Source organism: Dactylosporangium sp. CA-152071, assembly GCF_050936335.1.
Taxonomy (GTDB): domain Bacteria; phylum Actinomycetota; class Actinomycetes; order Mycobacteriales; family Micromonosporaceae; genus Dactylosporangium; species Dactylosporangium maewongense.
This window is the reverse complement of the sequence record NZ_JBNJMZ010000002.1, coordinates 1243768-1300693: the sequence shown is the minus strand read 5'-3', so window position 1 is coordinate 1300693 and position 56926 is coordinate 1243768. Positions and strand designations below refer to the sequence as shown.

Sequence of the window (56926 nt, the reverse complement as noted above, 5' to 3'; positions counted from 1 at the left end):
TCGCCGGTGTCGCGTCCCGGTCCACCGTGGCGGGGATCCGGGCCGAACTGGACACACTCACATCAGCACTCCATCCGTCGGGGTGATTGTCCGTCGACCTCCAAGCTGCGCCGCCCCGCCGCGGGCAAGCGCTTTCCTGCACTGTAGGGGGCGGCACCCCGTCCCGGCAAGGAGAGATCGGGACCGATCGACGCATCTATTGACGGTGTCGAATGTCGGCCCTACGCTACGGGCAGTCGGCGGCCCAGGAAAGCGCGTTCCTCTGTGTTCGTGCTGCTCATGACAGGAGTGCCCATGCGTCGACAGCTCCGCCGCGCGTGCCTCGCCACGCTCGCGGCGGTCTCCCTCATCCTCCCCGTCACCGCGACACCCGCCCACGCGGCGGCGCGGTTCCGGGTGCTGGTCTTCTCGAAGACGACGAACTTCTACCACGACTCGATCCCGGCCGGGATCACCGCGATCCAGCAGCTGGGCGCGGCCAACAACTTCGAGGTCGAGGCGACCACGGACGCCGCCGCGTTCACCGACGCCAACCTCGCCCGCTTCGACGCGCTCGTGTTCAACAACACCAACTCCACGCCCGCGGCCGGCGACCTGCTCAACGCCGCCCAGCGCACCGCGCTGCAGAACTTCGTGCGCGCCGGCAAGGGCTGGGTCGGCCTGCACGCCGCCACCGCCAGCGAGCGCGACTGGACCTGGTACGAGGGCCTCGTCGGCACCATCTTCGAGAACCACCCGGACTTCAGCGCCACCGGCGGCGTGTACCCGGGCCGCATCAAGGTGCTCGACCACGCGCACCCGTCCACGAAGAACCTGCCGGAGCTGTGGGAGCGCAGCGAGGAGTGGTACAACTGGATCACCAACCCGACCGGGAAGGTGCACACCCTCGCCCAGATCAAGGTCCGCGACGGCATCGCCGGGCTCAACGAGGGCGTCGACCACCCGTATTCGTGGTGCCAGAACTACGACGGCGGCCGGTCCTGGTACACAGCGGGCGGGCACAGCAGCTCCTCGTTCAGCGAGCCGGCGTTCCTCGACCACCTGCGCGGCGGCATCGAGTGGGCGGCCGGCGCCGTCCCCGGTGACTGCAGCGCGACGAAGACGGGCAACTTCCAGCGCGTCCCGCTGGTCGACCAGAACCTCTCGGACCCGTTCGAGCTGGCCGTCCTGCCCGACCGCCGGGTGCTGTACATCCAGCGCACCGGCCAGCTCAAGGTGATCAACCAGGACACCCTCGCGGTGACCACCCTGCTGGACTTCGGCTACACCCCGGACCTGCTCACCCAGTCCGACGGCCTGCTCGGGCTCACCGTCGACCCCGGCTTCGCCACCAACCGGTGGGTTTATCTGCTGTACACCGACAAGGTCTCCAAGCAGATCAACATCGCCCGCTACACGATCGGTACCACAGCCACCGACCCGAAGGTGCTGCTGACCATCCCGACCTGGCGCGGCGAGGGCCGGGCCAACTCGCACATGGGCGGTGGCCTCGCCATGGGCAAGGACGGCCTGCTGTACGCGGCGATCGGGGACAACACCGACCCGTTCGAGTCCAGCGGCTACACCCCGATCGACGAACGCTCCGGCCGCCGCGCCTGGGACGCGCAGGGCACCGCCGGCAACACCAACGACCTGCGGGGCAAGATCCTTCGGATCCGGCCGAACGCGGACGGCACGTACAGCAACCCGACCGGGAACCTGTTCGCGCCGGGCACCGCCAAGACCCGGCCGGAGATCTACGCGATGGGCTTCCGCAATCCGTTCCGGATCACCGTCGACCCGTTGACCAACGCCGTGCTGGTCGCCGACTACGGCCCGGACGCCCGCGCCGCCGACGCCAACCGCGGCCCCGAGGGCACCGTCGAGTTCGACCGGGTCACCTCGGCCGGCAACTACGGCTGGCCCTACTGCATCGGCAACAACACCCCGTTCAACGACTACAACTTCGCCACCAGCACGGCCGGGGCGAAGTTCAACTGCGCGGCGCCGGTGAACAACTCGCCGAACAACACCGGCCTGACGAACCTGCCGGCCGCCCGCGGCGCGCTGGTCTGGTACGCCTACTCCGCCTCGACGCAGTTCCCCGAGGTCGGTTCCGGCGGCGGCGGCCCGATGTCCGGCCCGGTCTACGACTACGACCCGGCCAACCCGCGGGTGACGAAGTTCCCCGAGTACTACGAGGGCAAGTGGCTCGTGTACGAGCTGACCCGCAAGTGGTTCAAGACGCTGTCGATCCACAAGACGGCGCAGACGTTCACCGACGCCAGGTTCGGCCCGACGAAGGTCGGCGACCTGCAGTCCATCAACCCGGTCTTCCCCGACTTCAGCTGGGTCCAGCCGTTCGATGCGGAGTTCGGTCCCGACGGGTCGCTCTACGTCATCGACTTCGGCGCCGGGACGGGCTCCGGCCGCGGCGGCACGAACGACGGCGCCGGCATCTACCGCATCGACTACGCGGCCAACGGCAGCGCGCCGGTCGCGAAGATCGCCGCGGACAAGGACTCCGGCCCGACACCCCTCGCGGTCAACTTCTCCAGCGCCGGCTCCAGCGCCGGCTCCAGCGCCGGGGTGACCTACGCCTGGGACTTCGACGGCAACGGCACGACCGACTCCACCGCGGCCAACCCGTCCTTCACCTACACCACGAAGGGCCAGTTCAACGCGCGGCTGACGGTCCGCAACCCGGCCAACGGCCTGACCGCCGTGGCCACCACGCAGATCACCGCCGGCAACACCCGGCCCACCGTGACGATCAACGTGCCCGCCGGCGGGTTCGCCGACTTCGGCGACCGCATCCCGTACACGGTGACGGTCACCGACCCCGAGGACGCCTCCATCGTCTGCACGCGGGTCGTCACCCAGAGCCTGCTCGGCCACGACAGCCACGCGCACCCGCTGGACAACTACACCGGCTGCTCGGGGCTGATCGTCACGGACGCCGGCGCCGGCGACGGGCACGGTCCCGGCCAGAACCTGTACACCGTGCTGACCGCGCAGTACACGGACGGCGGCGCGACCGGCGGGGTGCCCGCGCTGACCGGCTCGACCCAGGTGCGGCTGCGCGCCAAGAGCACCGAGGCCGAGCACCTCACCAGCAGCTCCGGCGTGACCGTCTTCGACCGGGCCTCGGCCCACGCCGGCAAGCGCGTCGGCGACATCGACAACAACGACTGGATCCAGTACGGCACGGTCAACCTCAAGGGCATCGGCTCGGTCACCGCCGGCGTCAGCAGCGTCCACGGCGGCACGATCGAGTTCCGCAACGGGTCGCCGACCGGCACCGTGCTCGGCACGATGACCGTGCCCAACTCAGGCAGCTACGACAACCTCGTCTCCCCGACGGTGAACCTCACCAACCCCGGCACCACGTTCAACCTGTACCTGGTGTTCAAGAACCCGGCGACACCACCGCCGGCGGGCACCTACCTGATGTCGATCGACTGGCTGCGGTTCAACGGCGCGGGCGTCAAGCAGGAGACCGGGGCCAGCGTCACCGGCACCGCGACCCCGGCCACCGGCGGCCCGCGGACCGTGTCCTTCAGCGCGGTCGCCACCCCACCGGCGGGCCGCACCATCGCGAAGTACGAGTGGGACTTCGGCGACAACGCGGCGGTGTTCACCAGTACCACCACCGCGACGACGACCCACGCCTACAACCGGGTCGGCACGTTCACGGCCCGGCTGACCATCACGGACAGCGCGGGCGCCCCGCACGCGACCATGGTGACGGTCACCGTCACGTAGCACGGTTCCACCCTCCGTCGGCGGCTCAGCCAGGGCCGCCGACGGTGTCCGTGCGCAGCTGGACGAGCAGTTTACAGCGACCGCTGACCAGGGTTTTGTAAACCTTTTTGGAGATGTTGACTCGGTATCGGGGCGCTGCGACGGTACTCGGCATGATGACCCGCCGCACCCTGTTCGCCGCGTTCGCCGCCGCCGGTGGTGCCCTCGCCCTGCCACGGCCGTCGGCGGCCGCGGTCACGGACCCGGTCGCCGACGAGTACCACCGGCTGCTGCTCGTGCACACCCGCTGGGTGCAGCAGCAGTGGGACCCGGCGACCGGCGCCTACCGGGCCGCCGACTTCCGGTTCGCCGCTGTCCTCGGCAACGCCGTCCTGCTGACCAGCGACGGCTACGACGCCGACCTTGCCAGCGTCGACGCGGCCACCCTGCGCACCCGGACCCTCGCCACGATCACCCGGTTCGCCGCGACGAACAAGCTCGCCGGCGGCGCCGACTGGGGGCAGCGGCTGTTCTGGGACTCGACGTTCGAGCTGTACTTCGTGCTCGCCGCGCGGCTGCTGTGGGCGGACCTGGACGCGACCACCCGCGCGAACGTGGACAAGATCGCGCGTGGGCAGGCCGCGTACGCGTACGGGCTGGGCACCGGCAACGACCCGCTCAGCGGCTCCTGGACGCCGAACGGCAGCACCGGCGGGTACGTCGGCGACACCAAGCTCGAGGAGATGGGCGTCTACGCCCAGGCCATCGCGCCCGGCCTGGCGTGGGCGCCCACCGGCGACGCCGACGCGGCCCGCTGGCAGGAGCGGTTCGTGTTCTGGGCGGCCAACTCCAGCGGCCTACCCGCGGCCGACCGGGCCAACCCGGCCGTGGTCGACGGCCGCGCGGTCAGCGCCTGGAACGTCGCCCGCAACCTGCACGACACGTTCATCGTGGAGAACCACAACTCGGCGAACCCGCACTACCAGGCCGAGCTGTGGCGGACCGCGGGGCGCTCAGCCGCGCACTTCCTCGCCGCCGGCCGGCCGCTGCCGCAGGTGCTGACCCGCCAGCCCAACGGCCGCGAGCTGTGGGCGACGCTGCGCCTGCTGGCCAGCGACGCGGGCGAGCCGGTGATGCCGATGGTCGCCGACCGGTACCACCTGTACGGCCGCGACGTGCTGCCCCTCGCGTTCCTCGCGCAGGTCCAGGGCGACCCGCACGCCGCCCGCGCCGAGGCCGACCTCGCCGCGCGGCTGATGCCGTACCTGCAGTACGCGCCGCAGTACCGGCTCACGAAATTCAGCGGCGAGGAGAAGTACGAGCCGGAGGCCCGGGCCGAGCTCGCCATCGCCTACCTGTTCCACCGCTGGCGCAGCACCCCGGTGCAGCCGGTGACGTCCGCGGAGTTCTTCGCCGCGGCCGCCGGTACCCGCGACTTCGGCCCAGCGGTCGGGCTGACCGCGCACCAGAGCGCCACGGGCTTCGCCGCCGCGGTCACCAAGCCCGGCCAGGTCAAGTTTCTGTGGCAGCCGGGCCACGACAACTGGCTGATCGACACCCGGGCGCCCGCGTTCCTGCCCGCCCAGACGGCGGCGCCGCTGCGGCAGTCGACCGTCGCGTACACCACCGCCCGCGACGGCGTCGACTCCACCGCCACCGTGCTGCAGACCGCCGCCGGCTGGGCCGGCTACGCCACGCTGCCGACCGGCACCGTCGTCTACACCGGACCGGGCACCGCCACGCTGACCCTGTTCAACCTGTCGATGCCCGGGGTGCCCGGCCTCGACGGCAGCCGCACGTTCACCGGCCCGTCCGGCAGCGTGACCCCGCAGACCGGCGTCGGAGACGGCGGCACCGACCGGCTGACGTTCGCCGCCCGCACCGCCCGGCACGTGCGGTTCCTCGGCCGGGCCGCCGCCACCCAGTACGGCTATTCGCTGTTCGCGTTCGAGGCGTTCGGCACGGCCGGCACCGACCTGGCCCGCGGCCGCACCGTCACCGTGTCCTCGGCCGACCCGGCCTACCCCGCCGCGAACGCCGTCGATGGCAACGCCGGCACCCGCTGGGCCGTCGCCCGCGAGGAGCGCGGCCGTGCCGACAGCTGGCTCGCCGTCGACCTCGGCAGCAACGTCCAGCTCACCGGCGTGACGCTGACGTGGGAGGCCGCGTATGCCACGTCGTACCTCGTGCAGACCTCCACCGACGGCGCCACCTGGAGCACCGCCGTCACCGCACCCGACGCCACGCTCGGCGCGTGGGCCGGGATCGACGGCCGGGCCGGGGTCGTCGCGCACGGCGCCGCCGGCCCGATCACCGCCTCCCCGACCCTGGTCAGCATCCCGGCCGCGACCCTCGTCGAGGGCTACGCCGGCACGGGCACCGACCTGGCCGCGGCCGCCGCCCGGCGACTGCCGACCGGCGGGCCGTCGACGCTGCGGCTCAGCGACGCCGACGGGTACCTCACCCTGCTCAACCTGTCCACGACCGCGGTCGACAACGCGGTGCTGACCCTGACCCGCGCCGACCGGCTGTACCGGGGGCTGTCCGTGGTCCGCGCCGACGGCCGGCTGGACCTGACCGCGTCCGTGCCGGCCGCCGGCGGCGCCGTGCGACCCACCCGGTTCACGGTGACCGGCACCGCGCCGGCCGGCACCCGGTTCAACGTCGCCGACTCGCACCACCTCACCGTCACCGCCCCGGCCGGCGCGGCCGTCGACGTCCGGCTCGCCGCCGGCGGATGGTCCACGCAGGCTCAGGTACCGGCCGGCGCGACCCGCAGCTACACCGCCACGTTCGGCGGGCCGGTCACCCCGGCGACCGACCTGGCCCGCGGCCGCACCACGTTCCCGACCTCGCCGCTGCCGGCCGGCATGGGTGAACCGTCCCGGGCCGTCGACGGCGACCCGGCCACGTCCTGGCGGCCCGGCCCCAACGGGCGGATGGTCGTCGACCTCGGCACCGCCCGGACCGTGGCCGCCGTGTCGCTGGCGTGGACGACCGGTGCCGCACCCGCCGCCCGCATCGAAACGTCCACGGACGGGGTGACCTACGCGACGCTCGGCGGGTCGGTGTCCGCCCGGTACGTCGCCGTCGCGGTGCCGGCGTGGCGCACCGGCGACCCCGATCTGGTGCACCTGTCGGTGACGTGACTTCACCGTAGCCGGCAAAAGGCGACCTGAAGCGAATCGTAAGCGGCCCTCGGCAGAGTGTTCCCTGTCAGCAGCGATCATTACGACCCAGCCGGGAGAGCCTCCGATGCGCAAGCTCATCAACTCCACCTACCTCACCCTCGACGGCGTCATCGAGAACCCGATGTGGACGTCGCCCTACTTCGCCGAGGAAGCGGTCGAGGTGGCCTCCGGGATCACCAACGGCGCGGACGCGCTGCTCATGGGCCGCGCCACCTACGACGGCTTCTCGCAGGCCTGGCCGGCGATGGACGAGAACGATCCCGCCACCGGCGCCGCGTTCTTCAACAACGTCAAGAAGTACGTGGCGTCGACCACGCTGAAGGACCCCTCCTGGAGGAACACCGAGGTGCTGGAAGGGGACCTGGTCGAGGCGGTCGCGAAGCTCAAGGAGCAGGACGGCGGGAACATCGTGCAGTACGGCTACGGCGCGGTCACCGCGCAGCTGGTCACGGCCGGCCTGGTCGACGAGGTGAAGTTCTGGATCCACCCGGTCATCGTGGGCGCCGGCAACTTCTCCAGCGTGCTGAGCGACGTCAAGGCCACGTTCGAACTCATCGACACCCGGGTCTTCACCAACGGTGTCATCGTCGCGACCTACCGGCCGAAGGCCACCGCCTGAGCGAGGCCGAGTTTGGCGCCCTCGGCCACCAGCTCGTCGAAGCGTTCCTGGCCGAGCGCGGCAACCGCCCGTCGCGCCGCCCGGTCGAGCTCGTCCTGCTCGGCCGGGGCGGCCGGGGCGAAGTTCTGCTCGCGGGCGGTGGCCGCGGCACCCAGCAGCCGGGCCGCCACGGCCGGCTCGGCCACCGTGGCCATGCCCTCGACAGCGCCGATGCCGTCGCGAGTGGAGCCGATGGCGCTCTCGTACGCCTCCATGTGCAGTGCCCAGGCGGCCGCCGGGTCGCCCTGCAACTCCCGCGCGTAGGCCAGCTCGACCAGGATCATCGGCAGGTACGGCGGCGGATTCGGCTCGACCCGGCCCTGGTCGGCGATGCGGGTCAGGTGGGTGACGGCCTGGTCGAGGCGGCCCGAGCGGCGGGCCGCGATGCCGAGGCTCATCTCGGCGAACACCACCGCGGTGGGCGCGCCCTGCTCCACGGCCAGCCGGTAGGCGCGTTCGGCCAGCTCCCGCGCCGTCTCGTGGTCCAGGCGCTGCACCGCCAGCCAGGCCAGCCACGACAGTTTCGCGCCGACCTGCGGCGACAGCGAGAGCTCGGTCGCCCAGCGCAGCCCTTCCCGGTGCAGGGCGGCGGCCCGTTCGGGCTGGCCGCGGAACTCCGCCAGCCCGCCGAGCCAGTCGCTGGCCCGCAGCCGCCCCCACCGGTCGCCGAGCTCGGCGAACAGCGCGTCGCTGCGCGTCGCGGTCGCCTCCAGTGCGGACAGGTCACCGGCGGCGTGCGCGAGCATCGCCCGCGACGCCAGCACCGCTGCCTCGGTCCACGCGTCGTCGTGCTGCTCCGGCAGCAGCTCTGCGGCGAGCGCCAGGTCACCGCGGTCCATCACGGCGTCCGCCACGAACCAGGCCGACCGTCCGGCCGGGTCCAGGGCGAGCACGTCCCGTACGTTCTCGGGTACCCGCTCGCCCTGCAGCAGCGCCAGCCCGAGCCGCCAGGGCGCGGCGAGGCGCTCCTCGTCGGCCGTGCCGGTCAGCGCCAGGGCGGCGCGGGCCTCGCTGAGCCGCCCCCGCAGCACCCAGTACCAGGTGAGCGCCAGCGCCATCCGCAAGCCGCCGCCGTGCGTGAGCGCGGCCTGCAGGTTGGCCCGCTCGGCATCCAGGATCGCGAGCCACCGCTGCTGCTCGGGGCCGCGCAACAGCGGGTCGGCGTGCTCGGCCAGGGAGCGGAAGTAGCCGGTGTGCCGGCCGCGGACCGCGGCGGCGTCGGTGAGCTGCGCGGCGCCGAACTCCGCGATCGACTCCAGCAGCCGGTACCGCGGCCCCGGCTCGGCCACCACCAGCGACCGTTCCACGAGCCGGTCCACGGCGTCCAGGCCGGCGTCGCACACCTGCTCGGCGGCCTCGGGCGTACAGCCGTCGCGGAAGACCGACAGCCGGGCCAGCACCGCGCGGTCCACCGGGTCCAGCAGGTCCCAGCTCCACGCGATCACCGCGGTAAGGGTCCGCTGCCGTTCCGGCACGTCCCGCTGCCGGGTGGTGAGCAGCTCGAAGCGGTCGTCCAGGCGGTCCACGACGCCCTGGACGCCGAGCGCGCGCACCCGGGTCGCGGCCAGTTCGAGGGCCAGGGGCAGGCCGTCCAGCCGGCGGCACAGCTGCGCCACCGCGGGTGCGGTCTGCTCGTCGAGCCGGAACCCGCGGTGCTGCGCTGCCGCGCGGACCGAGAACAGCCGGGCCGCGGCCGATCGCCGCACCGCGTCGACGTCGGCCGGGTCGCCCGGCAGCGCGAGCGGGCCCACCTCCCAGACCTGTTCGCCGGTCAGCAGCAGCGGCTCCCGGCTGGTGGCCAGCACGCGTACCCCGGGCGCGTCGCGCAGCAGCCGCCCGACCAGCGCGGCGGCCGCCGCGATCACGTGCTCGCAGTTGTCCAGCACCAGCAGCATCTCGCGGTGCCGCAGCGCCGTCACCAGCCGGTCGGTGGCGGACCCGGTGGTGCCCGGCGCCTCGTGCAGGCCGAGCACCCCGAGGACCTGCTCCGCCACCCGCGGGTCCGCCGGCGGCAGCGGCGCCAGCTCCACCAGGTGCACGCCGTCCGGGTGGACCTGTTCGGCGGCGGCCGCCGCGGCGAGCCGGGTCTTGCCCACCCCGCCCGGCCCGACCAGGGTGAGCAGCCGGACGGCCGGGATCAGGGCGCGCAGCTCCGTGAGGGCCTCGGCCCGGCCGATCAACTCGTCCAGCTGGGCGGGCAGGCTGTTGCGGACGATCGCGGACTTCGGCGGTGCGGTGAGGGCCGGATCCTGCTCGAGGATCTGCCGGTACAGGGCGGCCAGTTCCGGTCCCGGGTCCAGGCCCAGCTCGTCGGCGAGCCGTTCCCGCAGCCCGGCGTAGCTGTCGAGGGCGTCGGCCTGCCGTCCCGCGGCGTACAGGGCACGCATGTGCAGGACGCGCAGCCCTTCCCGCAGCGGGTGGAGCTCGACGAGCTCGGCCAGCTCCGCGGCGACCAGGTCGTGCTCGCCGCGGGCCAGCCGCGCCGCGGCGAGCCGCTCGTGCACGAGGAGGCGCTGCTCGGTGAGCCGGGTCGCCTCGGCGCGCGCGAACTCCTGGTCGGCCACGTCGGCGTATGCCTGGCCGCGCCACAGCGCGAGCGCCGCGCCGAGCCGGTCGACGTCGGCGGCGTCGGCGAGCGCGGCGAACCGGTCGGCGTCGACGTCGTCGGCTCGCAGCCGGTAGCCCGGCGGCCGCGACTCGATCAGGTCACGCGCGCCCGGTTCGGCGTCGTTGAGCGCCTTCCGCAGCTGTGACACCCGCACCTGCAGCGCGCCGGCGGGGTTCGCGGGTGCGTCGTCGCCCCACAGGTCCTCGATGAGCCGGTCGGCGGAGACCACCGTGTTGCGGTGCGTCAGCAGATCGGCCAGCAGCATGCGCACCTTGGCGCCGGGCACGACCACCGGCTCGCCGTCGGCGGTGGTGACGGCGAGCGGACCGAGGATCCCGAAGCGCACGACGGATCATGTTACGGCGGTAAGCCGACCGTAAGCGCGGACCCGCACACTGCGCCGTATGGAGATGTACTTTGAGGAGCACGGTGACGGCCCGGGACGGCCGCTGGTCCTCGTGCCGGCCGCGCTGTCGGGCATCCATACGTCGTTCGGCACGCTGCTGCCGTTGCTGGCCCGCACCCGGCGCGTCGTCGCCGTCGAGCTGCCGGGGCATGGGCGCAGCCCCGACTGCGATGGGCCGTACACCGTCGGGGGCTTCGCGGCGCAGGTGGTGCAGCTGCTGGACCGTCTCGGCCTGGCGCGAGCGGACCTGCTGGGCTGGGGGCTGGGCGCCGCGGTCGCCCTGCGGATCGGCACCCACCACCCGGCGCGGGCCGGCCGGCTCGTGCTCGCCTCGCCGGCCTTCGACCGCGGTGGCCTGCATCCCGGGCTGCTCGACGGCGCCGCGCACCTGCGGCCCGAGCACCTGCACGGCTCCGAGCTGCACGAGGAGTACCTGCGTACCGCGCCCGACCCGGCGGGCTGGGATCGCCTTGTCAGGAAGATGGCGGTCCTGGACGCGCATCCGCCGCGGTGGACGGCGGCGCAGATCCGCGCCCTGCGGGTGCCAGCACTGGTCGTGGTCGGCGACGCGGACATCGTCCGGCCGGAACATGCCGTGCGGATGTTCCGCCTGCTCGGCGGCGGTGTTCCCGGCGACGTCTGCGCGATGCCGCGCTGCCGCCTCGCGATCCTTCCCGGCACCACCCACACCTCCCTGCCGCACCGGGCCGGGCTGCTGGTCCCGCTGGTTGAGGAGTTCCTCGACGAGGACCTCGCAGACGTACGCACGGTGCCTCCATCGTCGGATTCGCCTTCGCTCGCGTGCTCGGCTTCAACCTGCCACCCAGGCTGAGAACGTCGGCGCGGCTGTACCGGCCGACGGCCGGGGAAGACGAGACGGAGGGGCGGGCGTCGGCTCGTTCATGCTGCCGGCTTGAGCACTGCGGTGACCACGTGGCCCGTGCGGGGCCCAGAGGGTATGACGTCTGGGCCCCGCGCGGGACGGGAGTGTCAGCGCTTCATGAGGGCGAAGACTCCCCAGCTGAGATACTCACGCCCGTAGCGCGCGTAGCGGGCGGGCTCGGTGGTGAGTTCTTCCCGTACTTCGTGGGCGAGTTCGTCGTCCGGGTTCTGGTCGAGCCAGCGGCGCAGGTTGAGCCACTGGGCCGCGGCGTAGCGGTCCCAGCTGTCCTGGTCGGCCAGCATCATTTCAACGACGTCGTACCCGAGTTCCTGGAACTGCTCGATCAGCTCCGGGAGGAGCAGGAAATCGGCGATGGAGGTGGCGTGGCATGCCTTGGCGGCCTCCTCTTCCGGAGGGGTCTGCCGCCAGTACGGCTCGCCGATCAGCATCAGTCCGCCGGGGCGCAGGCTGCGGTCGAGCAGCTCGGTCGTTCCGGCGACGCCGTTGCCGATCCACGTGGCGCCGATGCAGGCGGCCAAGTCGACCGGCTGGTCCGCGACATGGCCGGCGGCGTCACCGTGGATGAACTCGACTCGGTCGGCGACGCCGAGTTCGGCGGCGCGGGCCTGGGCCTGCTCGGTGAAGACCGTGCTGATGTCGACCCCGGTGCCGGTGATCCCGTGGTCACGCGCCCACGTGCACAGCATTTCGCCTGAGCCGCTGGCCAGGTCGAGGGCTCGTGTCCCGGGGGCGAGGTGGAGCGATGCGCCCAGGGCGGCCAACTTGTCCGCGGTCAGCGGGTTGTGGATCCGGTGGCTGCTCTCACGGATGGTGAAGATGCGGGGAAGGTCCATGACCAGATTCCTTTCCGTCATGCCTTGAAGTGCGGGGATTGCTTGAGGGCGCGTCGAAGCCGCGCGCCGTGCTTCATCGGCCGCTGCAGCTCGCCGCGCAGCCGCGCGTCGGTGCGGGAGGCGGCATAGGTGTTCTCGCGCCACAGCCGGTGGTAGCTGTTGAAGCGCCGCTGGGTGAGGTAGCCGTCCTCGACGGCGGCCGGCCCGGCGCAGCCCGGCTCACCGATGTGGGCGCTGTCCGCGAAGCGGCAGTCCCGCGCCGGGTCGGTGATCTCTGCGAAGGTCTGGTCCAGGCCTTCGTCGTCGTGCAGGCCCACGCCGCCCAGGAGGAGAGAGATCAGATGGGTATGACGTGGGTCGATGAAACACGGTGGAGACCTTCGAACGGGGGCCCCGCCGGACGACAGCGTGCCGAGAACACTCCTACAAGGGAGGAAGGCAGGCGAAGGTCAGGACGAGGCCCGGGAGGTGAGGATGATCCGGGCACCGCACACAGCGGGCGTCTCCACGCCAGTCATCAACACACCTCCTTAGATCGCCGTCAGCGAACTGGTCATCGCTCCGGCAAGTACGGTAACACCCTCCGTGGACGTCGGCGCCGCTTGGGATGGCACGTTGGTCCGTTCCTAGTCGTCACGGACGAACGCGGATGATCGTCTTCCCCTTGCGTCGCTCAGTCGGGTTGAGGGCGGCGACGGCATCGTCGAGGTCCGCAACGTTGCCGATGTTCGTCCGCAGCCGTAGGTCACGCACGCGCTGGACGATCTCACCCAACTGGGCGCGATCGGACTCGACGACGAAGTCGATCGCCAGGCCATCGGCGGGCCGCGCCTCGGGCGGCCCTACGACGGTCACCAGTGTTCCTTCGGCCCGGATGAGGCCTGCGGACCGCCTCTGGATGCCTCCGCCGATGACGTCGAATACCAGGTCGACGCCGCCGACGTCCTCCAGGGCGTCGTTGTCGAGGTCGACGAAATCCTGCGCGCCGAAGTCGAGCGCCTTCTGACGGTCGGCAGCGCGCCCTGTACCGATGACATACGCGCCGGCCTCACGTGCGAGTTGCGTCACCATCGTCCCGACTGCGCCGGCCGCGCCGTGCACGAGGACGCTCTGCCCCGCCTGCAGACGGCCGTGTTGGAACAGCCCCTGCCACGCGGTCAGGCCCGAGATCGGCAGGCTCGCGCCCACCGTGAAGTCGACGTCGCCGGGCAGGGGCGCGAGGTTGCGTGCCTCGATGGCCACGTACTCCGCCAGGGTGCCGTCGCGATGCCAGTCCGCGAGGCCGAACACCCGCTGTCCCACCGACAGCCCCGTCGTGCCATAGCCGAGAGCGGTGACCACTCCGGCCAGTTCGTGTCCAGGGATCGACGGTGTTCGGTCACGGTCGAGGCGATCGGTCCAGGTCGAGGGCCACGCCAACTCAGTCGGGACGAATCCCGACGCATGAACCTGAACAATGACGTCGCCAATCGCCGGCTCCGGCTCGGGCCGCTCCACCAGCGTCATCCCGGCCGTTCCTGCGGCCTGATCGGTCACCACAATCGCCTTCATCCGGCACCTATCGTGTTGTTCGTGTCGGCTGGTGCGGGCTCGTGGAACTGTCCGGACGCGTAGACCGTGTCGCCGTGCTGCACGGCCTGTGCCGACCGGCCATCGCGGACCAGTCCGATGACGTCGTCCGGCACGAGTTGTCCGATGGCTCGGCAGTGCAGACGCTGACGAGCACGTACCCGGTCGGGTCGAGCACAAACCTGGTCGACTGCAGGTAGACCGGATCAGGGTTGACGAAGCGCCTCACCGGTCTGAGCCTTTGGCTGCGCGGGTACACCGTGCCGGTCGAAGCGTCGCTGGCTGGGTAGGGATAGGGCCATGGACTTCGGAGTCGGATATTTCCCCACCCACAATGCCATGGCCCCGGGTGACCTGGCGCGGCTGGTCGAGGAGCGCGGCCAGTCCGCCGTGTTCTTCGCCGAGCACACCCACATCCCGGCCAGCCGGGACACGCCGTACCAGGATGGGCAGGAGCTGCCGCAGAAGTACTGGCACACCTATGACCTCTTCGTCGCGCTGACCGCGGCCGCGGCGGCCACCAGCCGGCTGCGCATCGGCAGCGGCATCTGCCTCGTCATCGAGCGTGACCCGATCATCACCGCCAAGGAGGTCGCCTCGCTCGACCAGCTCTCCGGCGGCCGCTTCGAGTTCGGCGTCGGCGCCGGGTGGAACCGGGAGGAGATGCGCAACCACGGCACCGACCCGCGGGTGCGTATGGCCGTGCTGCGTGAGCGGATCGAGGCGATGAAAGCGATCTGGGCCGAGGAGGAGGCGTCATACCACGGCAAGTACGTCGACTTCCAACGGATCTGGTCCTTCCCGAAGCCGGCCCAGCGCCCCCACCCGCCGATCCTCGTCGGTGGCATGGGCCCGGGCGTGCTGGACCGCGTGCTGGCGTTCGGCGACGCCTGGTTCCCCAACTACGGCGAGGGCGTCATCGAGCGCATCGGCGAGCTGCGGTCCCGGGCCGAGCGCCAGATCGACGTGCAGGTGCTCTCGGCGCCGGCCGATCCCGCGGTCCTGCAGCGCCTCCACGAGGCCGGCGTCCAGCGCGCCAGCCGGTGGATCCCCTCGGGCCCGCGCTCGATCGTCGAGCGCGGCCTCGAACAGTGGGAGCGGGCCATCGCCGACTTCGCCGGCGAAGGCGCGTGACGCCGGACGAGTGCCGGCGGCATTTCGGGGCGGCGCGCGTCGCCCGGCTGGCCACCGTCGCCCCGGACGGCTCGCCGCATGCCGTGCCCATCGTGTTCGCGCTGGAGGGCGACACCGTCTACCACGGCGTGGACGCCAAGCCGAAGCGGCACACCGCCCTGCAGCGGCTGGCCAACCTGGCCGCCGAGCCGCGCGCCGCCGTGCTCGCCGACCATTACGAGGAGGACTGGTCCGCACTGTGGTGGGTCCGCGCCGACGGCATCGCGCGCGAGGTCGACCCGGCGGGGGAGGAGGGCCGCCGGGCGCTCGGGCGGCTGGTGGCGCGCTACCCGCAGTACCGAATCCGGGGCCTGATGATCGCGATCGACGTCGCGCGGTGGACGGGCTGGTCGGCCTCGTAGAGTCGGGGTCATGACCGACTTCTCCGCCGAGCACCGGCGGCTCATCGACGCCGTCGCCGAGCGCCCGGGCGCGCAGATCGCCGAGGCGACGGTGGCCTACGACCATGACGGGCAGCCCATGGAGGGCTACCGCGCCCACGACGCCGCGGTCGCCGGGCCGAAGCCCGCCGTGATCATCGTGCACGACTGGACGGGGCTGCGGGAGTACCCCAAGGCCCGTGCCCAGATGCTCGCCCGCCTCGGCTACTACGCCTTCGCCGCCGACCTCTACGGCACCGGGCGGCGCTTCGAGGACCACCAGAGCGCGGCGGCGGAGGCCGGGAAGTACTACGGCGACCTCGGGCTGATGCGCGCCCGGGTCCGCGCCGCCTACGACGTCGTGGCGAACGACCCGGCGGTCGACGCGAGCCGGATCGTCGTCATCGGGTACTGCTTCGGCGGCTCGGCGGCGCTGGAGCTCGCCCGCACCGGGGCACCGCTGGCCGGCACGGTCGCGTTCCACGCCCGCCTCGTGGCCCACGAGCCGGCCGACGTCGCCGCGATCACCGGCGCGGTGCTGATCTGCACCGGCGGCGCCGACCCGGTGGTGCCCGACGAGGCGGTGGCGGCCTTCCAGGACGAGCTGCGCGCCCGCCCCGACCTGGACTGGCAGGTCATCACGTACTCCGGCGCCGAGCACGGATTCACCCTGCCGGGCGGCGCGTACCACCCGGCGGCCGACGCCCGCAGCTGGCGCGAGCTGACGGCCTTCCTGGACGACGTCTTCTAAAGATCATTCGATAGTTGTAGCTGCTGCCGATGCGGTGCAGTCCGGTGTGGAGACCGTAAGAAAACGCGCCGTCGGCTACCGGGACGTCCGCGAACGGCTGCTGACCGTGTCAGAGTGACACCGCGTGCAGAGCGAGCCACAGCTGCACGCGGTCGGCGGTCGAGGTGAGCCGCCTGCCGGTGAGCCGCTCGATCTGCTCGAGGCGGTAGCGCACGGTGTTGCGGTGCACGTAGAGGCGGGCGGCGACCTTGGCGACCGAGCCGTCCTCCTCGAGGTACACCCGCAGCGTCTCGACCAGGGCCGCGCCCGAGGCGGTGTCGAAGTCCAGCAGCGGCGCGAGGACCTCCCGGCCGAGGTCGGCCAGGGGTAGGTCGTCGCTGGCCAGCAGCAGGCCCGGCAGGGAGAGCGGCTCCCGGCCGTTGATGCCGGGCCCGCGGCTGAGTGCCTCGCGGGCCTCGTAGAAGCTCCAGCGCAGCCCGTGCACGCCGCTGTAGGCGCCGCCGACGCCGACCCGGGCGCCATCGCCGAGCTGTGCGACGTAGGCGAGGGTCTTGGCGGCGACGTCCGCGGCGCTGGGCGAGCGGCCGACGAGCACCACCAGGTGGTCGTCGAGGTGGGCGGTGGCGACCGGCTCGACCCCGGTCTCGGCGAGGGGGTAGACGCTGCCGGGCAGGGCCCGCAGGCCGGCGACGTCGGGCGAGGTGGCGAGGACGACGGTGTACGGGTGGGAGACGTCCACGCCGAACGCGAGCAGCCGCCGCTCGGCCTCCGCAGGGGCGATCGTGGTCCGCACGATGTCCTCGACGAGGTGGCCGATGAGCTCCCGCCGGCCGGCGAGGACGGCCTGGCGGCGGGCCAGCTCCAGGCCGACGAGGCTGGCCGCGTAGGGCAGGATGTCGTCCTGGCCGCCGGCGACCGGCCCGGTGCACAGCGCCGCCTCGACCGTTCCGCCGACCTCGACGAGGTCCTGCCGGGCGGCGCCGGACGGCCACGGCAGGCCCGGCGGCGCGGAGGCGAAGACATGGCCGTAGGCGTCCACGACGCCGATCGGTGCGCCGACCATGCGGCGCAGCGCATCCACCATGCCGGCGAGGCCGCCGCCGGACAGCAGCGCCCGGGTCAGCTCGTCGTGCATGCGCAGCAGCGCCCGCTGCCGGCCGTAGTGCGCGGCGAAGACCCGGTCGGCGACGAGCCGGTCGACGGCGATGAACGGGGTCTCGTACGGCACCTCGAGGATCGGCAGCCCGGCGATGTCGGCGGCGGCGATCGTCGCCGCCGGCACGACCCGGTGGGTGAGCCCGGTGCCGAAGCCGATCGCGGCGACCGCGCGCTCGGCGACCCGGCGCACGAACTGCCGCTGGGCGGCGGCGGTGCGCTGACGCAGGCCGGTCGTGAGCACGAGCTCGCCGCCCTGCAGCCAGTGCCGGGGGTCGTCGAGCTCGGTCACGGCGCACCAGCGGACCTCCCGCTGCAGGTCGGCACGCGAACCGGCCCGCACGACGAGGCTCAGCCCGTCGTCGGCGAGGAGGTCCGCGAGGCGCACGCTCACGGGCGTGACTGTACTGCTGCACAACGATTTGCTGAAGCGCTGTACATCTGTCCATTGGAGTCGGTGCCCGATTTCCCTACGGTTCCGTCAACCCAGCCGCAGGGAAGCGGAGGTGCTGGCATGAGCGGACCGGCGATCCGGCTGACCGGGCTGCGCAAGTCGTTCGGCGTGGTCAACGCCGTCGACGGGGTCGACCTGGAGATCGCGGACGGCGAGTTCTTTTCCATGCTCGGGCCGAGCGGCTCCGGCAAGACGACGGTACTGCGCCTCATCGCGGGCTTCGAGTCGCCGACCGCCGGCACCGTCGAACTCGCCGGGGTCGACGTCACGCGACGCCCGCCGTACGAGCGCGACGTCAACACGGTCTTCCAGGACTATGCGCTGTTCCCGCACATGTCGGTGCTGGACAACGTCGCCTACGGGCTGCGCGTGCGCGGCACCGGCCGGCGGGAGCGGCACGAGCGGGCCGAGGAGGCGCTGCGCTCGGTGCGCCTGGAGGGCTACGGCGCCCGCCGCCCCGCGCAGCTGTCCGGCGGGCAGCGGCAGCGGGTGGCCCTGGCGCGGGCGCTGGTGAACCGGCCGAAGGTGCTGCTGCTCGACGAGCCGCTCGGCGCGCTGGACCTCAAGCTGCGCGAGGAGATGCAGGTCGAGCTCAAGGCACTGCAGCGGCAGGTCGGCATCACGTTCGTGTTCGTCACGCACGACCAGGAGGAGGCGCTGACGATGAGCGACCGCGTCGCCGTCTTCTCCGGCGGGCGGGTCGAGCAGGTGGCCGCGCCGGCCGAGCTCTACGAGCGCCCGGCGTCCCCGTTCGTGGCCGGGTTCGTCGGTACCTCGAACCAGTTCGCCGGCGCCGACGTCATCGGCCGGTCCGGCACGTTCTCGCTGCGGCCCGAGAAGATCCGCCTCGACGGCGACGGCGACTGCGCGGCCGCCGGCAAGGTCGCCGAGGTGGTGTACGCCGGCGCCTTCACCCGCCTGGTCGTCGACCTCGACGCCGGACCCCGCATGGTCGTGCTGCTCACCTCCGCACCCGGACTGCCCGCGCTGCGCGGCCAGGCGGTCCGCCTCACCTGGAGCTCCTCCGACCTCATCGCGCTCGACTGACGCGCTCGAATCAAGGAGAAGGCATGCGCCGATACATCGCCGTATTCGCGACCGTGCTGGCCCTCGCCGCCTGCGGGGACGACGCCAAGCAGAGCAACGCGCCGGCCGGGCCCGCCGGAGCCCAGCTGCCGAAGATCGACAAGCTGGCGAGCCTCGGGGCCGGCGAAGGCGCGGTGAACATCGTGGCGTGGGCCGGGTACGCCGAGAACGGCAGCAACGACCCGAAGGTCGACTGGGTCACCCCGTTCGAGAAGCAGACCGGCTGCAAGGCCAACGTGAAGGTCGCCGGCACGTCCGACGAGATGGTGACGCTCATGAAGACCGGCGACTACGACGTGGTCTCCGCCTCCGGCGACGCCTCCCTGCGCCTCATCTACGGCGGCGTGGTCGCGCCGGTCAACACCGACCTGGTGCCCAACTACAAGGACGTCTTCGACGGGCTGAAGAACAAGGCGTGGAACTCCGTCGGCGGCGCGTCCTACGGCGCCCCGCACGGCCGCGGCGCGAACCTGCTCATGTACCGCACCGACGTGGTCAAGCCGGCGCCGACCTCGTGGGACGTGGTCTTCGACGCCAACTCCCCGTACAAAGGCAAGGTCACCGCCTACGACTCGCCGATCTACATCGCCGACGCCGCGCTGTACCTCATGAAGCACAAGCCGGAACTGGGCATCAAGAACCCGTACGCGCTGGACGACAAACAGTTCACCGCGGCCGTGGACCTGCTCAAGGGCCAGCAGAAGATCATCGGCGAGTACTGGTCGGACTACACCAAGGAGGTGCAGGCGTTCAAGGCCGGCAACTCCGTGCTCGGCACCACCTGGCAGGTCATCGCCAACCTCGCCGAGGCCGACAAGGCGCCCGTCGAGGCGATCCTGCCCAGCGAGGGCGCGACCGGCTGGTCCGACACCTGGATGATCGCGGCCAAGGCGAAGCACCCGAACTGCGGGTACCTGTGGATGAACCACATCATCTCCCCTGAGGCCAACGCCGCCGTCGCCGAATGGTTCGGTGAGGCACCGTCGAACAAGCTGGCCTGCGCCAAGACCGCCGACCCGCAGCACTGCACCACCTACCACGCCGACGACGAGTCGTACTACGGCCAGGTCTGGTACTGGACGACCCCGGTCGCCGACTGCGTCGACGGTCGCACCGACGTGAAGTGCAAGGACTACAGCGAGTGGACCAAGGCCTGGACGAGCATCAAGGGATGACGGTCATCGCAGGGTTCTTCCACCGCCACCCGCGGGCGAGGCTGGCGGCGCTGCTCTCGGCGCCGCTGGCCTGGCTCGTCGTGGCCTACCTCGGGTCCCTCGCGGTGCTGCTCACCTCGTCGCTGTGGCAGGTCAACACCTTCACCGGCGAGGTCGTGCACGAGAGCACGCTGGACAACTTCCGCACGATCCTGACCGAGCCCGTGTACCGCAACGTCGTGCTGCGCAGCGTGGGAGTGGCCGCCGCCGTCACGCTCATCGACGCGGTCCTCGCCGTGCCGATGGCGTTCTTCATGGCGAAGGTGGCGCCGGCGCGGTACCGCCGGATCCTCCTCGTCGCCGTGGTCACCCCGCTGTGGGCGAGCTACCTGGTCAAGGCGTACGCGTGGCGGGTCATGCTGGCCAACGACGGCCCGCTGGACCGGATCTTCGGCGGCCCCGGCTACGGGCTGCCGGCGACCGTGCTCGTGCTGTCCTACATGTGGCTGCCGTACATGATCCTGCCCGTCTACGCGGGCCTGGACCGGCTGCCCGACTCGCTGCTGGAGGCGTCGGCGGACCTGGGCGGCCGGCCCGGGCGCACGTTGCGCTCGGTGGTGCTGCCGATGCTGGTGCCATCGATCGTGGCCGGCTCGATCTTCACGTTCTCGCTGTCGCTGGGCGACTACATCACCGTGCAGATCGTCGGCGGCAAGAGCCAGCTGATCGGCAACCTCGTGTACGCGAACATCGGCGCCGCCAACGACCTGCCGTTCTCCGCCGCCCTGGCCACCATCCCGGCGCTCGTCATGCTGGTGTACCTGCTCGCGGTACGCCGCACCGGAGCCCTGGAGAACCTATGACGCTCTCCCGCACCGCCCGCTGGGTCCTCGGCGCCGTCACCGCCCTCGGCCTGGCGTTCGTGTACGTGCCGCTGGCGCTGGTGCTGCTGAACTCCTTCAACGCCGACCGCACGTTCGCCTTCCCGCCGCGATCGTTCACGTTCGGCTGGTGGTCGAGGGCGTGGGACAGCAGCGGCCTGCGCTCGGCGCTGTGGACGTCGCTGCAGGCCGGCCTCGGCGCCACCCTGGTCGCCCTGGTCCTCGGCACGATGGTGGCGTTCGCGGTGCAGCGGTACCGCTTCTTCGGCCGCGAGGCGGTCTCGCTGCTCGTGCTGCTGCCGATCGCGCTGCCCGGCATCGTCACCGGCATCGCACTGGACACCGCGTTCCGCTCGGTCGTCGAGCCGCTGGGCGTCGGCAAGGGCCTGCTGTCGGTGGTGATCGGCCACGCCACGTTCTGCGTCGTCGTCGTGTACAACAACGTGCTCGCCCGCCTGCGCCGCACCGGCGCCTCCTACGAGGAGGCGTCCGCGGACCTCGGCGCCCGCCCCGGCCAGACCTTCCGCTACGTCACGTTCCCGCTGCTGCGCTCCGCCCTGTTCGCCGGCGGCCTGCTGGCGTTCGCGCTGAGCTTCGACGAGATCGTGGTCACCACGTTCACCGCCGGCCCCGGCACCGAGACCCTACCGATCTGGATCTTCAACAACCTGTTCCGCCCGAACCAGGCCCCGGTCATCAACGTCGTGGCCGCGGTGCTCATCGTCGCGTCGATCATCCCCGTGTACCTGGCCCAGCGCCTCTCCTCCGACACGACCGGCGGCCGGCTGTAGTCGTCAGGCTCGCCGCGGCCTGTTTGCGGTTCGTGCGCAGGTCTCGGCGGAGGTGTGTACGCCGGATGAACAGTCGTGGCCCGTGTGCTCCATGCACATTGACCAGTGAAAGTACATCCTGGATACGCCTCTGATGCGCATGTTACCGTGCGGCCGACGAAATCGCATCGACCGATGTCGTCAATTCGTCGTTGGGAGGTGAATCGCATGCTCAGCTTTTCGGGTCAGATCGGCACGACGGCCACCGGTGGGCTGACCGTCACGGTCGCTCCGGGTGCCTCCACCACGTGCGGCGGCGGCAACTGCTGCTGCACCAGTTGCTGTTCGTGGTAGTCGCCGGCCCATGCGCCCAACCAGTGAAGGGAAACCAGCCTTGCTCAGCTTCTCCGGCCAGATCGGTACCACGGCTACCGGTGGGCTGACCGTCACGGTCGCTCCGGGTGCCTCCACCACGTGCGGCGGCGGCAACTGCTGCTGCTCCAGTTGCTGCTCCTGGTGATCCGGCCGCTGCCGGTCACCTCCCTGTCCGCGCTCGCATCGGAGTGACATGCCCTACCGCCGCACCAGGGAAGAAGTCGAGGAAGCGCTCAAGGACCACGACTACCTCCGGGCGGTCGGCAGCTTCGCGATGCAGCACACGATTGTCTCGATCTATACGTCATCCACGGTCGTCCGGACCCCAGACTCCGTGGTGCGGGGCCGATGGGCGACCGGGGATGACGCCTTCGCCGGCGAGGAACTCCTGCTCAACTACCGCACGGACAACGCTCGGCTGGGCTTCCAGATGGGCATCGGCAGGTTCTACGAGCCGGATGCGGTCCTGTCCTCCTGCCACGCCGACCTTGAGGAAGACCTGCGTGACGTCGTCAAGCTGCCCGCCGCGAAACCCATCCGTGCGGGACTGACCGCGGTCGTCACCGAGCGGCGCAGCACCCGCCTGTTCAGCGGCGAGCCGATCTCGCTGGCCGACCTGTCGGCGCTGCTGTTCCACTGCCAGGGTGCCACCGGCAGCCTGCCGTACGGCAATCCGGCCGACCCGCACGGCGTGATCGGGCTGCGTACCGTCGCCTCCGGCGGTGGTCTCTACCCGGTAACGCTGTACGTTCATGCCTTCAACGTCGCGGGGCTCGCCCCCGGCGCGTACGAGTACCTGCCGTACGCCCACGGTCTTTCGCCGGTCGCGTCGCATCCGCAGCTGTCGCCGGCACAGGTGCTGCGCTCGCCCGACCTGGACGTCGAGCGCAGCGGGTTCGTCCTGACGTTCGTGTACAACCTCTACGACAACTCGCGCAAGTACGGCGACGGGGGTGTCGTGTTCGGGCTCATCGAAGTCGGCGCCATCCTGCAGAACCTGCACCTGGCCCGCACGGCGCTCGGCCTGGCCGGCTGTGACCAGGGTGGCTACGACAAGCAGACGATCGAGAAGATGCTGGACCTGGACGGCCTGACCAGCCACGTCGTGCACGTGAGCGTGGTCGGGCAGGGAGAGTAGTCGGTGAGCGCAGACGAGTCCATGATGGACAGTTACCTGCTGGCAAGCACGGCGCGGTTGGTGGAGGACAGCGCGGGCCGCTTCCGGATCCGCACCGGGGTGTGGAACTTCGAGGAGGCGGTGATCGACGTCAGCCGCGAGTCGCCGGCGGTGGGGGCCACCGTGCGGGCCGCGCTGCGCGCGGCGGCCGCCGGGCCGGTGCGCGTCGCCGACCATCTGGATCCGGGGCTGCTACCGATCGAGTCGGCCAACATCGAGCGCCTCTTCGCCGACCTGGCACAGGCCGGATTGTTCGTGCCCGCGCGTGAGCGCGACAGCCAGGATGCGGTGACCGCGGCGCTGCTGGGCCGGATGGTATCGCCGTACCCGGGGGACGGCGAGCCGCCGAGCGGTGAGGTCGCCTTCCTGTCGGACTCTGCGGCGGCCACGGCGCAGGCCGAGCACCTGGCGGCCGGGATGCGGCTGCGGCTGGCGCCGCTCGCCCCGGAGACGGTCGAGCGCCTTTCGAGCGCCGACCTCACGTCCCGTATCGACGGCCTGGCCACCGAGCAGGCCATGGCCGACCTGACTCCGGCGCTGACCGGCTCGGCGGTGCTGGTGACGTGCCTGCAGCGACCGTCGCTGCCGTTGCTGCGCAACATCAATCGTGTGCTGGAAGGCCGCGACGTGCCGTGGGTGTGCGCGTTCATCGACGGGCCGTTCGTGTCCGTGGTGGGCCTGAAGTCCCCGCACACCGGCTGCTTCGAGTGCTTCGAGCAGCGGGCGCTGGCGCGGCTGGAGGACCACGTGTCCTATCACGACTTCGCCCGCTCGCCGGTCGGGTCCGCGGCACCGCGCGCCGCGGACGCGCCCATGATGAGCCTGCTGACCACGCTGGCGCTGACCGAGGGATACCTGCACGCGACGGTGGGCGTGTCGCGGCTGTCGGGCCGGGTGCTCGGCGTGCATCTGCCCACGCTGGAGATCCAGACGCAGGACCTGCTGCGCATGCCCGCCTGCCCGGGCTGCGGCAAGGTGTCCCGCCAGCGGATCCGCGAGATCAACTTCAACAGCCGGGCGGCCGTGGACCGGATCGTGTCCGGGGTGCTGCGATGAGCGCAGTGTCGCACTACCCGCCGATGACGCGGCTGCTGCGGCGGTACAAGCACCTGGGGGCGAACCAGACCGGCATCATGCCGGGGTTCTTCGTCGCCGTCGCCGACATCCCGGGCGAGCCCCGGATGCGGGCGATGACGGCGACCATGCCGCACTACCACCGCCTGATCATGGGTGACCCGCATCTGCAGGTGCAGTACCACCTGAGCGGGTACGGCCTGTACCAGGAAGAGGCCATGATCAAGATGATGGGGGAAAGCGTCGAGCGGTACGCCGCGATGGTCGCGATCCGCCTGTTCGACCAGGATTTCCGGTACGCCTCACGGCGCGAGCTGTCGGCCGAGGGCGAGTGCCTGCCACTGGAGTACCTGGGCATCCTCGGTCCGGAACAGCAGCGCACCCTGGCCTCGCGGCTGCACCGGTACGCCGACCGCCCGCCCACGGAGGACGACGTCATCGCGTGGGTGCGTTGCCCGGCGCTGACCCGGCCGGGGGAGGACCTCTGGGTCCCCGCGCAGCTGTTCTTCCTCGGTTTCACCACCTCGGCGGCGCACGGCGACCTGCTCTTCACCCCGTCGTTCTCGACCGGCACGGCGGCACACGTGAGCCTGGAGAACGCGCTGCGCAACGCGTTGATCGAGGCGGTGCAGATCGACTCGTTCATTCTCAACTGGTACACCCCGAATCCGTGTCCGCAGGTCGTCGTCGACGACGAGGACGCGCTGCGGGTGCTGGCCACGATGAACCTCGGGCCGGATGCCGACTACCGGGTCCGGGCGATCCACCTGACCCGACCCGACCTCCCGTTGCCGACCATCGGCGTGTACATGGACCGCAAGACCGACGCGCTGCCGATGCTCAGTTTCGGGGTGCAGGGCGACGCCGACCCGCGCTCGGCGCTGTTGCGCGGAGCGATGGAGAGCGCGGCCATCCTCGGCCTCGGCATGTACAGCGCCATCTTCGACACGACGGCGGTGCACGCGGCGACGAATTCCTCGCCGTACCTGGACCTCGACTCCAACGTGTTGTTCTACGCCGGACCGCAGGACGCGGAGCACAAGCGCGCCATCGTCGCCGAGCGGTTCAGCGGGTCCGTGAAGCTCTCCGAGATCGCCCCGCTGGCCGGAGCGTCGACGCTCGAGTCGCTGCTCGAGATGGTGGCCGGGGTGAGCCGCTGGGCGACCTACCTCGACATCACGCCGCCGGAACTGGCCGGCACCGACTGGAAAGTGGTTCGCGTCCTCATCCCCGAACTGCTCAGCATGTGCCTGCCCGGGATGCCGCCGAAGGCGCATCCGCGCATGGTCGCGCACGGCGGAGTGACGAATGTCCACCCGCACCCTCTGCCTTAGCGTGCTGGTACTGCTCTGCGCGGCGTTCCCGGCGCAGGCGTTCCGGCTGACCCTGTCCGGAGTGCTCGGCGGCACCGGCGCTCGCGGCGCGGCGCCGCGCAGACTCGACCCGGCCGTGCGCGGGCAGTTGGTGTTCGCCGTGGCGCTGATGGCCATGGCGGCGCTGGTCGCCACGCTCGCACCGATGCGGTGGGACCTGTCCTCGCCCGTCGATCGGCGCTGGTACGCCGCCGCGGTGGCGTTCGGGTGCCTTGCCCCGGTGCTGGAATGGGCCACCGGCGCCGCATGGCTGGCGGTCCGGCACCGGCGACTGGCCGGCATCGCGCTGCACCGGCTCGCGGGCGGCGGATCGGTCTGGGTGGTGCTGGCCGCGGTCGGCGTCGCCGCTGCCGAGGAGGTGCTGTTCCGGGGCGTGGGACTACACCTGCTGGGAGTCGTCCTGGGCTGGCCGGCCGCCGCGGCGCTGTTGGTCACCGCCGTCGTGTACGGCCTCAACCACCTCTACTTCGGCGCCATGACCGTCGCGCAGAAGACCTTGACCGGCATCGGGTTCGGCCTGCTGTACCTGCTGGGAGGCGACAACGTGCTCGTGCCGATGGTGGCGCACGCGGTGCAGAACGTGGTCGTGCTCACCGTGCTGCGGCGCCGGGAGCCGTCGTGACCCGCGACGCGGCGGTGTTCACCGCCGTCGCTGTCGCGGCGACCGCGGCCTGGCTCGCGCTGTACCGGCTGCCCTTCCGGCGCAACCGTACCCGCCAACGGGTACGCCTGGCCGTCGCCAGCCGCACGGGGCTGCCCGGCCGATACGTGTTCCCGATCCTGGGCACCCTGGTGTACCTGGCCGGCGGCGTCCTTGCGTCGATCCTCGTGATGTACTGGGGCGGCCTCGACGTGGCCACCCTGCTCGCCTGGCACGTCACCCCGCACGACATCGGTCTGCTGGTGCTGACCGCCGCCGGCGCCAGCGCGCTGACCGCATTCGCCATGTCCATCCTCTATGCCGTGCGACCCCGCACCGACGTGCCCGGCGCGGTCACCGGCGTCCGCTGGATCGCCGAGATCCTGGCGCTACCCCGGGCATGGCGGTACATCGTCCCGGCGACCAGCGCCGCAGTCGAGGAGTTCTACTTCCGCGGTGTCTTCCTCGGCGGCCTGCTGGCCAGCGACACACCGGTGTGGGCCGCCATCGCGATCAGCGGCGCGACCTTCACCGTCGGCCAGGTCCTGCTGACCGAGACGGCCCTGCAGGCCACTGTGCTCGCGCTGTCCAGTGTGGTGCTCGCGGTGGTGTGCGGGCTGCTGGTGATCGTCGAGGGCAGCGTCCTTCCGGCGATCGCGGTGCATGCCTCGTTCGCCGCCTACTACACCCAGACCAGCTCGCGCCGGGTCGCTCCCGTCGCGGCCGCAGTGCCCCGATGAGGAGGCCGACAACGGTGAGTCAAGAAGCAGAAGCAAGCGCCGCCGAGCCATTCGTCGACGCCCGGAACATCACCGTCCGCTACGGTGACCTGGTCGCCGTCGACGGTGTCGACCTGGGCGCCGACAAGGGCCAGGTCGTGGGCGTGATCGGCCCCAACGGCTCCGGCAAGACGTCGTTGCTGGAGTGCGTCGAAGGGCTGCGGAAACCGGCCACGGGCACGATCCGCGTCGGCGGCTTCGACCCGGCCACCGACCGTACGCGGATGACCCGCATCGCCGGCATCCAGCTCCAGCAGCTCGTCTACCCGCCCCGCGCCACGGTCGAGGAGATCTGCCGGCTCTTCGCGTCGTTCTACCCCGACCCGGCCGATCACATCGAGCTGCTCGAACTGTTCGGCCTGAGCGGGCAGCGGCGCAGCCAGGTCGTCAAACTGTCAGGCGGGCAGCAGCAGCGGCTGTCACTGATTCTGGCGCTGCTGAACAACCCGCAGGTGGTCTTCCTCGACGAGCTGACCAACGGCCTGGACCCGGCCGCCCGGCGCATGGTCTGGGACGAACTGCGCCGCCGCAACGGCGACGGCCTCACCATCGTGATCACCTCGCATCACATGGAGGAGGTCGAGTACCTCTGCGACCGGGTCAACGTGCTGCTCAAGGGCCGCATCGTAGCCACCGGCACACCCACCGAGCTGATCCGGGACCATGCCGGCGACTCGGCCCGGCTCGTGCTCGACGGCGCCGGCGGCAACCGGAAGCTGGCCGAAAGTCTCACCGGGCTGGGTTCCGGGGTGCGGGTGGAGCCGGCCGGGCAGCGGCTGATGCTCGAGGTGCAACCGGCGCGCCGCGGGGACGTCGACCGGGTCCTGGCCGAACACGGCACCACCGCGCGGGAGCTGCCGGCCTCGCTGGACGACGCGTACCTGAACCTGACCGGGCAGGCCGCCGGAACGGCCTCGAGCGAAGCGGACAACGTCGATGTTTCCTAGCGTGCTGGCGTTCGAGTCGAGGCGAATGCTGCGCAACTTCCCGCCGCTGTTCTTCGGCCTCGTGTTCCCGGTCATGGTGCTGGGCATCTTCGGCGGCATCTACGGCAACAAGCCGTCCGACCTGTGGGACGGCCTCGGCACCGTCGACGTGTCCGTGCCCGCCTACGTCGGCCTCGTCCTCGCCGTCGCCGGGCTGATGAGCTTCCCGCTGGGCATGGTCGAGTACCGCTCCCGCGGGTTTCTGCGCCGGCTGCGGGGCACCCCCGCCCGGCCGACCGTCTTCCTCACCGCACAGCTGCTGATCAACATCGTCATCTGCGTGCTGGGCATCGCCCTGCTCGTCGTCGTCGGCTCGCTCGTGTTCGGTCTGCACGCGCCGGAGCGGACGTTCGCGTTCGCCGGTCTGGCGCTGCTTTCCGGCGCCGCCATGTTCGGCATCGGCCTGCTGATCGCCTCCATCGCCAGAAGCGAGCAGACGGCCCTGGTCATCGCCAACCTGGTGTACTTCCCGATGATTTTCCTGACGGGCGCCACCGTCCCGCTCGAGCTGATGCCCGACTGGATGCGCAAGATCAGCGACGCACTCCCGTTGACGTATGCGATCGACGCGCTGCAATGGGCGTGGCTGGACCGAGGCGACTCCATCGGCGTCGATGTCGCGGTGCTGGGCGGCACCGTCGTGGTCTGCGCCGCCGGCGCCGCCTGGCTGTTCCGCTGGGAATGAACCCCCTCGTCGACCGGACCGTGCAGGCCACCGCGTACGCAGCGGCGGCCTGCCGGGCCGCGGAGAGCCGCCTTCCGCGCCCCCGGGTGTCGGACCCGCTCGCCGAGCTGTTCACGCCGACCGCTGCGGCGGCGCCGATCGCGCGGCTCGCCGACGCCGGGCGGGACGAGGTTGTCGCCCGTACCGTCCTCATCGACCGCATGCTCGTCGATGCGCTCGAGCGACGGCCGGGGGCCGCCGTGGTGAACTTCGGGGCCGGCTTCTGCACGCGGCCGTACCGGATGCGACTGCCCGGATGCCGCGAGCTGGTCGAGGCCGACGACCCCGCCGTCGTCGAGCTGAAGGACCGGACCCTGCACGGTCGGCCGCACAGCTGCCCGGTAAGGCGGGTCGGCCTGGACGTCCGCGACGAGACCGCGGTGAGCGCCGTGGTGGACGAGACGGGACGATCCGGCGACGTGATCGTGCTCACCGAGGGCCTGCTGGTGTACCTGCCGGCCGGAGCAGTCACGGCGCTGGCGGCCACGCTCGCGAGCCGGACCGGCGCCGCGCACTGGATCGCCGACATCGTCAGCGCGGACTCCGCCAGGCAGATGCAGACCCTTGCCCAGCGCGTCCCCGGTGGGCTGGCGCTCTTCGGGCTGGACTCACTGACGCCGCTGGAGGAACCGGGCTGGCGGGTCGTGGCCTACCGGGCCCTGCCGGTGCCGCGACCCCGGTACGGCGCCTCCAGCCGCACGCTCGTCGACGGCGTGGTCGCCCTCGAACCTCGCCGCGGCGGCTGAGTCCGGCGCTGGAACAGGTCGCGTGGCTCGGGGATCTCGGGCGTCAGGCCCGCCTCCGCTTCGGCGGGCGGCCTGGGCGGCGGCGTCGGTTCGCGGGCCGGTCCTGCTCGTGAGGTACGGGGGGACGCCGGCGCTGGGCCCTTTCGGCAAGGTCACCGCGTCGGTGATGGCCGCGGCGATGCGCCGGGCCAACCAGAAAGATCTGGCCCGCCTCAAGCGGATCCTCACTCCGTGACGGCGCGCATCCGGTTGTTGCGGGCGTCGTGCGTCAGCTCGGCCAGGCCGAGCACCTCCAGCAGCGGCGGCAGGTACATTCCGAACCGGCCCCGGTAGCCCTTGCGCAGCCCGTACCAGCCGCCGACCGGGTTGTCCTCCGAACGGCCCCACGCCTCGACGGTGCCGTCGGCGGCGGGCTTGTTCTCGTCGGCGGCGCCGAGCGGCACCCAGTCGCCCTGCTCGCGCAGCCACGCATGCAGATCCTCGACCGCCCGCAGCTGGTACGTCAGCTTGGTCGAGCCGACCTGGCACACCAGGGCGGGTGGGTTGGCGGCCTCGTCGCGGTACATGGTGTACTCCGACGACCCGGGCGGGGTCTTCAGCACCCACGGGTCGTCCTTCGTACCAGCCGGCATGACCGCCTCCCGTCCGCGCGTTCGACTCGCACTCTAGACCCGTGCCGTCATGCCCGGGCCGGGATGGCCTCCGCGGCAGCCGATCGTGGGACCCTGAGATCGCTTGAACCGACCCATGCCGCGATGCTGTCAACGTATTGAGTAGTCGGTCCGAACAGTGATGATGTGCGGCTTCTTCCAGCTAGCGGGCCTTGGCATGGCAGTGCCCCTTGCGTAACGTCATGGGTCGCTTGGTCCGGTTCATGCTCACAGCAGGTGACGCCGGGCAGGCTCGCTGATTCGTGCACGCACGAGCCGGGGACCCACCGCATGTCTGGGGTGAATCCGCGGGCCGACGGCCTGTGGTAGGGCGACCTTCGCGCCCGAATCCGTCAGCTGACCCGGTAGGCGGACGCGTAAGGAGAAGTGTCTGTGCACAGCCGTTACCCCCCATCGCCGAGATCCTCGCAGGTCGCGTGCCTGCTCGTCCGCGCGCCGAGCGGCGTCAACAGGACGCTAGTGCCGCCTGCTGTCACGCTGCGGGTGGTCACAGTCGCGTAGGTGCCGGCCGCTCCGTTTGCAGCGGCTACTGACGCAGCGCGGCAGGGAGCCGCAGGCCCGTGGCCTGTGCGCCATCCGTCCGGCTGCTGAGGTGGCGAGCTGGCCTGTGCGCTGCGCGTTCGCGCCGCGCACATCACTTCTTGCTGCCCGATGGCTGTGCATCGCGTGTCGTCGCACGTCATTGCCCGTATCGATCGCCCTGCTCCGGGCTACTGGAGACTCGTTGTGAACCTTGAATCCGTACAGCCGCAGTCCCACCGTGCCGGGGATATCCGCCGGCCGCGGATGGCGGTGACCATGTGCGTGATGCTCGCCGCGGCGGCCGTGGCCGGCATCGTGCTCAGCCAGCTCGGCGATCCGCCGTCTGAGCGCACCGCGGCGGCGGGCGCGGCGTTGACCACGAAACCACCGAAGGCCGACGGGGCGGCGCCGTCCGCGCCGACGACGATGCTCCTCAAGTACCAGTTCCAGCTGCAGCCGAACTACTACTTCTGCGGGCCGGCGGCCACCCGGATCGCGCTCACGGCAGCCGGCCACGCCGTCAGCCAGGACGAGGCCGCGGCCATGCTGGGCACCACCACCAACGGGACGAACTCGGCCCTCGACACCACCCGCGTACTCAACCAGGTGCTCGGGCACGGCCGCACGCTGTACCAGACCAGAGAGATCCCGGTCTACCCGGCAACGCCCGCGCAGGCCGCGCAGCTTCAGACCGACGTGCTGACCACGGTCGGCGGCGGACGGGCAATCGTGGCAAACATCGCCGGACACGTGACCGACACCGCCGGTGCCGTGCACGCCTACGAAGGCGGTCACTACCTGACGGTCGTCGGATACCGTGACGGCGGCGGCACGGTGAAGATCGCCGACCCGGCCGACCCGAGCGGGGACGGCACCTACTGGCTGCGCACTCCCAAGCTGGCCGACTGGATCTCCTCGCGTGGCTACTCGTATTGATTCCCGGCATCGCCGATCAACTGACGGTGGCAGGGCGGCGTCGTGGTGGCCGGCCGTCGTGGGCTCAGTCCTGGCGTCCAGCGTCCTGTTCGTGGTCACGATGTGGGTGTCCGGTGGCAGTCTGCGCGGCGCGTTGCCGGGCGGGGCGGCGATGGGCATGCTCAGCCATCGACCCGCACTGAAGCGGCGACCGGTCAGGCTGCCGGGTGAGTTCCTGGTCGGTGGTGTGGAGCTCGCATAACGCCACCCGGTTCGGGAAGCATGCCGTGGATGCCCGGGAGTGCGGGATTGCGTCGAGTCCGGCTGTGGAACGGATTGCAGCGCCGAGGTCACGCCGTCCGGGCGATGACGCCCGCGTTCGGTATGACCGCATCACAGGGGTAGCCGCTCAGGGCGACGCAGCTCACCACACCGAGTCGAAAGAGTCTGTGCGCCATGAGGCATTACACCCGAGGCAGCGCCGTGCTGGTGGGCGTCGCCCTCACTGTCACCGTCGCGCTCACCGCTTGCAGTGACACCGCAAGCGGTGGCGGTAGTCCTACGGCACCGAACAACGGCAGCGTCAGCGTCAGCGTCAACCCCACCTTCAACAACGTCGACGCGGTGTTCGTCCGGATGATGATCCCGCATCACGAGCAAGCCGTGGAGATGGCCGCCCTCGCCGAGACGAAGGCGACTGATCCGGACGTCAAACAACTCGCCGCCAAGATCAGTACCGGGCAGAAGGCGGAGATCGCAACAATGAAGGGCTGGCTGGTCGCCTGGGGCCAGCCGACCACGATGCCGAGCTGTCCCGAGATGCATTGCATGCCGAGCAACATGATGCCGCATGGAGCATCGCCGAACGGCATGATGCCAAGCGGGATGATGCCCAACGGGATGCCGACGATGCCGGGCATGATGTCGAGCGCAGACATGGCAAAGCTCAAGGCGGCGACCGGCACCGACTTCGACAAGCTGTTTCTCCAGATGATGATCGTTCACCACCAGGGAGCGGTCATGATGGCCCAGGCGGAGCTGGCCCATGGAACCAACCCGGACGCCAAGGCTCTCGCCGGCCGTATCGTGAAGACACAGCAGGCCGAGATCGCTGCGATGCAGCAGATGGCCGGCCAGTCGCAGTAAAGCCTCGTCCGCTTTCCCCGGCGTCGGCGTCCTCCTGCTCTCCCAGCACGTGGAGACCCACCTCACGATGCGGCTAATAGCCCGATCAGTACGAACGTGGGCCCCGGGAGAGATCCTGGGGCCCACGTCGTCATGTATTCCACGCTCACTCGGATTGTGACCCGGCTGTTCGCTGGCGGGTGCCATCGCTCAGACGGGAGCCGTCAGTCCGACCGGGCGCGGGCGTGGATGCTCCCACTAGAACAGCGTGCTCACCGGCGACCCGAGTACAGCTGCGTCACGTGGTCGGCGCTGAGCTCGTAGCCGTACAGGCGGAAGTCGTCGATCAGACCGTCGAATCGGGGGTCGCCCCAGCTCGTCCCGCCGATGAGGTTGGCCGTGGTGTTGCCGCCCACGCCCACGTTGCCGATGCCGATGGGGAAGTTGGTACGGGTGCCCTGGAGCACGCCATTGAAGTAGATCTTGCCGGTCGAGCCGTTCATCGTGAACACCACATGGGTCCACTGGTTGAGCGGCAGGTCGCGGCCGGAACCGAGCGTGAGGCGCTCCTGTGCCGGGTTTCCGGCCGCCTTGAAGGTGGCGCCGAAGCCGGTGGTTCCGCTGTTCGTGCCCGACTGGAGCAGGAAGAACGTGTCCGTGCTGCTGCCGATCTGCAGCAGCGGCACCCAGTTCGGGAGGGTGTCCGGACGCGCCCAGAAGGACACGGCGAACTGGTTGGTCAGTCCGGACTGGATGTTGTCGGGCAGCTTGACCTGGTTGCCCGAGTTCGCGGCGCCGCCCGGCAGCGACACCGCGCTGCCGAACCGGCCGGCTGCCCAGGACGTCGTGCCCTGCAGGGTGGCCGCACCGACCGACGTCTTCGTGCCCGAGTTCGCGGCGGCGGTGCCGGTGTTCTCGTTGAAGGTGTAGCGGACGGCGCTGCCTTCGTTGTACATCGCCGTCACCTGCGCAGCGTTCAGCGTTGACGTGTACACCCGGACGTCGTCGATCAGACCGTCGAACGCGGCGTCGCCGTACCCGTTGCGGCCCAGCCAGTTGTTGGCTGTCGGGCCGATGCCGGCCATGGTGACCGTCAGGTCCGTGCGGGTCGCGATCGCCACGCCGTTGAGGTACAGCGTGCCGGTCGAGCCCTGACGGGTGAAGGCCACGTGGTTCCACTGGCCGGCGACCACGTCCCGGACAGGAGTGGCATAGACCCGCTCCTCGGGACCGGTCTTCGCCTTGAAGGTGGCGGCGAGCCCGGTGTTGCCGCTTGCCTGGGTCTGCATCTGGATGTGGAAGTAGCTCCCGGCGGAGCCCAGCCCGTCGCCGATGTGGAACATGCTGGTCCAGTTGCTCTTGGTGTCGGGGCGCACCCAGAGTCCGGTGGTGAAGTTCGTCGCGTTCTGCAGCAGGTTGTCCGGCAGGTCGACCGCGTTGGCGGTGCTACCGCCGGGCAGGTTGATCGCCTTGCCGAGGATGCCGTTGGTCGACCAGCCGGTGGTGCCGGTCAGGACGGCCGCGCCGACCGAGCCGACGGTGCCGGTGTTGGCGCCCGTGGTGCCCGTGCCTTCCTCGAACTCGTAGCGGATCGGAACACCGGCGGCCGGCGGCGGCGGGGAGCAGTCGGCGCTCAGCAGCCCGGCGGCGTAGGCGAGGCCGTTCTTCATCTGGGCGCGCATGTAGGGCTCGCTGTAGGCGGTGCCCTCGTGGCCCATGGAGGTGTACCAGGAGCGGCCGGAGTCGATCTTCTGGCACCAGGTGAGCGGGTGCGGGGAGCCGTTGGCGCCGCCGCCGTAGGACGACTCGTCGGCCTCGATCAGGGTGCGGACGTTGGGTGCGGGGTTGACGACCCAGTCGTACCACTCGTCGCTGCGGGTGATCGAGGCGGTCACGCCCTGGACCAGCGGGTGGCTGGCGTCCGAGACGAACACGCGACCGGGGCGAACGCCGGGGTTCTCCGGGTGCCCCTCGGAGACGGCGCCGACGAGGCGGTAGTAGAACGGGTTGACGTCGTGCTCGCTCTGACCGACCGACCATCCGGCGTAGTGCATGCCCATGTAGCCGCCGCCACCGCGGATGTAGGCCTCCAGCGCGCTGCGCTGGGCCGCGTCGAACAGCACGCCACCGGTTTGCGCGAAGACCACGGTGTCCTTGGTGGCGAGGTTCGCGGTGGTGAAGGCCGCGGGGTCGTCGGTCTCCTGGATGTCGACCGGCTGGTTGTACTGCGTGCCGAGCTGGGTGGCCAGGTCACGCACGGCCTGCCGGGCCTGCACGTTGGAGGCGTGGAAGTTGGTCTTGTAGAACAGCAGCACGGTGAGCCGGCCGTCGTCGGCCGGAGCCGCTAGCGCGCCGGCGTTGGCAGCAGCGGACGCCGCCGATCCGGCAAGCATGACCGACGCGACGAACGCCGCGGCGAGCGGGGCGAACACTCGCCCCCGCCATCGATCGGCATGCGCGAAGACGGGAAACGGGGAGGACCAGCGGCGCACTTTCATGAGACATCCCTTGGGGTTCGGCATGGCGGATACCACCACCAGTAGGACTGAACGTGAACACTTCTTAACACAAAAGCGCGAACTGCGTCTATGTACTCGAACCAATATCTATCGTGTTCTCATATGTGAACCGTTGCCACTTGACTGGCGATCTTCACCCTGCCGATCCGTCCTCTGTGGACGGTGTTTGCCCGGTGCGCGCTTCTCGACGGCTGCACTGGTTCGGGCTCTCCGTGGGCTGGTACTGGCCCGAGGTCGGCGGGCACCAGCTGCTGCGACGGGATTGTCCGACCTTGATTGTCTGGCGCAGCGAGCAGTGTCGGACAACCCAGGCCGCCCACATGCTGATCGGGCAACCCCAGCGGCACCAACCAGGGGCCGCGAATCAAGAACAACAAGGCGAACCGGCCCGATGCCGGTCGCCCCGATGAAAGGGATTCCCGGTGGGAAGAGTCAGTCGAAGAGTCGTCATGTCGTTCATCACCTGCGCCCTTGCCGCAGCAGGCCTCGCCGTCGCTACCGCATCTCCGGCTAGCGCTGCCTGCAGTGCCACCATTGCAAACCCTGCCCGTGGCACGATCTCCGGCAACTACTGGGTGTACTCCACGGGTGCGACCCAGGGCTGTGGCACTGGACCATGGGAGGTCGTGCTCTTCCGGTCCCGCTGGTACGGCTGGGAGGAGCTCGACAGGACCTCGCGTTGGAGCAACGACGGTTCGAAGACCGCATGGTGGGACTGCGACGGCACGCATGACTACCGGGCGCTGCTCCAGAAGAACGGCGTCAACTACAAGTGGTCGTCAACCGTCACCATCAACTGCTGATGGCCTCCAGGGCCGACCGCTGTCGCTCCGCGAGGCGGTCGGCCCCTGGTCGCCGCACCGTTCGCCTGCCCGGACGGTGGCGACAGTGATCGTCCAGGGCGACCAACACCAGCGGTTGAAAAGTCACGCGGGCCCGCATACCCCGAGAGTGGGCGGGAAGTGCCGTACGGGCGCACGAACCACGGAGACGCCATGAAAGCGAACACCTCGACCGAAACCGCACTGGTAGCGGAGCGGTGCTGGGACGGGCTGGCCGAAACACCGTCCGGCCACACCGAGGTCCTGGTTCGCGGCGGGCGCATCGTCGAGGTCGGCGACCGGGTCGGGCGTGGCACCGGGCAGGTGGTCGACCTCGGCGACCGCCTGCTGCTGCCGGGCTTCATCGACTGCCACATGCATACCACGGTGGATCCGTCGGCACTGCTCACCGCGTTCGTGGCCGACCCGGCCACGGTCATCACCCTGCGGGCCCTGCCGGTGCTGCGGGATCTGCCCGACCGCGGGTTCACCACCGTGCGCGACCTGGCCACCTTCGCCGCCGAGCCGATCACGATCTACCTCCGCGACGCCCTCGCCAACGGCCTGATCATCGGGCCGCGCATGCTCGTGGCGCCACATCTGATCTCGGCTCGCGGCGCCCACGGGGACATCTCCACCCTGCTTGCACCCGAATACGGACGCGAGATCGGCGTGCTTGCCGACGGCGCCGCCGCCCTGACCCGCGCCGTGCGCGAGGAGATCCGCACCGGCGCGGACTGGATCAAGTTCGGTGCCATGTTCCCCCATCATCGGAACTGGAGAGAGTTCCCCGCCATGGTGCACACCGGCATCAGCCCGCTACGGGCGCTGCGTGCCGCCACCAGTACCGCTGCCGACCTGCTGCAACGGCCCGATCTCGGCCGGATCCGGCCCGGTGCCACCGCAGACCTGATCGCCGTCCGCGGCAACCCGTTCGACGACATCGACGCCACCGGTGGTGTCGACTTCGTCATGCACGACGGCGTGGTACATCGCCCAGTCGCCATGGCATGAACCATGCGGCTGATCGACGTGCACTGCCGAAACTCCCTGTGCCGTGCCAATTCCTGCACAGGGCCTGTGAGCTGGCCTTCTTCGCTGCGGTCAGACTGCTCGGCTGTGCCCGTGGTCAGGCGGACCGTGAAGGCAGCATCCAGTGGCCGCGGGTCGACCAGCCGAGCAGCCGCCGGCGGTCCGGAGCCGCCGTACCGTCCGGGGGGAACGTCCCGCCTGTGACGACGTGCTCGAGGCCGCCGATCGCGGGCTGGAGCCGGATCTGCACGTGGAACGGCAGACCGTCGGCGTCGCTGCGGACCGTCCGGACGAACTCGGCGGGATCGGCTCCGGGCATCGACAGGTAGAACACGAGGTGGCGCCAGGCGTACGCGATGTCCTTGACGACCGGCAGCGGATGCGGGCTGGCCGGCACCTGCGCTGCGAGGGTCTTCGCCTTCACGTACGCCCGCCACGCCAGCGTCGCCCAGTCGCCGGCCGGACGGACGCCGGCCGGCCCGACGAGGGTGGCGAGGTTGTGGGTGGTGAGGATCTGCGCCTGCTCGATCACCGTGCCGTTGGCGGCGACCGAGCCCGAACCGGTCGATCCGCTCGCCCGCGCCCGCTCGCCGCACAGCGCGTCGAACGTCGGCGACGTCCGGGCGCCGTACCTTCCGTTGCGGACGTCGTCGACAGCCGTGAGGGCGGCGTAGTCGATGCCGTAGTAGCGCTCGTACAGGCTGCCGGTGAGCAGACCGCCGGCGATCTGCGCGGCGGCGAGGTACTTGCCGGAGAACGTCCCCATGAAGATGTCGGCTGCCAGCTCCTCGACCCAGGGCAGCCGCAGACCGGTCTCGGCCCCGAGCGCGCTGAGCTCACGGACCAGCGGGTTCGGCAGTACAGTCGCCGGAAACGCATCCAGGGTGAGCTCGCCGAGCCGGCGCAGGGCCCCGGCTGCGGCGCCGCGCGTGTCGGCGTCGGCGTGCCGGTGGGCCTGCACCGCCCGCACCCACGGCAGTTCCTCCAGGCGCACCTGGTGTTCGAGGTTGAGCAGCAGCAGCGACCGGCGGTTGCGGAAGGCGCGGTAGGTCGCCGTCATCAGCTGCTGCAGCGCCGGGTCACGGTATGCGGCGGCGGTGCTGGCCGCCGCCAGCTGCGGCACGAGCATGGCCAGGACCTCGGCCGACGGGACGACACCGGCGTCGAGGAGCTCCTCGACGGTGCCGGCGGCGGCGCGACGCACGGCGGTGCCGAACGCGTCGGGGACGGCTGTCCCGACCGGGATCGCCGCATCGGGTGCCTCGCCGGCCTCGACCGGCCGCAGGACGGCGTCGACGTCGCTGACCCCGACGTCCTGCGGCAGGGCGGCCAGGCGCGCGACGACGACCCGGGCGATCCCGTGGTGGGTCGGCACGGCGCCGATCGCAGCCTGCTCGGCGCGCAGCGCGGTGTGCGCCGGTGAGCCGGGCGCACCACGACGGCGCACCATGCTGTCGACCGCGTGCTGCAGCAATCCCCGGGTGCGCGGGTCGAGACCTTGCCTGGTGAGGTGCTCGGCGAGGGCGTTGCGCAGAATGGCGAGGTTCTGCTTGCGGTTGCGGTGCTTCGTGCAGTGCCGGTGCCGGTCGGCGAGCGCGGTGTAACGCGCCAGCAGCGTGCGGGAACGGGCCGTCCAGGCCTCGTCGGCCCGCTCGGCGACCCGGCCGTCGACGACGGTGGCGAGCCAATGGGTGAGCAGTTCGTCGGCGAACGGGTTCCAGACCGTGAGCGCCTCGCGCATCGCCTCGATCCGCGGGTTGGGGCGGCGGGCGGCAAGCTCCTCCCGGACCTCGCCCGCGCTGTGCCGCCACACGATCGACGGGTCGTCCGGCGCGGAGTCCGCCGGCTGCGGCGCGAACCGCAGCCGCCCGGCGAACGGCGCGATCTCCTCCACGACCGCCGACGCGGCCTCGTCGTCACCGGCCCGGACCAGCCACGCGACGGTGAGCAGGGCCGCCTCCTCCGGCAGGTCCACCCGGTACGCGCCGGTGTCCAGCAACGTCCACAGATCGGTCAGGCCGTGCTTGCCCAGGTGGTGGCGGAACAACTCCGCTCGGTCGGCGGCGACACGCATCCTCGTGGCGAGCGCCTGCTCGTGCGGCAGCAACGGGCCCTCGGCGGCCGCCGACCCGGTCGCGAAGCCACCCCGGACGACACCCGGTGTGACCCACGCCGGCAGGTCCTTGACCGGTGTGCGGGATCCGATCGTCAGCTTCCCGTCCAGGACGCCGCGCAGCACGGCGCCCCACCGCTCCATGCGGCGGTCGGCCCGGCGGCGCGTGTCAGCGTCCTCGTGCGTCGTCGCGGTGACGAGCGCCCGCGCCAGCTGGTCCACGGCGTAGCCGAGGTTGACGCCGGTCGGTGCACCCGTGGGGGAGGTGGTCGGGTCCGGGGTGGGGTCGGTGTTCGCGGCCATGCCAGCGTGGCGGGCCTCGCACCCGCACCCACCGGGGCCAAGCCCGGCGCTCTGTCTCGTTGAGCTACACGCTGTCGTCGTGCGTTGCCGACGTGGCGGGAGTCGCACCCGCGCCCACCGGGTTACGAGCCGGCGCTCTCCTGACTGAGCTACACGTCGCTGCCGACATGGCGGGAGTCGCACCCGCACCCTCCGGGTAACAAGCCCGGTGCTCTGCTGACTGAGCTTCATGTCGAGGCCGACGCGGCGGGACCTGCACCCGCGCCCTCCGGGTTGAGAGCCCGGTGCTCTGCTGCCGAGCTCCACGTCGTCGCGATCCCGACCATACAAGCCTGGTGCTCTCCGGTCGTCCCGTTTTCGTTACGGAGACGCATTCGTGAAGACATACAGCTTGAAGCCCCGCACGATCGCGGCGGCCGTGTCCGGGCTCGCGCTGGCCGCCCTGGCCACGGCGGTCGTCATCGCCAGACCGGCGCCGTGGCGGCCGGGGCGTCGACCACCTTCGGTCTGCTCGGCACCGGAGCCGCGACGACACCGACGCTGACCTGCACCAGCGCATAGCACCCTGCCCGCCCGCCGCCATGCGGCGAAGCGCGGCGGCGGGCGGCGGCAGTTGTGCGGGAGACGTCGCCCGGCTTGCTCGAAGCGCATCCGATGGCTGACGGATCAGACGGCGAGGCGGTAGCCGCGTTTGATCACGGTGTGGATCAGTTCGACGCCGGGGACCGACCGGCGCAGCCGCGACACCGCCATCTCGATCGCATGGTCGTCCACGTTGGTCAGGCCGGGGACCTGCTTGCGGAGGTCGGCGCTGGACAGCACGTCGCCCGGCGCCCGGGCGAGCGCCCGCAGCACGTCGACGGGTCCCTGCTGGACCGGGTACAGCCGGCCGTCGAGCAGGATCGCGTGCCCGCGCACCTCCAGGGTCAGGGCGCCGACGGTGGCGTGCACCGCCCGGTCCAGCACCGACCTGGCCAGCAGCGCGGCCGTCTCCTCGTCGAACGGCAGCGGCGGCACCGACGATGCCACACGGTGCCGGCGCAGCACCCCGGCCGCGAGCGGGCCTCGGCTGACGGTGACGACGTGGGCGCCGAGCTGGTCGGTCAGCGCCGGCAGCCGGCCGTGGTCCGCGGCGAATCGCAGCACGTGTCCGGTCGAGAGGGGGTCCAGCCAGGCGACCGCGTCGAGCTGGCGGCGGCTGATCAGCTCGACCGCCCGGCGCAGGCCGAGCACGTCGTTCGGCGGCTCGGACCGGAACGTCGGCACCTCCACCACGCCGGCGCCCCGGTGTCGCAGTGTCTCGCACGCCTCGGCCTGCACCGGCGCGTCGAGCTGGGCCACCACGTGCCGCCCGGCCGGGGCGTGGGTCAGCAGGTGGCGGAAGAGCTCGTCGGCGGACCCGGCGGTGGTCGACAGGATGTCCCGGAGTCCGAAGCCGCGCAGGGCGTCTGCGGCGCGGGCGTCGGCGGCGAGCAGGCGGGCGGTGCGCAGCACCCGCAGCAGGCGCTCCGGGTCGGGGACCGCCTGCAGCCACGCGCGTATCCCGCCGGCGGAGGCGGCGAGGACGTCGTCGACAGGCCCGGCGAGGACCTCGGTCGTGGCCCGGGTGATCGCGGCACGGTCGGGCTGCGGGACCGCACGGACACCCTGGACGGAGACGATCCGGGCGCCGTGGTCCTCGAGGAGGTCGGCGAGGCGGTGCCGGCGCCGGTGGCTGATCACGGCGACGGTGAAGCCGGCCAGCAGCGACGGGTCCGCCGGGTGCTGCACCGCGACCTCCTTTCCGGGTCCGGCCGGGTCCGGATCGTATGCCGTCGGATGGTCGTAGGTCACTGTTTGGCAACATCCGGTCGGGTGTCGATCATCGGGGTGGGCCGGCCGTGCAGGTGGGCGCGGTCGGGGATCGGCGGGCCCGGTCATTAGTGATCTTGTGAGGCGCTTTGCAGAAGGGTCACACGCCGCCGCGAACCCTGGTGCGCGCCGCCGCTGAGGGCGAACACTCGTGGTGACACGCGGGCACGTCGACCGAGGGGGTGCGGATGGGACACAACACGCTGCTGGTCCGGGAGGCCGACCTGGGCTCCGCCGCGCGGCAGCCGGTGAACCTCTTCGCCGCCGTCCTCATCGACCACGGCGGCAGCCTCACGCTCGAGGTGTGCGGCCAGCAGATGCCGGTCCCGGGGCTGCGGCGCCACCTCGACCAGACGCACCTGCAGCAGCAGTACAGCAGCCGGCGCGTGCTCGTCGAGATCCGGCCCGAGCACCTGCACGACGCGTCCGTCGGGCTACCGCCCGGAGCGGGCCGTGCCGGCCGGACGGCGTCAGTGCTGCACGGCACCGTCCGAGCCGTCCGAGTGGACGGTTCGGACCGCATCCTGGACGTCGAGGTGGCCGACGCGGCCGGCTGGCAGCCGGCACCGAGACTGGCGGCGCGCGTGGACCCGCGCAGCACCGCCGAGGCCGGCGACGCGGTCATGCTCGCCGTCGACCTGCGGCACCTGCGGGTGTTCACCGCCGACGGAGACCCACTGTGACAAGAGCTGCGATGCTGGGATCGTGGCACGCCGCCATCGGGTTGTGCTGCGCCCTGCTGCTGGCGGCCGGCTGCTCGGCCGGCGCGGCCGCCGCGACGGGCCGCTACAGCGGGCAGTCGGTCGAGGTGGTGGGCAGCTGGACCGGCGCCGAGCAGGCGAACTTCGAACGGGTCCTGCGGGCGTTCGGCGACCAGACCGGCGCGCGGGTGCGGTACACCTCCGGCGGCAGCGACCTCAGCGTGCTGGTGTCGTCCCGGCTCGGCAGCGGCAACCCACCGGACGTCGCGATGATCCCGCAGCCGGGAGTGCTCGCCCAGTACGCCGCGAGCGGCGCGGCGAAACCCGTCACGGGCGCGGTCGCCGCCGCGGTCCGGGCGAACTTCTCACCGCAGTGGCAGCAGCTCGGCACCGTCGGCGGGCAGCTCTACGGCGTCTACTTCAAGGCCGCGAACAAGTCCGTCATCTGGTACCGCGCCGACGCGTTCGCCGCCGCTGGGGTGGGCCCGCCGGCCACCCTCGACGAGCTGACCGAGGTGTCGCAGACCCTGGTCGACTCCGGCACTCCGGCGATGACGGTCCCGGGCGCCGACGGCTGGCCGCTCACCGACTGGTTCGAGAACGTCTACCTGCAGCTCGCCGGCCCGCAGCGGTACGACCAACTGGCCGCGCACGAACTGCCGTGGACGGACCCGACCGTGGTCGAGGCGCTGCGCACCATGGGCCGCTACTGGGCGGCGCCGCAGTTCCTGCAGGGCGGCCCCAAGGTCGCGCTGCAGACGACGTTCACCCGTTCGGTCGCGGACGTCTTCGGCGCGAGGCCGACCTCGGCGATGCTGTACGAGGCGGACTTCGTCACCACCGAGATCGCCAAGCTCGGCGTGTACCGGGTCGGCAGCGGCGCCCGGCACTTCGCGTGGCCGTCGCTCGCCGGGACCGGCCACATGGTCGTCGCCGGCGGTGACGCGGCCGTGGCGTTCACGGACCGGCCGGTGACGATGGATCTCATGGCATACCTGGCGTCGCCGGAGGCGGCCGCGATCATGGCGGGGCGGGGCGGGTTCCTGTCGGTGAACCGGAACCTGGACACGGCCGTCTACCCCGACGCGACCACCCGGGAGCTCGCTGAGGCGCTGCTGCAGGCGGAGACGCTGCGTTTCGACCTGTCCGACATGACGCCCCGCAGCTTCGGCGGCGGCAACGGCGCGTCCATGTGGCGGCTGCTGCAGGCGTACCTCGCCGCACCGGGCAGCGACCCGGCCGTGGTCGCGGCCCGGCTCGAGGACGCCGCGGCGAAGGCGTACGGGGCGGCGTGATGGGGCGCACCGTCAAGTTCTCGACCGCGGCGTGGTTCCTGGCGCCCGCCGTCGTGATCGTCGCCGTGCTGCTCGTCTACCCGATCGGGCAGACGCTGTGGCTGAGCTTCCACGACGCCGGCGGCCGAACCGCCGTCGGCGCCGCCAACTACGCCGACATCCTCACCACCCCGCAGATCCGCCGGGCGCTGCTCAACAACGCCATCTGGATCGTCGTGGCGCCGAACCTGGTCCTGGCCGTCGGGCTGCTGGTCGCGTTCCTGGCCCAGCGGGTCCGCGGTGCCACCGCGGTCCGGGTGGTGCTGTTCATGCCGATGGCGATCTCGCTGGTCTCCGCCGGTGTCGCGTTCCGCCTCGTGTACGACGAGAGCCCCGACCGCGGTGCGCTCAACGCCGCCGTCGTCACCGCCCACGACGCGGTGCGGCCGCCGTCGCAGTACCACGGCGCGCGCCCACGCGACGAACGGGCGCTCGTGCCGGCGGGCGGGGCGCTGCAGACCGCCGGCACGGTCACCGCCGGCGAGAACGTGCTCCTGCCGCTGGTCGGGCTGGCGCCGCAGCGACTGCCGGCGCAGGCCCGGCAGGCCGGCACCGGTGGGGACGGCGGCGCCGGCGTGCACGGCGTGGTGTGGTCCGACTTCACCGCAGTCGGCGGCCGGCCCGGCACCGTCGACACCGGCGAGCGGGGACTGCCGGACATGGCGGTCGAGGTGATCCGCGACGGCGCCGTCGTCGCCCGGACCCGCACCGCCGTCGACGGCACCTTCAGCGTGCCGCAGTTGCGCGGCGGCGGCTACGTCGTGCGGCTCGCCGCCGACAACTTCACCGCCCCGTTCGCGGGCCTCACCTGGCTCGGCCCGGCACTGATCACCCCGGCGCTCATCGGTGCGTACGTGTGGATCTGGGCCGGGTTCGCGATGGTCCTGATCACCGCGGGGCTCGCGGGCATCCCGAAGGAGACCCTCGAGGCCGCCCGCACCGACGGCGCGGGGGAGTGGCAGATCCTGCGCCGCGTCACCGTCCCCATGATGCGGCCCGTCGTCGTGGTCATCCTCGTCACCCTGACCGTCAACGTCCTCAAGGTGTTCGACCTCGTCCTGGTGCTCGCCCCCGAGTCCGCGCAGGGTTCGGCGTCGGTCGTCGCGCTGGAGATGTGGCGGTCGTCCTTCGACCACATCGGCCGCGGCAGCGCCCTCGGCGTGCTGCTGCTCGTGCTGGTGCTGCCCGGGGTGCTGTACAACGTGCACCGGCTGCGAAGGAGCGAACCATGAGCCTGTTCGCCGCGGTCGAGGCACCCGAACTCGTGCCCGCAGGGACCGAACCACCCCCGCCCGCGCCGAGCCGCACCGCCCGGGCCGCGCGCCGCTTCGCCGTGACCGCCGCGCAGGTCACCCTGTTCGCCGTCGGACTGTGGTGGCTCGTCCCCACCGTCGGGCTCGCGGTCGTCAGCCTGCGCGGCCCCGCCGCCAACAGCGGCGCCGGCTGGTGGACCGTCCTGACCGGGCCCACCCAGCTCACCCTGCGCAACTACCGCGGTCTCGTCGCCGACGGCCGGCTGACCCACGCCTTGTGGAACACCGTGCTGATCTCGGTCCCGGCGACCGTCCTCGTCGTGGCGATCGGCGCCGTCGCCGCGTACCCGCTGGCGTGGCTGGCGTTCCGGGGCCGGCACGCCGTCATGCTGAGCCTGGCCGGGCTCGTCGCCGTCCCCGTCCAGACGGCACTGATCCCCGATGCGCGGCTGTTCGACGCGTTCGGTGTCGCCGGCACCATCCCCGCGGTCGTCGCGTTCCACGTCGCGTTCGGGCTTCCGTTCGCCGTCCTGCTCCTGCGCAACTTCTACCTGGCCATCCCGCCGGACCTCATCGAGGCCGCCCGCATCGACGGTGGCAGCGAGGCCGTGATCCTCCGCCGGATCGTGCTGCCGCTGGCCCGGCCGGCGCTGGCGTCGCTGGCGGTGTTCGAGTTCGTGTGGGTGTGGAACGACCTCATCGTCGCACTGGTCTTCGCCCGGCCCGACAACGCGCCGATCACCCTGGCGCTGCAGGAGCAGATGCGCTCCTTCCCGTCCAATGTGGACGTCATCGCACCCGGTGCGTTCGTCTCGATGGCCGTGCCGCTGCTGGTCTTCTTCCTGTTCCAACGGTCCTTCACGCAAAGCGCACTGGCCGGCTCGCCCCGGTAACGACGCCACCTGTTCCCCGCCCGCGGCGGCCGGTCGACGACGACCCGCCGGCCGTGCGGCGTCCCCACCCCACCCATTCGACGGGAACGACGATGCACCAGCACACCCGCACCGCCCGGCGGCTGCCGGTCCAACCCGACTGGTTCCGGCGGGCCGTGTTCTACGAGGTCCTCACCCAGGCGTGCTTCGACTCCAACGACGACGGCTGCGGTGACCTGCTCGGCCTGGTGTCCAAACTGGACTACCTGCAGTGGCTCGGCGTCGACTGCATCTGGCTGCCACCGTTCTACGACTCGCCGCGCCGCGACGGCGGGTACGACATCAGCGACTACACCGCGATCAGCCCCGAGTACGGCACCGTCGCGGACTTCGTGACCCTGCTCGACGAGGCGCACGCCCGCGGCATCCGGGTCATCACCGACCTCGTCCTCAACCACACCTCCGACGCCCACCAGTGGTTCCAGGAGTCCCGCACCGACCCGTCCGGCCCCTACGGCGACTTCTACATGTGGCGGGACGACGACACCGGCTACCCCGACGCCCGGATCATCTTCGCCGACACCGAGACGTCGAACTGGACGTTCGACCCGGTCCGGCAGCAGTTCTACTTCCACCGCTTCTTCCACCACCAGCCGGACCTCAACTACGACAACCCCGCCGTCGCCGACACCATGCTCGACGTCGTGCGCTTCTGGCTCGACCTCGGCATCGACGGGTTCCGGCTCGACGCGGCGCCCTACCTGTTCGCCCGTGAGGGCACCGAATGCGCCGGCCTGCCGGAGACGCACGAGTACCTCAAACGCATCCGGAAGATCGTCGACGACGAGTACCCGGGCACGGTCCTGCTCGCCGAGGCGAACCTGTGGCCGACGGACCTCGTGGAGTACTTCGGCGACGCCACCGTCGGCGACGAATGCCACATGGCGTTCCACTTCCCGCTGATGCCCCGCATCTTCATGGCGGTCCGCCGCGAGTCCCGGGTGCCGATCTCGGAGATCCTCGCGCAGACCCCGGCGATCCCCGACAACTGCCAGTGGGGCACGTTCCTGCGCAACCACGACGAGCTGACCCTGGAGATGGTCACCGACGAGGAACGCGACTACCTGTACAGCGAATACGCCCAGGACCCCAGGATGCGGCTCAACCTCGGCATCCGGCGGCGGCTCGCGCCGATGCTCGGCAACGACCGGAACCAGATCGAGCTGTTCACGTCGCTGCTGCTGTCGTTACCGGGGTCGCCGGTCATCTACTACGGCGACGAGATCGGGATGGGCGACAACGTCTACCTCGGCGACCGCGACGGGGTGCGGACCCCGATGCAGTGGAACGTCGACCGCAACGGCGGGTTCTCCCGCAGCGACCCGAGCCGGCTGTACCTGCCGATGAACAACGGCTGGGTGTACGGCTACCAGTCGGTCAACGTCGAGCGGCAGATGGAGGAACCGGCATCGCTGCTGCACTGGACCCGCAAGATGCTCGCGATCCGCAAGCGGCACACCGCGTTCGCCCTCGGCGACTTCACCGACCTGAACGGCACCAACGGCGCCGTGCTCGCGTTTCTGCGCCGGTACCGCGACGACACCGTTGCCGGCAGCGCTGAGGAGGTGCTGTTGTGCGTGCACAACCTGTCGAAGCACCCCCAGCCGGTGCAGCTGCCGCTCGGCGACGAGTTCCACGGGCACGTGCCGGTGGAACTGACCGGCGACACGACCTTCCCGAGCATCGGCCGGCGACCGTACCTGCTGACCCTGCCCGGCTACGGCTCGTACTGGTTCCGCATCGTCGCGCCGGGCCGGAACCGGGGCGGTGCCCGTGCCCGATGAGGACACCGCCGACCTGTTCGAGGCGAGCCTGCTGCTGCTGGCCGGGACCGCGCCGCTGCGCCATGCGACGGCGGCGCGGCGGCGCACGGACTGGGAGGTGGTCGCCGCCGCGTGGGACGGCGCGCCACTGCGGGTGGAGTTCGAGGCCGAGTACGCGGCGGCCAGGTTCGCCGAGGTGATACGGGCCGTGCCCGAGGTCGACTGCTGGACGGGCCGCCGGGAGGCGGGCATCCGCCGCCGCTACGAGACGTTCGTCGTGGACGTCGCGGCGGCCGAACCCGGCAGCGTCCTGGCCCGCTTGCAGGACGAGTGGACCCGGGCCGCCGACCTGCTGCTCGGCGACGGTGCCGCGGACGAGACACGGCTGCGGACCCGGGCCGTGGCGGTCTGGCGGTGCGCGCTGCTGACCGGGGCGCCGCGGCACTCCCGGGCGGGGCTGCGGCTGCGGGCACCCGACGGCCGGTCGTTGCGGCTGCTGATGCGCTCCGCGCAGGTCCTCGGCGTCACCTGCGAGGCGCACACGGGCCGGGGCCGGCAGATCCTCTCCGTCGGCGGACGCGGCGCGGTGACGCTGCGCTCCACCACACGGGCCGCGTCCTGAACGGTGCCGGCCACCGACGGGATGGAGGCGGTCGAGGAATTGGTCAGGGGAGGACTGATGATGACGCAGCGGCTGGCGGCCGTGGAGGCGCGGGTCGCGCGGTGCCGGCAACTGGCCCGCGCCGACCCGGACCGCCACCTCGCCGACCTGGGGCTGGCGCTGGCGGAGCTCGGCGCCGTGCTGACGAGGCTGCAGGACCGGTTCGACGACTTGACGGCCGTGATGGGGGAGGAGGTCGACGTCTACCGGCAGCTGTCCGGTGCCGATCGCCGGTACCTGCCGCACCTGGCGGCCGCACTGCAGCACTTCGGCCTCGTCCTCGGGGTACACGGTCAGCGCGAGCGGGCGCACCGGCTCGTGGCGGAGGCGACCGGGCTGTATCGCGTCCTCGCCGGTGCGGATCCGCGGACCCATCGGCGCAACCTGGCACTGTCGCTGACGAACCTCGGCAACCAGTTGGCGGAGCTGGGCCGGCACGAGGAAGCCCTCGACTGCATGCGGCAAGCGGTCGACCTGCATCGCGGCCCGGCCTGGTCCGACCCCGGCGCCGGGCAGCTCGTGCTCGCGTCGGCACTGACGGACCTTGGCGTCAAGCTCGGTGAGATGGGCAGCCACGCGGAGGCAGCCGCAGTGCTGCAGGAGGCGATCGAGCGGTACCGGGCGGCCGCCGGCACCGGCCCGAGCCAGCTGGAGTACTGGGTGGCGCTGGTGACGCACAGCCATGAGCTCGCCGCACTGGGCCGTGACGCCGACGCGCAGCCTTCCCTCGACGAGGCGACCGACCTGTACCACGAACTGGTGCGGAACCGGCCGGAGCTGATGGGATTCTGCACCGCGCTGCTGCACCGGCACGGCGTCACCATCACCCCTGACGGCCGGGCCCGCGGCGCGGCGCCGCCGGACGCGCTGACCCGCGCGGACGAGCTCACCGCACATGGCCTGCGGCTGGCGGGGGACAGGCGGCTCGCCGAGGCGCTGCCGCTGCTGCGGCAGGCCGTCGACCTGTGCCGGCAGGCCGCGGCCGCCGACCCGCGCAGGCTGCCCGCGCTGGCGAAGACGCTGCACAATCTGGGCCTGGTGCTGGCCTGGCTCGGCCGGCACGACGCAGCGGTCGAGGCCACCGCCGAGGCCGTCAACTGCTACCGGAAGGCCGCCGCCTCGGCCGAGCCCGGCAGTGTCGACGTGCTGTTGGCCGACACGTTGGACAGTCTCGGCGCCCGGCTGGCGACGGTCGGGCGGCACGACGCCGCCGCCACCGTCTCTGAGGAGTCCGTCGTGCGCTACCGGCGGCTGGCCGAGGCCGACCCCAGGGGTCACCTGCCGGACCTGGCGCGGGCGCTGAACAATCTCGGCATCCGGCGGTGCGACGTCGGCCAGCACCAGCAGGCGCACAGCGCCACCCGCGAAGCGGTCGAGGTGTACCGGCGGCTGCGCCTGACCGACCCCGGCAGCCACCTTCCCGGCCTCCTGTCGAGCCTGAGTAATCTCGGTCTACGGCTGGCCCGTCTGGACCGCGCCCAGGAGGCGGCGGTCAGCACCGCGGAGGCCGCCACCCTCGTCGCCGCGGTGGACGACTTCCATCCCGCCAACCATCTCGGCGGCGTCGCGGAGTCGTTGGAGTGGCTCGGCTGGTACCTCAAGCAGCAACGCCATCACCGCGAAGGGCGAGCCGCCACCGCGGCGGCCGCCGCGCTGCGCGGCCGTCTGTCTTCCGGCTGACGGCCGTCGTCATGCCGGCAGCCGCCCGCGGCGCAGCGGTTCGTCAGTCGAGGCGGCTACGATCGCGCACGCGTACCGGCGGGCGGTCGCCTACCTGCGCGAGGAACTCGACGCGCACCCTTTCGGTGGTCCCCGTCGTTCATGCCGCGTTCCGCGACGTGGGTTGTTTCAGCTCACCGTGACCTGTTGCCACGGCGGAAGGTCGACCCATTCGCCCGCGAGCTGGTAAGTCAGGTAATAGGTGTACGTGCCCTGCGTGTCGAACCGGCGGCGCAGCACCAGCTCGCGGGCCTCGGTGCCGAGCGTGACGTTCTCCAGCGCGGGGAAGTCGTGGGACGTGCCCGACTCGTCGCGGACCTTGACGGTCAGCCGGGTCAGCGTGATGTCCCGGTCCGCGCTGAGCGTGGCGCGCGCAGCGACCATGCCGCCCGCGATGGGACTGGCGGGCTCGAGGGTCAGCTCACCGGCGATGGTCACGCGGCCGGCCGGCGGGCCGACGTCCACCAGCTCCGGCCCGCGCAGCCGGACGACCACGACGACGCCCAGCGCGATCACCACCGCCGCGGCGGCGAACCACACCCATGGCGGGCGACCACGCGTCGGCATGATCCATACGGTACCGCCGGGCGGCGGCCACCTGGCACGCGGCGTGTCAAACCTTGCAGCGGGCGCCGCGGATCGGCAGCGGCTCGGTGGTGTAGACCTCGCGGCCGTCGGTGGCGCGGATCTGGAAGCAGTACTTGCGGGCCGGGTCGATCGGCACCCGCATCGTGCGCTGCCGGTTGGCGACCAGCACCATCGTCTCGATGCGCTCGCCGGCGACGACCACGGCAAAGTCCAGGTCGCCGTCGGCCTGCCACGTCAGCTGGACGTGGCTGCCCTGGTCGACCGGCGGTGCGAGCCTCAGGTTCACCGTCGACGGGTCGTTCGACGGCGGTGCCGCGGTCTGCCCGGTCTGCGGTGCCGCCGCCACCGGCGGTGTGCTTGCCGACGGCGCCGGACCGTCCTGCGACAGGACGATCGGGACCACGGTCAGGCCGGCCACGAGCACGCCCAGGCCGACGAACAGGGCCGGCCGTCCACGGACCCGCCGGCGCGCCGGGCCGCTCCCACCGGTGCTGTACACCAGCGTCCGCCGAGGGCGCGGCGGCGAGCCATCGCCAGGCGCTGCGGCATCGCCGGGCAGCGGATCCTCGGGCGACGCTGCACCGGGTGACGGATCATCGGACGGCACGTCATCGGACGGTCGGGTGCCCGGCGGCGGGGTGGTGGGCAATGCGACGTCATCGGCCGGTGCGGCGCCGGTCGATGGATCGTCCGGCCGGAGCAGGTCGGGCGCCGGCGCCGCGCGGCGGCTGTCGGCGAAATCGTCGAAGTCGAAGTCGTCCAGACCGAGCGGGTCGTCCAGGCCGTCCGTGTCGCCGGTTGGGACCGCCGACGGCGCACCTGCGGGCGGCGCCGGCGCATCGGTCGCCAGGCCGGCTGACGCCGGCGCGTCGGTTGCCGGGACGGGCGGCGCAGGCTCGGCATGGTGCGGGGCGGGCGGCGCCGGGCTGTCGGACTCCGGGTCGCCCGCCGGCTTTTGCAGGTGCTCGAGCAGCGTCACGACGGCCGCCGCGACCGGCCGGTCCGCCGGGTCCTTGGCCAGCAGCCGGCCGATCACGTCGGCGAGTGCCGCCGGGACGTCCGGGCGCCGGACCCGCGGTGGTGGGTCCTTCAGCACCCGCAGGATCCGCTCACCCGGCGGCTGGCCGGTGCGGCGGGCGAACGGCGGCGTGCCGACCAGCGCGGCGTACAGCAGCGCGCCCAGACCGTACAGATCGGTCGCCTCGGTCCGGATGCTGTCCCGCAGCGTCTCCGGCGCCGTGTACTCCAGCGCGTGCATCGGGTCCCGCGGGAACTGCTCGCGCAGTGCCGAGCCGAAGTCGGCGAGGACCGGCTCGCCGGAGCGGCGGAACAGCACGTTGTGCGGCGTGACACTGCCGTGCACGAGATGCTTGCCGTGGGCGGCGGCGAGCGCGGTCGCCACCGTCAGCCCCACGCGGAGCGCGTCGTTCACGGGCAGCGCGTCACGGGCAGCGAGCACTTCGGCCAGCGAACCCTGGCACAGCTCCATCCGCACCCCGGACCGGCCGTCCGGATGGTCGACGATGCCGTCGACGGGCAGGATCGCGCGCACCGATCGCAAGGCGTCCAACACCTGACGTTCGCGGCCGAGCTGCGCGATGGTGTCCCGGTCGAACCGGTCGGCGAACAGCTTGACCGCGACCTGCGCGCCGGTGTCCGCCAGCTGACCCGCGTATACCGTGGCGGCGGGACCGGTGGCGAGCGGGTCCGGTCCGACAACGACACCGCCGGTCTCGCTGCTCACAAGCCCTGATCCCCGCTCCACCGCTGAGGTTCGCACGTGTTCACGGTACGTTCGTCAACCGGCCGCCTCCGCTGCGCGGCAGCATCCTGCCGAGTTGCACCGCTTCCGGCCGCCGCGGTGGAAGCTGACTCGCATGCAGGGTACCAGTCTGGTCAGGGTCACGATCGCCACGCCGCAACGGCGGATCGACATCGCCTTGCCGGAGCACGCCGCCGTCGCCGAGATCCTCCCCGGCCTGCTCGCCCGTGCCGGCGACGGGCTGGCCGACGACGCCGTCAGCACCGGCGGCTGGCTGCTGCGCCGGGCCGACGGCACGGCGTTCAACCCGGACCGGACCCTCGCGTCGCACCGGGTACTCGACGGCGAGGTTCTGCACCTGACGGAGCGGCGCGTCGAATGGCCCGAGCTCGAGTACGACGACCTGGTGTATGCCATCGCGACCGGCTCCGGGCGCACCGGCGGCGCGTGGGGGCCGCGGCACACCCGCCGGGCAGGTCTGGCCGCCGGGGTCGTGGCGGTGCTGCTCGGCCTGGTCGCGGTGGTCCGGGCCGGGCCGCCGTGGACGGCGCCGGCGCTGTGGGCGCTCGGGGCGGCCTTGGTGCTGCTGGTCGCGGCCGTGGTGCTGGCGCGCGCGGCCGGTGACGCCGGGGTGGGGGCGGTGCTCGCCGCCGTGGCGCTGCCGTTCGCGTTCGCCGGCGGTGGGCTGCTGCTCGCCGGTGACCGGCCGGTGACCGGACTGTCGGCCGGCCACCTGATCGTGGCCGGGGCGGTCCTGCTGCTGGCCGCCCTCGTCGGCCAGGCCGGGGTGACCGCCGCGTCGGAGGTGTGGGCCACGGCGGCCGTGGCCGGTCTGCTCGGCGTGATCGGCGGCTGGCTGGCCACCACCGGCGAGTTCGACGCCCACGAGGCAGCGGCCGTGACTGCCGGGGGCATTTTGGCGCTGTCCACGACGTTCGGCACGCTCGCGCTGCGCCTCGGCCGGGTGCCGATGCCGGTGCTGCCACGCTCCACCGCGGACCTGGTCCGCGACGACCCGCAGCCGCCGCTCCCGCTGGTCCACGCCGCGGTCGCCCGGGCCGACGCGCTGCTGACCGGCATGCTGACCGGCTCGTGCGGGGCGGTGCTGTGCTGCCAGGTGACGCTGATCCGTCACGGTGGCACCGCCGCGGTGGTGCTGGTCGCGCTGCTCGCCGCAGGCTTTCTGCTGCGGGCACGGCTGTACCCCATCCTCCGCCAACGGGTGCCGCTGCTGGTCACCGGCGTGTTCGGGCTCGGCTGCCTGGTCCTCGGCCCGCTCATGGCCGACCGGACCGCGCTGCTGGTGTCCACCGGGCCGCTGCTGTTCGCCGCCGCCGCGGTCGCGGTCATGGCCGGTGTCGTCTACAGCACCCGCGTCCCGAACGCCTACCTGGGCCGGTTCGCCGAATACGCGGAGATCCTGATCGTGGTTGCCGTCGTGCCGGTGGCATGCTGGGTGCTCGGCCTGTTCGGCTACGTCCGCGGCCTGGGGGGCTGAGTCGGTGGCTTCCAACCGCGATCAGCTGCAGGCGTACCAGTTCCTTGTCCAGCGGGCGACCTCGGCGCTGGTGACGGGGGAGACCGACCCGGAGCAGCCGCCGTTTCGCCGTTCGTCGGTCGCGGCGATCACCGGGGTCGCGCTCGCGATCGTGCTGCTGGCGGGCTTCGGCGTCTACGGGATGCTGCGCCCCGGCGGCAACAACGCCTGGCGTCAGGACAACGCGGTGATCGTGGAGAAGGAGACTGGCACCCGGTACGTCAACCTGAACGGACGGTTGCACCCGGTGACCAACTACGTCTCCGCGCTGCTGCTGCTCGGCACCCACGGCAGCACCGTCATGGTGTCCAGGAACTCCATCGTGGGTGTCCCGCGCGGCCCCCGGATCGGCATCCCCGACGCGCCCGACGCGCTGCCCGGCAAGGGCCGGCTGCTGTCGGGGTCCTGGTCGCTGTGCTCGGTGCCCGCCAGTGACGTCGCCGGCAGCAGGATCGAGGAATCGGTGCTGCTCGTCGGCGCCACACCCATTGGCGGCCTCGACGTCGACGACCGGGCGCTGCTGGTGGAGCTGGTGGCGACCGGCGACCGGTACCTGGTCTGGCGCGGGTACCGGCACAAGATCGATGACTACAAGGCGGTCGGTACCGGTCTCGCCCTCGCTACCGAGTCGTGGGTGCGGGTTGGCCGGGCCTGGCTGGATGTGCTGCTCGAAGGGGAGCCGATCGGCCCGGTCACGATGGCGCAGGCCGGGGCGGCATCCAGCGCGGTGCCCGGCCGCACCGACATCCGCGCCGGGACGCTGCTGGTGGTGCAGACCTCCGGCGGCGGGCGGCAGTACTACGTCGCCGAGGCTGACGCGCTGCGGCCGATCACCGAGCTGCAGTACGACATCCAGCGCGCGTACTCGCCGACCCTGGCCGCCTACTCCGGCAGCGACCCGGGGGCGGTGCCGCTGGCGCCGTCGCTGGCCGCCGCGGCCCGGCAGCGCTCGCCGGTCAACGCCGAGGCCGGCGCGGCACCCGCCACCCGGCCGGCGATGGTCCGCCTCCGGGACAAGGAGGCCACCATCTGCGCAACGTTCGGTGCGGGCGCGGTCGCGCCGCGGCTGTGGGCGGAGTCCACCCTGCCGCCGGCCGACCCGCTGAGCACGACCACCCGCCGCAGCCCCGGCGGCATCCCCCTCGCCGACCGGATCCACGTCCCGCCCGGCTGGGCCGCCGTCGTCGAGGCGATGCCGTCGCCGGGCGCGCCGGTCGGCACCCTGACCCTGGTGACCGACATGGGCCGGCGCTACCCCCTCGCCTCGGCCGACGTCCTCGGGATGCTCGGTTACGACGGTGCCCGTCCGGTGCGGCTGCCGGCGGGCCTGGTCGCCCGGCTGCCGGAGGGGCCCGGTCTCGACCCGGTCGCGGCCCGGCAGTATCACACCGGGTGAGCGCCGGGGAGCCGCACGCGGTCGGCACGGCCGTGTTGTATGTGACTTACGACAGTGGCCGTGGCTCCGCGCCGGCGGTGCTGCTGTTCGTGCTTGTCATGCCCATCGCCATGGTCCAGCTGCGCCGCCTGCGCCGGCAGGCGTGACCCTGGCGGTCAGGATGTGCTGACCGGCAGGGTCAGTTCGAAGATGGCGCCGCCCTCGTCGGCGTTGTACACCGAGAGCGTGCCGCCGTGCGCCTGGGCCACCCAGCGCACGATCGACAGCCCCAGCCCCGATGATCCGCCGGTGCTGGAGAAGCGGTCGAACGACTCGTCCATGAGTTCGGTGTCCATGCCCGGGCCGTGGTCGGCCACCGTGACCGTGCCGCCGGCCACCGTGATGTGCACGATCGCCTCCGCGCCGGGCTGGCGTCCGTAGCGCACGGCATTGTCGACCAGGTTGGCGACGGCCCGTTGCAGCAGGGCCGGGTCGGCGTTGACCTTGGTCGGCGCTGCGGTGAGGGTGATCTGCGCGCCGTCGGCCGGTGTCTCGTCGACCACACCGGAGACCAGCTGGTCGAGCCACACCGGCTGGATCGCGAGGTGCTCGACCCCGGCGGCCAGCCGGGCGCGGGTGAGCAGGCCGTCGATGATGCCGCCCATGCGTACGGCCAGCCGGACCGTGCGCGGCAGCAGGTCGGCGCGCTGCGCCGGGTTGTCCAGCGCGGTCTCGGCGAGCGCGCGCAGCGCGGCGACCGGGGTCCGCAGGTCGTGCGCGGTCTCCGCGAGGAGCACCTCCTGCTGCTGCAGAGCGGCAGCCGCGGGCCGGATCGCCCGGCCGGACAGGATGTGTGCGACCACTGCGAGCCCGCCGACCAGCACCGCCAGGCCGCTGAGCACCAGCAGCACCAGGTGGTTGTGCCGCTGCTGTTCCGGGCGCATGTCGGTGACCGCGACGACCGCCCCGACGGGAGTACGGGCCTGGTTGAGCAGCGGCTCCACCCGCACCCGGACGAGTTCGCCGCCGGTGCCGTGCTGGTAGCCGGTGACGACGGTGCGGTTGCGCACGGCGCCGGCGGCCAGCCCGCTGAGCACCGCCGCATCCATCGGCACGCACGCCCGGCCGGACAGGTGCGCCTGGAACGTGGGTGCGCCGCCCGGCATGATTGCGAACTGCGGGCACGAGTCGTTGAGCTCGTCGACGTTGACGAGGCTGAAGTCGATGGTCTGGTCGAAGACGACCAGCCGGCTCACGGACGAGGTCACCCGGCGCAGCTCCGCGTCGGTCCGTGAGACGCCTTCCCGAGCGTCGTCCCGGATCATCCACCAGGCGAAAGCCGCCAACCCGAGCATGTTCGTCGCGGTGAACACGGCGGTCAGCACCCAGCGGAGCCGGCGCAGCCGGTCGGCGGACGATCCGGTCATCCGGGAACTTCGCTCCTGACCGGTCACGCGGACCCCAGCCGGTAGCCGCGGCCCCGCACCGTGTGAATCAGCTCCGGTTCGTGGAGTTTGCGGCGAAGGCGTTTGATGACCACGTCGACCGGGTTGGACCGGGGGCCGGACAGCGGGTCGAGCCGGGAGTCCCAGCAGTGCTCGGTCAGCTCGGCCCGGTCCACCGCCTGCTCGGCGCGGGCGAGGAGGTACTCCAGCACCGAGAACTCCCGGGCCGACAGCGTCAGGAGCACCCCGGCGCGACGTACCTCACGGCGGGCGCAGTCCATGGTCAGGTCCGAGTGGCGCAGCACCGACGGCCGGCCGGTGCCGGACCGGCGGCAGAGGTTGGCCACGCGGGCGGTCAGCTCGGCCACCGAGAACGGCTTGACCAGATAGTCGTCGCCACCGTGCTCGAACCCG

Annotated in this window: 50 protein-coding genes, 4 tRNA genes and 1 riboswitch (2 of these 55 running past the window's edge); of the genes, 35 read left to right on the top strand and 19 right to left on the bottom strand. The window is 71.8% G+C overall.

The features are described 5' to 3' along the window. On the bottom strand, positions 1-61 hold the 5' end (the start) of the coding sequence (locus ACQEVZ_RS45980) for an ABC transporter permease (RefSeq protein WP_344515563.1). It extends 821 nt beyond the left edge of the window; the window shows 61 of its 882 coding nt (coding positions 1-61); its start codon is at positions 59-61; its stop codon lies off the left edge, out of view. Positions 62-294: 233 nt separating this feature from the next. Here ACQEVZ_RS45980 and ACQEVZ_RS45975 point away from each other — a divergent pair, with 233 nt between their 5' ends. The 3 genes from ACQEVZ_RS45975 (at position 295) to ACQEVZ_RS45965 (ending at position 7533) form a co-directional block, all read left to right on the top strand. Then, positions 295-3744, top strand: a complete 3450-nt coding sequence (locus ACQEVZ_RS45975; protein ID WP_433380131.1) for a ThuA domain-containing protein — start codon at positions 295-297, stop codon at positions 3742-3744. 152 nt (positions 3745-3896) lie between these two features. Beyond that, complete coding sequence (locus ACQEVZ_RS45970) at positions 3897-6872, top strand: discoidin domain-containing protein (RefSeq protein WP_433380128.1); 2976 nt, start codon at positions 3897-3899, stop codon at positions 6870-6872. 106 nt (positions 6873-6978) lie between these two features. Continuing rightward, positions 6979-7533 carry a dihydrofolate reductase family protein gene (locus tag ACQEVZ_RS45965; RefSeq protein WP_344515569.1) on the top strand — a complete coding sequence of 185 codons (555 nt, stop codon included), beginning with the start codon at positions 6979-6981 and terminating at the stop codon, positions 7531-7533. On the opposite strand, the gene ACQEVZ_RS45960 is transcribed toward ACQEVZ_RS45965, so the two are convergent. Continuing rightward, positions 7509-10526: a BTAD domain-containing putative transcriptional regulator gene (locus ACQEVZ_RS45960; RefSeq protein ID WP_433380124.1), complete on the bottom strand. Its 3018-nt coding sequence runs from the start codon at positions 10524-10526 to the stop codon at positions 7509-7511. The two genes, ACQEVZ_RS45965 and ACQEVZ_RS45960, sit on opposite strands and share 25 nt — an antisense overlap. A 58-nt stretch (positions 10527-10584) precedes the next feature. Between ACQEVZ_RS45960 and ACQEVZ_RS45955 the strand changes: the two genes are divergently transcribed. Beyond that, the gene (locus ACQEVZ_RS45955; protein ID WP_433380121.1) at positions 10585-11418 is read left to right on the top strand and encodes an alpha/beta fold hydrolase; all 834 of its coding nucleotides are present in this window, start codon (positions 10585-10587) and stop codon (positions 11416-11418) included. A 158-nt stretch (positions 11419-11576) separates the two neighbouring features. Here the strand turns inward: ACQEVZ_RS45955 and ACQEVZ_RS45950 are convergent, their stop codons facing one another. The 3 genes from ACQEVZ_RS45950 to ACQEVZ_RS45940 all read right to left on the bottom strand — a co-directional run bounded on the left by ACQEVZ_RS45950 (position 11577) and on the right by ACQEVZ_RS45940 (position 13874). Beyond that, positions 11577-12323, bottom strand: a complete 747-nt coding sequence (locus ACQEVZ_RS45950) for an SAM-dependent methyltransferase (protein WP_433380118.1) — start codon at positions 12321-12323, stop codon at positions 11577-11579. A gap of 17 nt (positions 12324-12340) precedes the next feature. Then, a complete protein-coding gene (locus ACQEVZ_RS45945; RefSeq protein WP_433380115.1) occupies positions 12341-12640 on the bottom strand; it encodes a hypothetical protein in 300 nt (99 codons plus the stop codon). 316 nt (positions 12641-12956) lie between these two features. Then, entirely contained in the window at positions 12957-13874 is a 918-nt protein-coding gene (locus ACQEVZ_RS45940) for an NADP-dependent oxidoreductase (RefSeq protein WP_433380112.1), read from the bottom strand. Positions 13875-14192: 318 nt separating this feature from the next. Here ACQEVZ_RS45940 and ACQEVZ_RS45935 point away from each other — a divergent pair, with 318 nt between their 5' ends. The 3 genes from ACQEVZ_RS45935 to ACQEVZ_RS45925 are packed head-to-tail and all read left to right on the top strand — an operon-like array spanning position 14193 to position 16196. Next, complete coding sequence (locus ACQEVZ_RS45935) at positions 14193-15026, top strand: LLM class F420-dependent oxidoreductase (protein WP_433380109.1); 834 nt, start codon at positions 14193-14195, stop codon at positions 15024-15026. Then, positions 15023-15427 carry a TIGR03668 family PPOX class F420-dependent oxidoreductase gene (locus ACQEVZ_RS45930; RefSeq protein ID WP_433380106.1) on the top strand — a complete coding sequence of 135 codons (405 nt, stop codon included), beginning with the start codon at positions 15023-15025 and terminating at the stop codon, positions 15425-15427. The genes ACQEVZ_RS45935 and ACQEVZ_RS45930 overlap by 4 nt, the downstream gene beginning before the upstream one ends. Positions 15428-15437: 10 nt before the next feature. Further along, on the top strand, positions 15438-16196 hold the full coding sequence (locus tag ACQEVZ_RS45925; RefSeq protein WP_433380103.1) for a dienelactone hydrolase family protein: 759 nt from the start codon (positions 15438-15440) through the stop codon (positions 16194-16196). A gap of 109 nt (positions 16197-16305) precedes the next feature. Here the strand turns inward: ACQEVZ_RS45925 and ACQEVZ_RS45920 are convergent, their stop codons facing one another. Continuing rightward, positions 16306-17745 carry a PucR family transcriptional regulator gene (locus ACQEVZ_RS45920; RefSeq protein ID WP_354896758.1) on the bottom strand — a complete coding sequence of 480 codons (1440 nt, stop codon included), beginning with the start codon at positions 17743-17745 and terminating at the stop codon, positions 16306-16308. A gap of 120 nt (positions 17746-17865) precedes the next feature. On the opposite strand from ACQEVZ_RS45920, the gene ACQEVZ_RS45915 reads away from it, so the two are divergent. The 4 genes from ACQEVZ_RS45915 to ACQEVZ_RS45900 are packed head-to-tail and all read left to right on the top strand — an operon-like array spanning position 17866 to position 21717. Beyond that, positions 17866-18852 (top strand): ABC transporter ATP-binding protein, encoded by a 987-nt coding sequence (locus tag ACQEVZ_RS45915; protein WP_344511644.1) that lies wholly within the window; start codon positions 17866-17868, stop codon positions 18850-18852. A gap of 23 nt (positions 18853-18875) precedes the next feature. Beyond that, positions 18876-20066 carry an ABC transporter substrate-binding protein gene (locus ACQEVZ_RS45910; protein ID WP_354896752.1) on the top strand — a complete coding sequence of 397 codons (1191 nt, stop codon included), beginning with the start codon at positions 18876-18878 and terminating at the stop codon, positions 20064-20066. Beyond that, a complete protein-coding gene (locus ACQEVZ_RS45905; RefSeq protein ID WP_344511648.1) occupies positions 20063-20908 on the top strand; it encodes an ABC transporter permease in 846 nt (281 codons plus the stop codon). Before ACQEVZ_RS45910 ends, ACQEVZ_RS45905 begins: the two co-directional genes overlap by 4 nt. Next, positions 20905-21717, top strand: a complete 813-nt coding sequence (locus ACQEVZ_RS45900; protein ID WP_344511650.1) for an ABC transporter permease — start codon at positions 20905-20907, stop codon at positions 21715-21717. The genes ACQEVZ_RS45905 and ACQEVZ_RS45900 overlap by 4 nt, the downstream gene beginning before the upstream one ends. 224 nt (positions 21718-21941) lie before the next feature. Here the strand turns inward: ACQEVZ_RS45900 and ACQEVZ_RS45895 are convergent, their stop codons facing one another. Continuing rightward, positions 21942-22070: a hypothetical protein gene (locus ACQEVZ_RS45895; protein ID WP_344511652.1), complete on the bottom strand. Its 129-nt coding sequence runs from the start codon at positions 22068-22070 to the stop codon at positions 21942-21944. Between the two features lie 194 nt (positions 22071-22264). On the opposite strand from ACQEVZ_RS45895, the gene ACQEVZ_RS45890 reads away from it, so the two are divergent. The 9 genes from ACQEVZ_RS45890 to ACQEVZ_RS45850 all read left to right on the top strand — a co-directional run bounded on the left by ACQEVZ_RS45890 (position 22265) and on the right by ACQEVZ_RS45850 (position 29805). Then, the gene (locus tag ACQEVZ_RS45890; RefSeq protein WP_354896746.1) at positions 22265-23209 is read left to right on the top strand and encodes a SagB/ThcOx family dehydrogenase; all 945 of its coding nucleotides are present in this window, start codon (positions 22265-22267) and stop codon (positions 23207-23209) included. A 3-nt stretch (positions 23210-23212) separates the two neighbouring features. After that, a complete protein-coding gene (locus ACQEVZ_RS45885) occupies positions 23213-24304 on the top strand; it encodes a TOMM precursor leader peptide-binding protein (RefSeq protein WP_354896743.1) in 1092 nt (363 codons plus the stop codon). Continuing rightward, complete coding sequence (locus tag ACQEVZ_RS45880) at positions 24301-25656, top strand: YcaO-like family protein (RefSeq protein WP_433380094.1); 1356 nt, start codon at positions 24301-24303, stop codon at positions 25654-25656. The genes ACQEVZ_RS45885 and ACQEVZ_RS45880 overlap by 4 nt, the downstream gene beginning before the upstream one ends. A 1-nt stretch (position 25657) precedes the next feature. After that, a complete protein-coding gene (locus ACQEVZ_RS45875; protein ID WP_433380091.1) occupies positions 25658-26317 on the top strand; it encodes a CPBP family glutamic-type intramembrane protease in 660 nt (219 codons plus the stop codon). After that, positions 26314-27075, top strand: a complete 762-nt coding sequence (locus ACQEVZ_RS45870) for a CPBP family glutamic-type intramembrane protease (protein WP_433380088.1) — start codon at positions 26314-26316, stop codon at positions 27073-27075. Before ACQEVZ_RS45875 ends, ACQEVZ_RS45870 begins: the two co-directional genes overlap by 4 nt. Positions 27076-27089: 14 nt before the next feature. Further along, a complete protein-coding gene (locus ACQEVZ_RS45865; RefSeq protein ID WP_433380085.1) occupies positions 27090-28061 on the top strand; it encodes an ABC transporter ATP-binding protein in 972 nt (323 codons plus the stop codon). Between the two features lies 1 nt (position 28062). Beyond that, positions 28063-28785 (top strand): ABC transporter permease, encoded by a 723-nt coding sequence (locus ACQEVZ_RS45860; RefSeq protein ID WP_344511666.1) that lies wholly within the window; start codon positions 28063-28065, stop codon positions 28783-28785. Continuing rightward, positions 28782-29570, top strand: coding sequence for a class I SAM-dependent methyltransferase (locus ACQEVZ_RS45855; RefSeq protein ID WP_344511668.1), 789 nt, complete (start codon positions 28782-28784; stop codon positions 29568-29570). Before ACQEVZ_RS45860 ends, ACQEVZ_RS45855 begins: the two co-directional genes overlap by 4 nt. A 109-nt stretch (positions 29571-29679) precedes the next feature. Next, on the top strand, positions 29680-29805 hold the full coding sequence (locus ACQEVZ_RS45850; protein ID WP_433380080.1) for a hypothetical protein: 126 nt from the start codon (positions 29680-29682) through the stop codon (positions 29803-29805). Here ACQEVZ_RS45850 and ACQEVZ_RS45845 read toward each other — a convergent pair. Beyond that, positions 29795-30202, bottom strand: a complete 408-nt coding sequence (locus ACQEVZ_RS45845) for a DUF6855 family protein (protein ID WP_344511670.1) — start codon at positions 30200-30202, stop codon at positions 29795-29797. The two genes, ACQEVZ_RS45850 and ACQEVZ_RS45845, sit on opposite strands and share 11 nt — an antisense overlap. A 262-nt stretch (positions 30203-30464) precedes the next feature. Continuing rightward, a riboswitch (cyclic di-AMP (ydaO/yuaA leader) is annotated at positions 30465-30607 on the top strand. A 300-nt stretch (positions 30608-30907) separates the two neighbouring features. On the opposite strand from ACQEVZ_RS45845, the gene ACQEVZ_RS45840 reads away from it, so the two are divergent. The 3 genes from ACQEVZ_RS45840 to ACQEVZ_RS45830 all read left to right on the top strand — a co-directional run bounded on the left by ACQEVZ_RS45840 (position 30908) and on the right by ACQEVZ_RS45830 (position 32824). Next, the gene (locus tag ACQEVZ_RS45840; protein WP_433380077.1) at positions 30908-31699 is read left to right on the top strand and encodes a C39 family peptidase; all 792 of its coding nucleotides are present in this window, start codon (positions 30908-30910) and stop codon (positions 31697-31699) included. 58 nt (positions 31700-31757) lie between these two features. Continuing rightward, entirely contained in the window at positions 31758-31940 is a 183-nt protein-coding gene (locus tag ACQEVZ_RS45835; RefSeq protein ID WP_344511677.1) for a hypothetical protein, read from the top strand. A 194-nt stretch (positions 31941-32134) separates the two neighbouring features. Beyond that, positions 32135-32824 carry a DUF305 domain-containing protein gene (locus ACQEVZ_RS45830; RefSeq protein WP_433380074.1) on the top strand — a complete coding sequence of 230 codons (690 nt, stop codon included), beginning with the start codon at positions 32135-32137 and terminating at the stop codon, positions 32822-32824. Between the two features lie 251 nt (positions 32825-33075). Here ACQEVZ_RS45830 and ACQEVZ_RS45825 read toward each other — a convergent pair whose 3' ends face one another. Continuing rightward, entirely contained in the window at positions 33076-35301 is a 2226-nt protein-coding gene (locus ACQEVZ_RS45825; protein WP_433380071.1) for a LamG-like jellyroll fold domain-containing protein, read from the bottom strand. A gap of 113 nt (positions 35302-35414) precedes the next feature. Between ACQEVZ_RS45825 and ACQEVZ_RS45820 the strand changes: the two genes are divergently transcribed. The 3 genes from ACQEVZ_RS45820 to ACQEVZ_RS45810 all read left to right on the top strand — a co-directional run bounded on the left by ACQEVZ_RS45820 (position 35415) and on the right by ACQEVZ_RS45810 (position 37157). After that, positions 35415-35732, top strand: a complete 318-nt coding sequence (locus tag ACQEVZ_RS45820) for a DUF5984 family protein (RefSeq protein ID WP_433380068.1) — start codon at positions 35415-35417, stop codon at positions 35730-35732. A 216-nt stretch (positions 35733-35948) separates the two neighbouring features. Then, complete coding sequence (locus tag ACQEVZ_RS45815; RefSeq protein WP_433380065.1) at positions 35949-36125, top strand: hypothetical protein; 177 nt, start codon at positions 35949-35951, stop codon at positions 36123-36125. A gap of 192 nt (positions 36126-36317) precedes the next feature. After that, entirely contained in the window at positions 36318-37157 is an 840-nt protein-coding gene (locus ACQEVZ_RS45810) for an amidohydrolase family protein (protein WP_433380062.1), read from the top strand. Positions 37158-37272: 115 nt separating this feature from the next. Here ACQEVZ_RS45810 and ACQEVZ_RS45805 read toward each other — a convergent pair whose 3' ends face one another. From ACQEVZ_RS45805 to ACQEVZ_RS45780, 6 genes are all read right to left on the bottom strand, one after another. Then, a complete protein-coding gene (locus ACQEVZ_RS45805; RefSeq protein ID WP_433380059.1) occupies positions 37273-39591 on the bottom strand; it encodes a hypothetical protein in 2319 nt (772 codons plus the stop codon). 1 nt (position 39592) lies between these two features. Beyond that, positions 39593-39665: transfer RNA gene (locus ACQEVZ_RS45800), tRNA-OTHER, on the bottom strand. Between the two features lie 13 nt (positions 39666-39678). Beyond that, positions 39679-39750, bottom strand: a tRNA-Thr gene (locus ACQEVZ_RS45795). Positions 39751-39753: 3 nt separating this feature from the next. After that, positions 39754-39826: transfer RNA gene (locus ACQEVZ_RS45790), tRNA-Thr, on the bottom strand. A gap of 3 nt (positions 39827-39829) precedes the next feature. Beyond that, a tRNA-Glu gene (locus ACQEVZ_RS45785) sits at positions 39830-39901 on the bottom strand. 356 nt (positions 39902-40257) lie between these two features. Continuing rightward, positions 40258-41361, bottom strand: a complete 1104-nt coding sequence (locus ACQEVZ_RS45780) for a uroporphyrinogen-III synthase (RefSeq protein ID WP_433380056.1) — start codon at positions 41359-41361, stop codon at positions 40258-40260. Positions 41362-41630: 269 nt separating this feature from the next. Between ACQEVZ_RS45780 and ACQEVZ_RS45775 the strand changes: the two genes are divergently transcribed. The 7 genes from ACQEVZ_RS45775 (at position 41631) to ACQEVZ_RS45745 (ending at position 49766) form a co-directional block, all read left to right on the top strand. After that, complete coding sequence (locus tag ACQEVZ_RS45775; RefSeq protein WP_433380053.1) at positions 41631-42125, top strand: TOBE domain-containing protein; 495 nt, start codon at positions 41631-41633, stop codon at positions 42123-42125. Positions 42126-42136: 11 nt separating this feature from the next. After that, complete coding sequence (locus ACQEVZ_RS45770) at positions 42137-43438, top strand: ABC transporter substrate-binding protein (protein ID WP_433380050.1); 1302 nt, start codon at positions 42137-42139, stop codon at positions 43436-43438. Beyond that, entirely contained in the window at positions 43438-44709 is a 1272-nt protein-coding gene (locus ACQEVZ_RS45765) for an ABC transporter permease subunit (protein WP_433380047.1), read from the top strand. Before ACQEVZ_RS45770 ends, ACQEVZ_RS45765 begins: the two co-directional genes overlap by 1 nt. Continuing rightward, positions 44706-45623 carry a carbohydrate ABC transporter permease gene (locus ACQEVZ_RS45760; RefSeq protein WP_433380044.1) on the top strand — a complete coding sequence of 306 codons (918 nt, stop codon included), beginning with the start codon at positions 44706-44708 and terminating at the stop codon, positions 45621-45623. Before ACQEVZ_RS45765 ends, ACQEVZ_RS45760 begins: the two co-directional genes overlap by 4 nt. 92 nt (positions 45624-45715) lie before the next feature. Further along, positions 45716-47446 (top strand): maltose alpha-D-glucosyltransferase, encoded by a 1731-nt coding sequence (gene treS / locus ACQEVZ_RS45755; RefSeq protein ID WP_433380041.1) that lies wholly within the window; start codon positions 45716-45718, stop codon positions 47444-47446. Then, a complete protein-coding gene (locus tag ACQEVZ_RS45750) occupies positions 47436-48047 on the top strand; it encodes a hypothetical protein (RefSeq protein WP_363399478.1) in 612 nt (203 codons plus the stop codon). The genes treS and ACQEVZ_RS45750 overlap by 11 nt, the downstream gene beginning before the upstream one ends. 57 nt (positions 48048-48104) lie before the next feature. Continuing rightward, positions 48105-49766 (top strand): tetratricopeptide repeat protein, encoded by a 1662-nt coding sequence (locus ACQEVZ_RS45745; RefSeq protein WP_433380038.1) that lies wholly within the window; start codon positions 48105-48107, stop codon positions 49764-49766. A gap of 168 nt (positions 49767-49934) precedes the next feature. Here ACQEVZ_RS45745 and ACQEVZ_RS45740 read toward each other — a convergent pair whose 3' ends face one another. Then, a complete protein-coding gene (locus tag ACQEVZ_RS45740) occupies positions 49935-50372 on the bottom strand; it encodes a hypothetical protein (protein WP_433380035.1) in 438 nt (145 codons plus the stop codon). A 46-nt stretch (positions 50373-50418) separates the two neighbouring features. Beyond that, positions 50419-52137: a serine/threonine protein kinase gene (locus tag ACQEVZ_RS45735; protein WP_433380032.1), complete on the bottom strand. Its 1719-nt coding sequence runs from the start codon at positions 52135-52137 to the stop codon at positions 50419-50421. A gap of 133 nt (positions 52138-52270) precedes the next feature. Between ACQEVZ_RS45735 and eccD the strand changes: the two genes are divergently transcribed. After that, positions 52271-53653, top strand: coding sequence for a type VII secretion integral membrane protein EccD (gene eccD, locus ACQEVZ_RS45730; RefSeq protein ID WP_433380029.1), 1383 nt, complete (start codon positions 52271-52273; stop codon positions 53651-53653). A 4-nt stretch (positions 53654-53657) separates the two neighbouring features. Continuing rightward, positions 53658-55088, top strand: coding sequence for a type VII secretion protein EccB (eccB, locus tag ACQEVZ_RS45725; protein WP_433380026.1), 1431 nt, complete (start codon positions 53658-53660; stop codon positions 55086-55088). 155 nt (positions 55089-55243) lie between these two features. Here eccB and ACQEVZ_RS45720 read toward each other — a convergent pair whose 3' ends face one another. Both ACQEVZ_RS45720 and ACQEVZ_RS45715 read right to left on the bottom strand, forming a co-directional pair. Then, positions 55244-56494: a sensor histidine kinase gene (locus ACQEVZ_RS45720; protein ID WP_433380023.1), complete on the bottom strand. Its 1251-nt coding sequence runs from the start codon at positions 56492-56494 to the stop codon at positions 55244-55246. 23 nt (positions 56495-56517) lie between these two features. Next, positions 56518-56926, bottom strand: the 3' portion of a protein-coding gene (locus tag ACQEVZ_RS45715; protein WP_433386089.1) for a response regulator transcription factor. Its footprint extends 257 nt past the window's final position; the window shows 409 of its 666 coding nt (coding positions 258-666); the start codon falls outside the window, past its right edge; its stop codon occupies positions 56518-56520.

What these genes read in the sequence shown, in the direction of transcription:
- ACQEVZ_RS45950 (WP_433380118.1), bottom strand. Translation starts at nt 12,323, where the DNA reads ATGGACCTTCCCCGCATCTTCACCATCCGTGAGAGCAGCCACCGGATC.
- ACQEVZ_RS45855 (WP_344511668.1), top strand. Translation starts at nt 28,782, where the DNA reads ATGAACCCCCTCGTCGACCGGACCGTGCAGGCCACCGCGTACGCAGCG.
- ACQEVZ_RS45890 (WP_354896746.1), top strand. Translation starts at nt 22,265, where the DNA reads ATGCCCTACCGCCGCACCAGGGAAGAAGTCGAGGAAGCGCTCAAGGAC.
- ACQEVZ_RS45805 (WP_433380059.1), bottom strand. Translation starts at nt 39,591, where the DNA reads ATGGCCGCGAACACCGACCCCACCCCGGACCCGACCACCTCCCCCACG.
- ACQEVZ_RS45975 (WP_433380131.1), top strand. Translation starts at nt 295, where the DNA reads ATGCGTCGACAGCTCCGCCGCGCGTGCCTCGCCACGCTCGCGGCGGTC.
- ACQEVZ_RS45970 (WP_433380128.1), top strand. Translation starts at nt 3,897, where the DNA reads ATGATGACCCGCCGCACCCTGTTCGCCGCGTTCGCCGCCGCCGGTGGT.
- ACQEVZ_RS45915 (WP_344511644.1), top strand. Translation starts at nt 17,866, where the DNA reads ATGAGCGGACCGGCGATCCGGCTGACCGGGCTGCGCAAGTCGTTCGGC.
- ACQEVZ_RS45760 (WP_433380044.1), top strand. Translation starts at nt 44,706, where the DNA reads ATGAGCCTGTTCGCCGCGGTCGAGGCACCCGAACTCGTGCCCGCAGGG.
- ACQEVZ_RS45910 (WP_354896752.1), top strand. Translation starts at nt 18,876, where the DNA reads ATGCGCCGATACATCGCCGTATTCGCGACCGTGCTGGCCCTCGCCGCC.
- ACQEVZ_RS45770 (WP_433380050.1), top strand. Translation starts at nt 42,137, where the DNA reads ATGCTGGGATCGTGGCACGCCGCCATCGGGTTGTGCTGCGCCCTGCTG.
- ACQEVZ_RS45745 (WP_433380038.1), top strand. Translation starts at nt 48,105, where the DNA reads ATGATGACGCAGCGGCTGGCGGCCGTGGAGGCGCGGGTCGCGCGGTGC.
- ACQEVZ_RS45845 (WP_344511670.1), bottom strand. Translation starts at nt 30,202, where the DNA reads ATGCCGGCTGGTACGAAGGACGACCCGTGGGTGCTGAAGACCCCGCCC.
- ACQEVZ_RS45825 (WP_433380071.1), bottom strand. Translation starts at nt 35,301, where the DNA reads ATGAAAGTGCGCCGCTGGTCCTCCCCGTTTCCCGTCTTCGCGCATGCC.
- ACQEVZ_RS45925 (WP_433380103.1), top strand. Translation starts at nt 15,438, where the DNA reads ATGACCGACTTCTCCGCCGAGCACCGGCGGCTCATCGACGCCGTCGCC.
- ACQEVZ_RS45900 (WP_344511650.1), top strand. Translation starts at nt 20,905, where the DNA reads ATGACGCTCTCCCGCACCGCCCGCTGGGTCCTCGGCGCCGTCACCGCC.
- ACQEVZ_RS45905 (WP_344511648.1), top strand. Translation starts at nt 20,063, where the DNA reads ATGACGGTCATCGCAGGGTTCTTCCACCGCCACCCGCGGGCGAGGCTG.
- ACQEVZ_RS45720 (WP_433380023.1), bottom strand. Translation starts at nt 56,494, where the DNA reads ATGACCGGATCGTCCGCCGACCGGCTGCGCCGGCTCCGCTGGGTGCTG.
- ACQEVZ_RS45940 (WP_433380112.1), bottom strand. Translation starts at nt 13,874, where the DNA reads ATGAAGGCGATTGTGGTGACCGATCAGGCCGCAGGAACGGCCGGGATG.
- ACQEVZ_RS45830 (WP_433380074.1), top strand. Translation starts at nt 32,135, where the DNA reads ATGAGGCATTACACCCGAGGCAGCGCCGTGCTGGTGGGCGTCGCCCTC.
- ACQEVZ_RS45775 (WP_433380053.1), top strand. Translation starts at nt 41,631, where the DNA reads ATGGGACACAACACGCTGCTGGTCCGGGAGGCCGACCTGGGCTCCGCC.
- eccD (WP_433380029.1), top strand. Translation starts at nt 52,271, where the DNA reads ATGCAGGGTACCAGTCTGGTCAGGGTCACGATCGCCACGCCGCAACGG.
- ACQEVZ_RS45935 (WP_433380109.1), top strand. Translation starts at nt 14,193, where the DNA reads ATGGACTTCGGAGTCGGATATTTCCCCACCCACAATGCCATGGCCCCG.
- ACQEVZ_RS45765 (WP_433380047.1), top strand. Translation starts at nt 43,438, where the DNA reads ATGGGGCGCACCGTCAAGTTCTCGACCGCGGCGTGGTTCCTGGCGCCC.
- ACQEVZ_RS45880 (WP_433380094.1), top strand. Translation starts at nt 24,301, where the DNA reads ATGAGCGCAGTGTCGCACTACCCGCCGATGACGCGGCTGCTGCGGCGG.
- treS (WP_433380041.1), top strand. Translation starts at nt 45,716, where the DNA reads ATGCACCAGCACACCCGCACCGCCCGGCGGCTGCCGGTCCAACCCGAC.
- ACQEVZ_RS45955 (WP_433380121.1), top strand. Translation starts at nt 10,585, where the DNA reads ATGGAGATGTACTTTGAGGAGCACGGTGACGGCCCGGGACGGCCGCTG.
- ACQEVZ_RS45740 (WP_433380035.1), bottom strand. Translation starts at nt 50,372, where the DNA reads ATGCCGACGCGTGGTCGCCCGCCATGGGTGTGGTTCGCCGCCGCGGCG.
- ACQEVZ_RS45810 (WP_433380062.1), top strand. Translation starts at nt 36,318, where the DNA reads ATGAAAGCGAACACCTCGACCGAAACCGCACTGGTAGCGGAGCGGTGC.
- ACQEVZ_RS45965 (WP_344515569.1), top strand. Translation starts at nt 6,979, where the DNA reads ATGCGCAAGCTCATCAACTCCACCTACCTCACCCTCGACGGCGTCATC.